This window comes from Pseudosporangium ferrugineum (assembly GCF_003002065.1).
GTDB lineage: Bacteria > Actinomycetota > Actinomycetes > Mycobacteriales > Micromonosporaceae > Actinoplanes > Actinoplanes ferrugineus_A.
Map to the genome: position 1 here is coordinate 112,339 of NZ_PVZG01000010.1, position 57,671 is coordinate 170,009.

Consider the following 57,671-nt stretch of genomic DNA (forward strand, 5'->3'; position numbering starts at 1 on the left):
GTCGTCCTCACAGCGGCTCCCCCGATCGGCGCAACGTGCGGAGGTAGAGCAGGGTCACGACCAGCAGGATCAGCATCATCACCACGCCGATCGCGGCGCCCAGGCCGTACTCGCCGGAGGCGAACGCCTGCTGGTACGCCCACACGTTCAGCGTCAGGTTCTGCCCCGCGATGCCGCCGCCGCGGGTCATCACGTAGATCTGGGTGAAGACCTTGAAGTCCCAGATGATCGACTGGATCACCACGATGGCGATCAGCGGCCGCAGGATCGGCACCATGATCCGCCAGAACGTCCGCCAGGCGCCGGAGCCGTCGATCGCCGCCGCCTCCAGCACCGACCGGGGGATCGCCTCGATGCCGGCGTAGAGCGTCACCATCACGAACGGGAACGAGTGCCACACCACCACCGCGCCGACCAGGGCGAAGGCGGTGTAGCGGTCGTACATCCAGTTGTAGCCGTCCAGTCCGAGGACCTGGTTGACCAGCCCGAGGTCGGTGTCGAACAGGAACATCCACACCGTCGAGCCGGACACCGACGGCACCGCCCACGCCGCCATCGCGGCCAGCGACAGCAGCAGCCGCGGCACCCGGCTGATCCGGGTCAGCAGGACGGCGAGCCCGGCGCCGACGGCCAGGGTCGCCGCGACGCACGCCGCCGCGAACGCGACCGTGGCGGTCAGCACCGACCAGAACCGGGGATCGCCGAACAGCCGGGTGTAGTTCTCCGCGCCCAGGAACCGGGTCGGTTGCCCGCCGCTGACCTGCGCCTGCCGGAAGTCGAGCACGGACAGCAGGCCGAGCTGCCACATCGGATAGACGAACAGCACGCCCAGCACGACGGCCGTGGGCAGCAGCAGCCACAGCGGGGTCAGGCCGCGCCGCCGCCGGGGCGGCGCGGTGGCGACGGTGGTCACTTCCCGAGGGCCGCGTCGATCTGCTTCGCGGCCTCGGCGGTGGCCTGGTCGACGGTCGCCCGGCCGGTGGCCACCTTCTCGATCATCGTGGGCAGCACGGCCGACGCGTCCACCTTGCCCCAGCCCGGGTCGAGCGGCACGAACTTCGTCCCGGCGGCGATGGTGGCGACGAACGGCTTCAGGAACGGATCCTTGGCCGCCACCTCGGTGCTCGCGGACTTCAGCGTCGGCAGGTTGCCCATCGCCTCGTACATCCGGGTCTGATATTTCTTGCCGGCGAGCAGGGTGAGAAAGTCGCCGGCGAGGGCCGGGCGCTGACTGTTGCGCATGATGCCCAGGTTGTTGCCGCCGGCGAAGGCCGGCGCGATCGAGCCGGGCTTGCTGCCGGGCAGCGGCACGACGGCATACTTGCCCTTCGCCGCGCCGGCGTCGACGGCCGCGCGGTTGAAGTTGCCGAGAATCCCCATGCCGGCCTTGCCGCCGGCGAAAAGATCGACCGTCTTCCCGCCGGTGAGGTCCGCGCACTGCTGCGGCGGGCAGTTGTCCGGCGCGATCAGATTCGTGTACGCGGTGAGCCCCGCCCGCGACTGCGCGGAATCGAGCGAGGTGATGTCCCCACCCGCATCCCAGACGAACGGCATGGCGGCGTACGTGTACTTCCCGCCGACCGCGACGCCGAACATGTCGGGCTTCTTCTGCCGGATCGTGCGGGCGGTGGAGGTCAGCTCCGCGATGCTGGCCGGCGGCTTGAGCCCCAGCTCCTGGAAGATGTCGGTGCGGTAATACAGGGCCCGGACCCCGAGGAACCACGGTACGCCGAGCAGCGTGCCCTGATAGGTCGCGCTGGCCTTCGCCTCGGCGCCCAGGTCGGCCCCCTCGGCCCACCTGCTCACCGTCGGGCCGAGGTCGGCGAGCCCGCCGGCCGCCGCGTACTCGGGAAGGTCGGTGTTGCCGTACTCGACCACGTCCGGCGCGCTGGCCGGATCGTTGAAGGCCCCCTTGAACCGCTCACTGCGCGTATCCACAGCGATGTACGCGACCTCGACCTTCGTGTCCGGATGCGACGCCGTGAACTCGGCCACCGCATCCTTGACGACGGCCTCCTTGGGCGCCCGGTTCGGCTCGTCGAAAAGCCACACCTTGAGCGTCCCGCTCCGCGCACCCCCATCGGACGGCAAACTCGACGGCGACGACGTAGAAGGGGCACAGGCGCTCAGACCGACGGCGAGGACGGCAGCCACCGCAAGACGCAGCTTCATGAAAACTCCAGACGAACCACGTTCGTAAATAGTTCGTTGATCAGGTGCCCCCAGGGTGGAGCCCACAGCCCCGGCCGTCAACCCTCCAGCCAGGATCGAATCCCCGCCCCGACCACGACCACACCCCGCACCCGACCACCGCCACCCCCGAACCCGGCACCCCGGACGACGCCCTACCGCTGCGCCTCGAAGTGGTCCTTCATCGCCGGGTAGTAGTCCCCGAAGTCCGGCATCGCCCGCCCCTCCCGCGCCGCCACCAGCCCGTCCAGGTAGTACTCCCACCCCGGCCCGACCTCACCGACGCCAGCGGTGCCGCCGAGCCGCTGCGTGAATCGAAGCTCGGTAACACCCCCCACCTCGGTCAGCACCAGCTCGAGATGCCACCCCCCGAACCCGCCGTCCCCGCCGTCCCCGGAGCCACCGGCGCCCCCAGGCTCATCGCCGCTCCCGGAGCCGTCGCCACCCGCAGGCTCATCGCCAGCCCCGGAGTTGCCGCCGCCCCCGGACTCACCGCCACCCTCGACGCCGCCGCCGGCCTTGGACTCACCGTCGTCTCCGGGTTCGCCGCCACCGCTGGACTCGTCGCCGCCTTCGGGCTCACCGCCGCCTCCGGATTCGCCTCCGGGTTCGCCGCCGGCGGAGATCGCCAGCCGGTGCGGCGGCTCGCACGCGTCGATGACCATGTCCATCCACGGCCGGCCCTCCTCGTGAGCCATCTGCACCTTGACCGTGCGCCCGACCCCCGCCTCACCCTCCCAAGGACCGAACCACCGCGCCGTCCGCGCCGGATCCGTGATGCTCGCCCACACATCCTCGACAGGCGCCCGGAACGTACGGGTAAGCACCAGGTCATTGCCGAGCAACCGCCCGGTAGGTATCAAGCTCATGCAGTCTCCCTGTCAATACGTTCCCGCCCGGCGTCCCCTTCCAGCCCGGCGGCACGTTCCCGCCCGGCGGCCGACTGCCGCTCCCGGCGAGTCCGGTAAACCTCGGTCTCCAACGCGTCAAGGCGGTGCTGCCACCCGGAGGGCCCCATCAACCGCCCGAGCCACCCGGCAACCTCCTCGAGCGGCCCGGTCTCCAACGTGTAGACCCGCCGCCGCCCCTCCACCACATCCCGCACCAACCCAGCCCCCCGAAGCACCCGCAGATGCCGACTGACAGCAGGCCGACTGATCTCAAACCGCCCCGCGATCTCCCCCGCCGAAAGCGCCTCCCCCCGCAACATCACCAAAATCTCCCGCCGAACGGCATCAGCGATCGCCCCCACCACCTCGTCCACCGCAAAAGCGTAACCAACAGGTTACGCGTTAAGCAACGCCGAGCCCTCCACCGACCCCGACCGCCACCCCCATCGCACCCCGATAGGCCCAGTCGGCCCCCTCACCACCCCCAGCCGCCGAAGCCGCCCACCGGCACCCACCCCACCCCCGCACCCAAGGCCCCATGCCACCCAAGGCGCCCACGCCGCCAACACGCCCTCCCCGCGAAGGTGGACTTCCCGGCTGACCACGGCCCCCACGCCCCCACCCCAACACCCGCGCCACCCACCGCACCAAGGCACCACCGCACCGCCGCGCACCGCACCGCACCGCGCACCGCGACGCACCGCGCACGCGTCCCGGGTGTCGCGGTGATCCAGGCCGAGTCGTCCGCTCGCGACGCACCGCACCGCGCACCGCGACGCACCGCACGGCGCACCGCCCGCACCGCGGTACCACGCACCGCCGCACCGCCGCACCACTACGGTCGCCGGCGACCGCACCGCACGGCGCTGCGGCGCTCGGGGCGCCGCGCCGAGACCGACCCGGGCCTCAGCCCTCACACTCGGCCTCGCGGGCTGGCCAGGAGCCGAAGCCAAGGCGGCGGCGCACGAGCGGCGAGGCCGAACCAGAATGAGCTCCTCGATCCGGGGGCCATGGGCGGCCTGACGGCATCGGGACCCGGGCCGTTGCCGAGCCTCGAAGGACGAGCCGGGTCAACGGACGAGGGCAAGCTGCCAACCTTGGCAGAGGCACTCCGCTCGGCAGGTGCAACTCGGTCGGCAGAAGCGCCCCGGCCAGCAGGCGCGCTGCGGTCGGCCGACACGTCACGGCCAGTGGGCACGTTCTCCTCGGAACGTGCGGTCTGATCGGCGCCCCCGCTTCTGGCAGTAGGCGCGGTCTGATCGGCGCCCCTGCTTCGGGCGGCAGGTGCATTCTGGTCGGAGCCCCCGCTCCTGGCAGCAGGAGCAGTCTGGTCGGCCGGGGTGGGTTCGGGGTGGTGGGTGAGTGAGCTCTCCGGGCGCTCGGATCGGGGTCTGCGACATTCGGACGGCTTGCGGCTGGGAGGGCCGGGGTGCTGGTCCGCGCTTGGCGGCCTCTCGCGGGAGCGGCGGAGGCGTTCGGCGTGGCGCTGGGTGAGGCCCCAGGCGCGGTGGCGTTGGTGGGTGCGGCGGAAGGTTTCGGCTGTGGGTGAGTGGTTGCGGGATGCGGCACGGACGCGCATGGCGGCCAGTTCTGTGGGGGTGAAGAGCTGGAGCTGCCGCATGGGTCAAGTGTCTCGCGCCGAGGGGCCGGATCGCCGGTCTCCGCGGGGATGTCAGAAGACCGTATGAAGTTCAGCGCTGGTTCTTCGCGGCTGGCGTGTGATGGTTGATGCGGCTCCCGGACGGGCGGCTGGAGAAGCGTCACCGTCCTCTTCGGATCGAGCGTCGCGGGGCCGCAAACCGTTGCGGGACCGGAAGGTCCCACGCGTGCATGACGAACCGGAGGGCGCACACGTGAAAGCGTTGAGGGCAGCGAAGGGCCTGGCTCAGGCCGGCGGGTCGGGGTACGGCTGGTATTCGGTGACCAGGGTCCGGACGTCGTCGACGGGTTCGTCTATGGCCGCCCACTTGGCTCTGATGCGGGTCAGATATGAGCGCACCGTGGGGATCGTGACGTTCATGCGGCGGGCGGTGGCCGCCAGGGTGCTGCCTGTGCCGTAGAGGTAGAGGGTGCGCGCTTCCTGGGGCGAGAGTTCCGGCGGGTCGTCGTTGATGATGCTCATCAGCTCCGCGGTCAGGGCCGGTTGTCCGCTGTGGACCGTACGGATGGCGTCGGCGAGTTTGGCGTCGTCGTCGTCCTTGACCAGGTAGCCGCTGGCGCCGGCGCGGACCGTGGCTCGGACGTGGCGGCGGTCTCCGTGCACCGAGAAGACCAGGACGCGGACGCCGTGGCGGCGGAGTCTCACCACGTTGGTGGCCGCCTCGGTGCCGTCCTCGAGGCGGAGGTCGAGGAGGACGACGTCGGCTTCGGGGGCCGCGGACAGGTGTTCGGCGACGGTGGTGGCGGTGTGGACGACCTGGATGTCGTCGGTTGTCGCGAGGAGGGCGCGGAGGCCGGCGGGTACGAGCTTGTCGTTGTCGATGATCGCGACCCGGATCATGCCGGCCACCTCAGGTCGACCCGGGTGCCCTGGCCGGGGTGGCTGTCCACGCCGGCCGCGCCGCCGACCTCCCGCATGCGCTCGGTGATGGAGTGCCGGATGCCGTAGCCCAGCGGCGTGGTGTCCGGGTCGAAGCCCTTGCCCTGGTCGACGACCGCAACGGTGACGGTCGGCGCGGGACGCGGGTCAGCCGGGGAGACCGGGCCCGGCAAGGAGGCCGGCAAGGAGGGCACGGCTGGGGAAACGGGTGCGGCCGCAGAGGAAGGCAAGCCCGGAGAGGAAGCGGACGCCGGAGCACCGGGCAAGGAGGACGCCGGCAAAGCGGGCCCAGGCAAAGCGCGCCCAGGCAAAGCGGACGCAGGCAAGGAGGACGCAGGGAAGGCGGGCGAAGACGGCGGGGACGACGACGGGGGTAGGGAGGGCGGCGAGGGCGGATCCGCCGGGGAAGGTGCGGGCCGGTCGGGTGGGGTGGCGAGGGCGGTCAGGCGTACCCGGCTGCTGCCTGAGTGCCGGGCCACGTTGGCGAGGGCCTCGCCGGTTGCCAGGCGGAATGCTTGCAGGACCTCGGGTGGGAGCGTGTCCGGGAGGTTGGCGAAGTGGTATTCGACCCGCAGGCCCTGGGCCGCGCTGTCGTTTCCTGCCTCTATCAGGGCCAGGGAGAGTTCCGTGAGGGTGCCGCCCGGGTCGTCGGGGGTGGTGCCTCGCAGGACGTTGGCGCTGATCGCGGCCTGGCGGCGTACGCGGGGGTCCGGGTGTCCCGCGGGGCCCTGGCCGGCGATCGCGGTCAGGACGCGCAGGGGGCCGTCGTGCAGGGCGCGGTGGCGGCGTACCTGTTCGCGGAAGTGGCGGATGCGTTCCTCCGCCTGGCTGCGGCGGGCGGCCACGCGTTCGCGGGCGGCGATCACCTGGTCGGTGGCGGCGTCGACCGCGTCGGCTACGGCTCGGAGGCGGCGGATGAAGAGGCAGCAGCAGGCCGCCGTCACGACCTGCCAGCCGATGATGTTCGAGGTGGACGCCACGTCGGCGTAGTCGGGGGACGCGAACTGGGCCAGGGCGAAGGCCACCGCCAGGGCCAGGCAGCCGGCGATCGTGGCCCGCCAGGAGGCCGTCGCCAGGGCCACGGTGACCGCGGTGGAGACGGCGACCGGTTCGAAGTCGGGCACCGCCACCGTGGCGAACGCCTCGTCGGTGAGGGACCAGGGCAGGACCGCCACGGCGGCCGACGTGACCGTGACGTCGGTGGCCAGCATCCAGCCCGGGATCGGGTCGCGGGTGGCGATGGCGGGGACGAACGCGACACTCCACGCCGCGACCGTCAGGTAGGTGACCGTGGCGAGGGGCTTGTTCGCGTACCCGTCGGCGCGGGCCAGGGAGGCGATGCTCAGGGCGACCATGGCCAGGGTGCCGACGCGGGACAGCAGGACCACGCCGGTCGTGATCGCCCGGATCCGTTGATGCAGGTCGACCGCCCTCGGCAGGGTGACGCCGCCGTCCGGCTCGCTGTCCACGCCCGCAGCATCCCACGGGGCCGGACCCCGGTCCATGCCGCACATGTGCGGCATGGACCCGCCCCGCGTCCACTGTCCACACTCGCCATCAGAGACCGAGAAGGAGGGATTCCCTTGTACGAGACCGATGTCCACAGTGGTCCGCACGCCATACCGAGCCGGCCGAGCCCGGTGAAGACGCTGGCGATCCTTCTCGGCGTGTTCGGGGTGCTGGGCCTCCTGATCGCGTTCGTCCTCATGGCGGCCATCAACGACTCGAGCGGCCACGGCCAGTCCGTGCCGATCCTGCTGTACGTGCTGTTCTTCGTCCAGTTCGCGCTCTCCACGGCGCAGACGGCGAGCGGCGTGTTCCTCTGGCGGGGCCGGTCCTGGGCCCGGACGCTGGCGATCGCGCTGTGCTCGGTCAACATCGTCGGCGGCCTGGTGTCGCTGGCGACCGGCGCGATCTTCCAGGCCGTCGCGGGGATCGCCATCAACATCGGCCTGATCCGCCTCGCCAACAACGACGAGGTCCAGGCCTGGTGCGGCAGATGAACAGGACGGTGGACCGTGGAGCCGGCGACCCTGGTCTTCATGCTGATCGGCGCGGCGGGCGCCGCGGTTCTGCTGGCCGGGGTGCTCGGTTCGGCTCTGCTCGGCGCGTTCGGCTTCGGCCGGGTCGGGGGCGCGTCGGCGGAGACCGTGGCGGCCTTCGCGGGGGCGTTCGGTTTCGCCGCGGCCATCGCCGGCGAACTGCTCGGCGTCCGTACGGCGGGTGAGGTGGCGGCGGCCGGTGGGGTCGGGCTGGCTGCCGCCGTACCCGTCGCCGTCCTGGCCGTCCGGCTGTCGCGGTGGGCGCGGGACATGCCGACCGACGCCACCCCCGGGCGCGCCGATCTCGTCGGCGCCATCGGCGTCGTGGTCACCCCGATCGCCGAGCGCGGGTACGGCGAGGTGCGCGTACGGGTGGCGGGCCAGCCGGTGAAGCTCCATGCCCGCGCCGCGCGGGCCCTGCCCCTCGGCACCGAGGTGTTCGTGATCGAGGCCACCAGCCACGCCAGCGTCGTCGTCGAACCGGTCCCGTCCGCGAATTGAGGCCCGCGAACAGCCCTGACCCAGAGGCCGCACACCAGGAACCCAGAGAACAGGGAGCCCCGAATGTCTTTGCTGCTCGCCACGGCCGGTGGCGTTCTGGTCGTCTTTCTCCTCGTCATGTTCATCCTGTCCCGGATCAAGGTGGCCGGCCCGAACGAGGCCTTCATCATCACCGGGCGCAGCGGCAGGTCGGTGACCGACGAGCGCGGGGTGCGCTCCACCGACCTGTCCGGCCAGAAGGTGGTGATGGGCGCCTCCGTCTTCGTGCTGCCGGTCGTGCAGCGCAAACAGTCGCTGGATCTGTCCAGCCGGCGCATCTCCGTCGACATCCAGGGCGCGGTGAGCAAGCTGGGCATCCGCGCCAACCTGCACGGCGTGGCGATCGTCAAGGTCGGCGGCACCGAGGACGCGGTGCGCGCGGCCGCCCAGCGGTTCCTGCACCAGCAGAAGGAGATCGAGCAGTTCACCCGGGAGGTCCTGGCCGGCTCGCTGCGCGCGATCGTCGGCCGGCTCACCGTGGAGGAGATCATCGGTGACCGGGTGGCGTTCGCCAACGCGGTCGCCGAGGAGGCCGAGCACTCGATGACCAACCAGGGCCTGGTGCTGGACACGTTCCAGGTGCAGGACATCCTCACCGAGGGCACGTACCTGCAGGATCTGGGCCGTCCGGAGGCGGCGCGGGTGCTCAAGGACGCGGCGGTGGCCGAGGCGATCTCGTCGCAGGCCGCCGAGGAGGCCCGGCTGCTCGCGGACGAGGCGATCGCGACGGCCGAGCGCAACCTCAACCTCAAGAAGGCGCAGATCCGCGCGGAGGTCGACGCGGCGCGGGCCCGGTCGGCCGCGGCCGGTCCGCTGGCGAAGGCGGAGCAGAAGCAGGGCATCATCAGCGAGCAGCAGAAGGTCGCCGAGCGCCGGGCCGAGCTCAAGCAGCGGCAGCTGGACATCAAGGTGCGCCGGCCGGCCGACGCGGACCGCTACCGGGTGGAGCAGGCGGCCGAGGCGGCGCGCAGCGCGGACGTGCTCGCCGCGGACGCGGGGCGGCAGGCCACCATCGCCGCGGCGCAGGCCGACGCCGAGCAGGCCCGGCTGAGCGGCGAGGGCGAGCGGGCCCGCCGGTCCGCCCTGGCCGAGGCGGCCGAGCGGGAGGGGCTCGCGGAGGGTGCGGCGGCCCTGGCCCGCGGCCGCGGCGACGCCGAGGCGATGCGGCTCAAGGCCGATGCCTTCGCCCGGTACGGCGACGCGGCCGTCCTGGACCTGCTCGCCCGGGTCCTGCCGCAGGTGGTCGAGGCGGCCAGCCGCCCGCTCAGCGCGATCGACAAGCTGACCGTCATCTCCACCGACGGCGCGGCGGCGGTCACCCGTTCGGTGGCGGCGAACGTCGCCCAGGGCCTGCAACTCGGCACAGACCTGACCGGCGTGGACCTCGCGAGCCTGCTGGCGAAGCTGAACGGCCGGACCGCGGCCGAGACCCAGGAGCATTGACCGCTAAAAGTACGTGTGCAGCACGTCCACCACCACATCGTCGTCGTCGGCCACCGGGATGAAGCGCCACTTGTCGAAGGCCGTGCACGGGTGCGACAGGCCGAACCGGAGCACGTCCCCGACCGCCGCGCCGCTGCTGTGGACGTACGTGTGATGGTCGTTCATCTTGGTCACCTCGCCGGAGGAGGTGACCGGGAGGCCCTCGTCGAAGGGTGCGTCGCGCTTGCCCATGCCGACGATCGCGAGGCCCGGTTCCGGTGTGGACAGGACCTGGGCGTACATCTCCAGGCCGGGGGCGAGGGTGCCCTCGCCGGGCTCGCGGTTGAACGGGGTGCGCTCGCGATAGAAGCCCTCGTCGTGGGTGACCGAGGCGCCGCTGCGCAGGAGGGCGCGCACGGTGTGGCCGTCCAGCCACTGACCCTCGAGCGCCTTGATCACCCGGTCGAACCAGGCGCTGCCGCCCGCGGAGACGATCACCTCGGGCGGCAGCAGGCGGGCGACGGCCCGGGTCGCCTCGATCAGCGTGGCGAGGAACCCGTCGACCGCGGCGGCGTCGGGCAGGGCGCCCTCGTAGCCGGTCAGCCCGGCGAGGGTCACGCCCGGTGCGGACGCGGCGGCCTCGGCCACCGCCACGACCTCCGCGACCGTACGGCAGCCCGTGCGCCCGCCCGGGTGGCCGAGCTCGATCAGGACGGGCAGCCCACCCGCCGCGGCCACCGCCTCGACGCCGGCCACCGAGTCGACCTGGACGGTGACCTCCCAGCCGCGCGCCGCCTGGGCCGCCAGCCAGCCCAGGGCGGTGCCGTCGAGCACCTCGTTGGCGATCAGCACCCGGGGCACCCCGAGGCGCCGCAGCACCAGCGCCTGGTTCGCGGTCGCCACGGTCAGCCCCCACGCACCCGCCGCGAGCTGCGCCTCCAGCAGGGTCGGCGCCATCGTGGTCTTGGCGTGCGGGGCGAAGGAGAAGCCGTGACGCCGCGCGTACGCGGCCATGGTCGCGATGTTCGCCCGCACCGCCGAGTCCCGGACGACGAGCAGCGGCCAGGTGAACGAGCCGTCGAAGAGGGAGTGCCGGGCGGCGGCGAACATCCGGGCCGGTACCTCGCCCTCCGGCAGCCAGAACCCCTTGGCCCGCCAGTCGAGCAGATCGTCGGGGATGTCGAGAATCATCGGAGTCTCCCTTGACCGCCGGAGCGCCATCGCGCATTGTGTGGAAGCTACTACGGACCACTTACGAACCAACAGGTACGCGCGGGGAGGCGGCACGTTGTCCGCGGCTGAGCTGCCCCTGGACCGGAAGGGCACCGTGATCGGCCTGGTGCTGCACGCCGGCCACCGGGCCCGGTTCGAGGAGGCGGCCCGCACCCTCACCGGCGTCACGTTCGCCTGGGCCGTGTACGAGCGCGAGGACCAGATCCGCGACCGGGTGGCCGGGCTGCTGCGCGGGGAACACCTCGACGGGCTGCTGCTCGGGCTCGTCCCGTACGCGCGGGCCCGTGATCTGCTCCCCGCCGGCCTGCCCGTGACCGTCACCCGGTCGGCCGCGCTGGATCTGGCCCTCGCCTGGTCCCGGGCCCGGGGCAACGGCTGGCCGGCGACCCCGGTGAGCATCGACACGTTCACCCAGGAGACCGTCGACGAGGTCGCGTCCGCCCTCGACCTGGACCGGAGCGCGATCGCCTGCCTGCCCTTCGACCCCGCGCAGCCCATCGCCGAGGTGGTCGCGTTCCACCGGGAACGGCTCGCGGAGACCGGTGCCGCGTACGTGATCAGCGTCCGGACCGGCGTCGCCGCGGCCCTCGACGGCCGGGTCGCCGTCCTCAACGCGCTCGCCACCGCCGGCACGATCCGGGCCGACCTGCACGAGCTGGCCCTGCGGATCCGCAACAAGCAGGCCGACGGGCAGCGGTTCGCCGCCGGCGTCTTCCTGGTCGCGAAGGGCAGCGGCGGCACCGACCTGGACCGCGCCCGCGTCGGGCTGCTGCACCTCCTGCTGCACACCCCCGAGTTCGCCGACGCGTGGATCGACGACCGGGGGCGGCGCGGCGTCGTCGTCTTCGCCCACGCCGCCCTCTTCGAGGCGGTCACCCACCGGTGGGTCGGGCTGCCCGTGCTGGCCGAGGCCCGCGACACCCTCGGCGTACGGGCGGTGGCCGGTTTCGGCATCGGCGCCTCCGCCCGGGTGTGCGTGGCCCTCGCCGAGCGCGCCGCCGGCCGGGCCGAGCAGGACGCCGATCCGGGCGCGTACCTGCTCTCCGACAACGGGCTGATGATCGGGCCGATGGGAGCCTCGGGCGTGCCGCTGGCGTACACGTACCGGGAGCACGGCGGCCTGGAGGCGCTGGCGCGCCGGGCCGGGCTCAGCCCGGCGACCCTGTCCCGGCTCGCGGCCATCGAACGGACGCTGGCCGGGCGGCCCGTCTCCCCCAGCGACCTGGCCCGGTCGCTGGGCATCACCGACCCGAGCGGGCGCCGGCTGATCCGCAAGCTGAGCGAGTCGGACCTGGCCGTCGGCGACGGCAGCTCGCAGGTGCACCGCAAGGGCCGCCCGACGCGGCTCTACCGGCTGGCGATCACCGCGGCCCTGGAGGGTATGCGGTGACGTACGACCTGGTCCTGCGCGGCGGCGACGTGCTGGGGCACGGGACCGCGGACGTCGCCGTGCGGGACGGGCGCATCGCGGCCGTCGGCACCGGCCTCACCGGCACCACGGTCCGCGACGCCGGCGGCTGCCTGGTCACGCCCGGCCTCATCGACCTGCACACCCACGTCGGCCCGGGCTACTGGGGCATCGACCCCGACCCGATCGCCTGGTACACCGGCGTGACCACGTGGGTCGACGCCGGTTCGGCGGGCGCGTACACGGTGGCGGGCCTGCGGCGTACGGCGGCGGGCCTGAGCGTCCGGGTCCCGGCCCTGCTCAACATCTCGGCGCTCGGGCTGGCCGGGCGCACCGGGGAGAGCCGCGACTTGGCGAACTGCGACGTCGCCCTGGCCGTCGACACCGTGCTCGCGCACCGCGACCTGATCCGCGGCATCAAGGTGCGCATCGACCACGAGACGGTCGGCGAGAACGGCGTCGAACCGCTGCGGCGCGGGCTGGCGGCGGCGGAGGCGTGCGGGATCCCGGTCATGGTCCACATCGGTACGACCCCGCCCGCGCTCGACGAGGTGCTGGAGCTGCTGCGCCCCGGCGACATCGTGACGCACTGCGCCAGCGGCATCGCCTCCCCGCTCGGGCCGGCGGTGCGCTCGGCGTACGAGCGCGGGGTGCTGCTCGACATCGGGCACGGCTCGGGCGGGTTCGCGTTCGACGTCGCCGAGGCGCAGCTGGGGGCGGGGCTGCGGGCGTACACGATCTCCACGGACCTGCACGCCCGGTCGGTGCACGGCCCGGTCTTCGATCTGCCCACGACGGTCGCCAAGCTCGTCGCCGTGGGGCTGCCGCTGGCCGACGCCCTCGCCGCCGTCACCACGCATCCGGCCCGGGCCCTGGGCCTGCCCGGCGGTTCGCTGGACGTGGGCGCGCCCGCCGACCTCGCGGTGTTCCGGGTCGACGAGGGCAGCTTCGAGGTCGTGGACGCGCACCGGCAGGTCCGGCGGGCGCCGCTGCGGCTGCGGAACGTGGCCACGTACGTGGGTGGCCGGCTCCTCACGCCCCGGATGCCGGCGCCGTCGCCGCCGTGGATCCCGCTCACCGCCGCGCAGCGCGCCGCCCTGGACCGCCGCGACGACGACCTCCGAGCCCTGCTGGCGGCGCCTCTCGTGGGCGCCGACGGCCTGGCCGAGCAGTTCCCGAGAAACCCGACAAGGAGTTCCTGACATGCCCAAGCGCGCGATCGTGACCGACAAGGCGGCCCCGGCGGGCGGGCCGTACTCGCACGCGGTGGTGGCCGGCGACACCGTCTACCTGGCCGGCGCCATCCCGGCGCTGCCCGACGGCACCCGCGTGACGGGCACCTTCGCGGAGCAGGCCCACGCGGCGTTCCGCAATCTCGAGGCCGTGGCGCGGGCGGCCGGCGCGAGCCTCGACCAGGCCGTGCGCGTCGGCGTCTACCTGCGCGACTTCGCCGACTTCCCCGAGCTGAACGAGATCTACGCCCAATACATCAAGGGCGAGCACCTTCCCGTACGCACGACACTCCCGGTCCCGCTGGTCGGCTTCGACATCGAGATCGACGCCGTGCTCTACACCGGGCCCTGACCCTCAGACGGGCACCGGTACGGGCAGCACGGTCAGCGGGTCGAGGGCCGCGCGGACCTGGCGAATGTCCGGGCCGACGGCGCTGGCCAGCACGCCGGGGCCGGCCAGCGGCATGACCACGGCATCGCCGCCGAGCAGCCCGAGCCGAGCCGAGCCGGGGCCCGAGCCGGGATCAGCGGGATCAGGTCCGGAGCTGGCGCCCGAGCCGGAGCCGGGGCTGGGGCTGGGGCCGGGGCCGGGGCTGGGGCCGGCGACGATCAGCGAGCCGATCGCCCGGGCGGTGCCGAGCACGGCCGGGCCCGACCAGCCCGGGGCGGCCGGCCCGACGGCGAGCTCGTGGCGGTACAGCGTCCGGCCGGCGTAGCGGATCGTCACGCCGGACCGGACGTCGCCGGGTTCCTCGGCGTGCCGGCCGCACACCAGGTCGTCGCGCCAGACGAGGGTGCCGCCGTCGGCAACCGTCACGTCGGTGACCGCGACGTGGTCGCAGCCGGCCGCCGCGATCAGCGGTTCGGGGGCCCAGAGCAGGGCGCCGCCGGCCGCCACCGTGGCGGTGACGACGAGCCGCGACGGGGGTGCGCCGGGCCGTCCCGGCAGCGCCAGCTGGGCCGCCACGCTGCGGACCGACAGCGTGGCCCGCTCCCCGACGGCGATCGTCAGGCGCAGGTCGTCGCCGCGCAACGGGCCGGCCGCACCGCCGACGAGGTGCACGGTGACGCCCGGACCGCGGGGCCCGGTGCGGCGCAGCAGCAGCGGCGACTCGCCCCGGAGCACGGCGAGGCGGGTCCCGCCCGCGCCGTCCGCCTCCGCGACCAGCGACGCCTCGGCGCGCACCGGGTCAGCCGGCCGGGGCGCGGGTCGCCGCCAGCGTGCGGATCCAGTCCGCCACCGGGGTGGCCGCGCGGTCCTCGGTCAGCGACAGGAAGACCGTGGGCAGGTCGCCGCGCCGCGCCCGGGCGTCCCGGTCCATCACCGACAGGTCCGCGCCGACCAGCGGTGCGAGGTCGGTCTTGTTGATGACCAGCAGGTCCGCGGTCGTCACGCCCGGACCGCCCTTGCGCGGCACCTTGTCGCCGCCGGCCACGTCGACCACGAAGATCTGCCGGTCGATCAGGCCCTTGCTGAAGGTGGCGGTCAGGTTGTCGCCGCCGCTCTCCACCAGCACCAGGTCCAGCGGGCCGAGGGCCGCCTCCAGGTCCTCGACCGCGTCGAGATTGGCGGAGATGTCGTCCCGGATCGCGGTGTGCGGGCAGCAGCCGGTCTCCACCGCGCGGATGCGATCGGCCGGCAGGACCCCGTTGCGCAGCAGGAAGTCGGCGTCCTCGGTGGTGTAGATGTCGTTGGTCACGACCGCGAGCCGCAGCTCCTCGCCGAGCGCCCGGCACAGGGCGGCGACCAGCGCGGTCTTGCCGGAGCCGACCGGGCCGCCGATGCCGATCCGCAGCGCGCGGGGCCCGGCGGCGAGCGGGGCGTGCGGGTCGACGGACGGGTCCGGGTGGCTGTGCGGCACCTCGTCCGGGCCGTGCACGTGGTCGTCGGGATGCCGTTCAGGATGCAAAGAGACGCACCTCCCAGGTGGCGTGGCGCTCGGCGCCGAGGTCGAGCAGGGGTGCTCCCGCGGCCGTCAGGTCGTCGGGCGGGTCGTCGGTGCGGGCCGCCGCCACGGCCGCGAGCCGGTCGCATTCCGGGGCGAGGCGCGCGATCAGGGCGTGGACCGCGTACGGGTCCAGCCCCAGCAATCGGACCGCGGCGCTCGCGGGGCCGGTGACCGTGCCGTGTGCCGCCGCAACCGCCGCCGCCTCGGGACCGAGGCCGGCCGCCGACGCCAGCACGCCGAGGGCGACGGGGTGGTGCGGCTCCCGGCCGATCGGCGGGAGCGGCCACATCGCCCGGCCGGCGCGCAGCAGGGCCCGGCCCTGGGCCCGCGACGCCTTCCGCAGGGCCGGGGAGGGCGTACGGGCGTCCAGCGCGTCGTCGAGCCCGGACCAGCGGGACGGGTGCGCGCACGCGGCGGCGGCGAAGGCGGCGGCGACCAGTCCCGAGGTGGACAGCCGCCCCCGCAGGAACCCTTCGAGGTCCGCGACGCCGGCCACCCGCCCGGCGGAGACGGCCGCCTCCAGGCCGCCGGAGTGCGCGTGGCCTCCGGCGGGCAACCGCCCGTCGGCGAGCACGAGCAGGGTGGCGAGGCTCATCAGAACAGGTGGTAGCGCTGGGCCATGGGCAGCTCGGTGACCGGCTCCGGCTCGACGACCTCCCCGTCGATGCGCACGGTGAACGTGTCCGGCTCGACCTCGATGCGCGGGGTCGCGTCGTTGAGCGGGAGGTCCGCCTTGCCCACCGAGCGGGTGTCCGCCACCGGCACCAGGTCGCGCTTGACGCCGATCCGGTCGCCGAGCAGGGCGTCGATCGCCGCCGGCGCGACGAAGGCCAGCGACGTCACCGCCGGCACCACCCCGTACGCGCCGAACATCGGGCGGGGCAGCACCGGCTGGGGCGTCGGGATCGAGGCGTTGGCGTCGCCCATCTGCGCGTACGCGATCATGCCGCCCTTGATCACCAGCGCCGGGCGTACCCCGAAGAAGGCCGGGTCCCAGAGCACGAGATCGGCGAGCTTGCCGGGCTCGACCGAGCCGACCTGCTCCGCCATGCCGTGCGCGATCGCCGGGTTGATCGTGTACTTGGCCACGTAGCGGCGGGCCCGCACGTTGTCCGCGGCGCCGTCACCGGGCAGCGCCCCGCGCCGGGCCTTCATCACGTGCGCGGTCTGCCAGGTCCGCATGACGACCTCGCCGATCCGGCCCATGGCCTGCGAGTCCGAGCCGATCATCGAGATCGCGCCCAGGTCGTGCAGCAGGTCCTCGGCCGCCATCGTGGACGGCCGGATGCGGCTCTCGGCGAACGCCAGATCCTCGGGCACCGCCGAGTTGAGATGGTGACAGACCATCAGCATGTCGAGGTGCTCGCTGAGGGTGTTGCGCGTGTACGGCCGGGTCGGGTTGGTCGACGACGGCAGCACGTGGGGGTGCGAGGCGACCGTGATGATGTCGGGCGCGTGCCCGCCGCCGGCCCCCTCGGTGTGGTACGCGTGGATCGACCGCCCGCCGATGGCCCGCAGCGTCTCCTCCACGAACCCGGCCTCGTTGAGCGTGTCGGTGTGGATCGCGACCTGCACGCCGGACGCGTCGGCCACCTTCAGCGCGGCGTCGATGACGGCCGGCGTGGTGCCCCAGTCCTCGTGCAGCTTGAACCCGCCGGCCCCGCCGCGGAGCTGCTCCCAGAGCGACTCCTCGCTCATCGTGTTGCCCTTGCCGAGCAGCAGCACGTTGACCGGCCAGGTGTCGAGCGCCTCCAGCATCCGCGCCAGGTGCCACGAGCTGGGCGTGACCGTGGTCGCCTTGGTGCCCTCGGCCGGCCCGGTCCCGCCCCCGATGATCGAGGTGATCCCGGCGGCCAGCGCGGTGTCGAGGACGGTCGGGCTGATCAGGTGGACGTGGCTGTCGATGGCGCCGGCGGTGAGGATGCGGCCGTTCCCGGCAATGATCTCGGTGCCGGGGCCGATCACCAGCCCCGGGTCCACGCCGTCCATGATGTCGGGGTTCCCGGCCTTGCCGAGCGCCACGATCCGCCCGTCGCGGATGCCGACGTCGGCCTTGACCACGCCCCAGTGGTCGAGCACCACGGCGCCGGTGATCACCGTGTCCGGGGTGCCCTCGGCGCGGGTGGCCCGGGACTGCCCCATGGACTCGCGGATCACCTTGCCGCCGCCGAACACGACCTCGTCGCCGGGGCGGGGCCCGGCGCTGCGGTCCTCCTCGACCTCGATCAGCAGGTTGGTGTCGGCGAGCCGGATCCGGTCGCCGGCGGTCGGCCCGTAGAGGGCGGCGTACCGCCCCCGGTCCAGTGTGCTCACGCCGCCGCCTCGCACTGTGCGGGCCGCCGGCCGGCCGGTCCTGTCGCTCGCTCGTTCACCGCAGGCTCCCGTTCTCGGGCAGGTCCTCGTCGAGGGCGCCGGCCGGCTCGATGTCCTCGCGCGGCGACGGGTCCAGCGGGCCGCCGGCCAGGCCGCGCAGGCCGGGCACGATCCGCAGGCCGGCGAACGGCACGAGCGTCACGTCGCGCGGCATCCCGGGCTCGAACCGCACCGAGATGCCGGCGGGCACGGCGAGCCGGTGCCCCCACGCCGCGTCGCGGTCGAAATCCAGGGCGGCGTTGGCCTCGGCGAAGTGATAGTGCGAACCGACCTGGACGGGACGGTCGCCGGTGTTGCGAACGGTGAGGCTCAGCACCGTACGCCCGGAATTGATCTCGATGTCGCCGCTGCCGGGGATGATCTCGCCGGGGATCACGAGATGGGCCCGTGCACGGTGACCAGCTTGGTGCCGTCCGGGAAGGTGGCCTCGACCTGCACCTCGGGCAGCATCTCCGGCACGCCCTCCATGACGTCGTCGCGGGTGAGCACCCGCCGGCCGGCGTCCATCAGCTCGGCCACGGTACGCCCGTCCCGCGCCCCCTCCAGCAGGAAAGCGGTGATGATCGCGGTCGCCTCGGGATGGTTGAGGCGCAGGCCCCGATCGCGCCGCCGCCGCGCCACGTCGGCCGCGACGTGGATGAGCAGCCGCTCCTGTTCGTGCTGGCTGAGGAACAAACGAACCTCCCCTGATCGCCCCGCGATGCTCGCAGCCCGACGTTTCCGGAATGTTACCCACCGTCAGGTCACCCGCCTGATCAAAGCACGGGCGGCCGTGTACGTCTGGGCCGGGATCGCGTCGCCCTGCGGGCCGGTCGCGGTCAGGGCGTACGTCTGGATCCGCCGGCCGCGGCCCGGCGGGTTGGCGCGCGCGGGGCCGGCCGCACGGTCCGTGGGAACCGTGCGGCCGGGGTCGCTCCCGCTCAGGCGGCGAAGGCGATGGGCACGCCGTGGCTGTCCGTGAGTGCCAGCCGGGTGTGCAGGGTGCCCTGGTCCGCCACCCGGGCGAAGTACTCGGTGCGGCGGCGCTGCAGGCAGCCCTTGCGCGTACGCGGGCCCCCCGCGGCCACCGTCAGCAGCTCCGGCGCGAGCGAACTGTTCAGCCCCTCCCGCAGCAGCCGCAGCGCCTCGGTGCGCAGCTGGGAGATGCGGGACTCGGTCACGCCCAGCTCGGCGGCCACCTCGCTGAGCGGCTGCTCCTGCAGGAACGACTGGGTGACGACCATCCGCAGCCGCTCCGGCAGGGCCTGGATCGCCTGGTGCAGGTAGCCGAGGCGTTCCCGCTTGATCAGCAGGTCCTCGGGCCCCTCCGAGAGCTCCGGCACCATCTCCTCGGCGGCGCCGGTGGGAAAGCCCTGGAGGCTGAGCAGCGCGGCCTTCTGCACGTCGTCCTCGACGGCTGCCAGCTCGGCTACCCCGATGCCGAGCATCTCCGCGACCTCGGCCTCGGTGGGCGTACGCCCCAGCGCGGCCGTCAGCTCCTGCCGCGCCTGTGCGGTGCGGCGGGCCCGGGCGCGTACGGAACGACTGGCCCAGTCCTGACCGCGCAGCTCGTCCAGGAGCGCGCCGCGGATGCGTACGGCGGCGAACCGGTGGAACGGGATGCCGCGGCTCACGTCGAAGGAGCGGGCGGCACCGAGGAGCGCGGCGAAGCCGGCGGATGACAGGTCGTCGGAGTGAACATGGCCGGGCACGCGATTCAGCAGCTCCCGGACCAGGTGGCCCACCATCGGCATGTGCTCGCGGACCAGATCCTCGATGTCGCGCGCGGACGGCGCGTCGTGGGTCCTGCCGATGGTGGCGGGGAGTTCGGTCGTGACGGTCACGTAGTCCTCCTCGCTCGTACACGGCCGGCGGGTGAACCGGCCGTTGAGGAAGACATTTGCCGCCGACGGGTGCAGGGGCGCCCGAACTCGGTTGCTTTTATGGAGTTTTTTCGTAAAAAGACTCAGGTAACGGACGCCGCTCCCGCGCGCCGCTCACGCCAGGGCCACAAGCGAGGCGCGCCGCTCACGGCAGGGGTCACAAGCGAAGCGCGCCGCTCACGGCAGGGTCCGAAGGCGAAGTGCGCGCCGCTCACGGCAGGGGTCAAGAGGCGAAGCGCGCCGCTCACGGCGGGGTCAGTTGGCGAAGTGCGGGCTGCGCTGCGAGGCCAGCACGGCGGCCAGTTCCTCGCGGACCCAGCCCATCCGGCGCACCGCCACCTCGGGGTGGTCGCCGAACTCCGCGGCCACCCCCGCGGCGCACCCGTCGCTGCCGAAGCGCAGGATCATGGCGGTCACCGCCTCCTCGACCGCGCGGCGGCTCGGACACTGGGACGGCTGCAGGTCGGAGACGAACAATGCCTCCGCCGCCAGTTCCTGAACGGTGCTGATCATGTCGGACTCCCCGATGTGCGACGACTTGCTCGAGATCCAGCTAACGCTCGCGTCGGTGCGGACCGGGCCCGCTCAGGTTGCGGACCGGTATCAACCATCTTCCTCGCGGGCGTCAAGCGGGCCCGCAGGCACGCCGAGACGCTTTGCACCGTTTTCGGCGGGGCGTCTCGCCGTCGGCCGCCGCGTCCGCCGCGGGTTTCCCGTCCGGACCGCGACCGAAAGTGCCTGCCGGATCGATTTCGACTCTAATACGCGCGGAGGCGGCCGACCGCTACTCCGGTCGACCGCCTCGCCCTGTGTCGTGTTTTACCCAAAGACCGGAGGCCTTTACCCGAAGATCGGAGGCGGCGCGTCCGTGTCCACCGCGTCCGGGTCGTCCGACTGCATCGGCGGCGGCGTGGTCGTCGTGTCCAGGCTGGTGGGGGGTGTCGTCGGGGGTGTCGTGCCCGTCGGCGGCGGCTCCGGGGGCGGCGCGTCGTCATCGTCGGTGCCGGTCGTCGTCGGGCTGCCGGTGCCCGTCGAGGTTCCCGTCGGCGTGCTGGGCCGCGGCTCGGGAACGGAGACGGTCGTGGGCACCGGGACCGGGACGGCCACGCCGCCCGGCGCGATCGAGATGCCGGGGATCGGGGTGTCCTTGACCGGCACCGGGCCGAGCCGGATCGTGCCGTTGTCCAGGTGCTCGACCGGCCGGGACGGCTCGCCGGGCTTCGGCGACACGAACGTCTCGCAGGTCTGCCCGTCGAGCTTGAAGACCATCGGCGCGGCGTTGCTGGCCTTGTAGCGCCCGGTGAACTGCATGGTCTCGGTCGCCTGCGGGTTGAGCGTCCTGCGGGAGTTCACGGTGACGGCGCGGGCCTGCTGGTCGAGACCGAGCTTGCCGTTGCCGGAGACGACCTGGTCGCCGGGCATGAGGAACCACAGGTTCCAGTTCTTGATCGCCCGGACGTCGCGGTTGGCGATGGTGATGGCCGCCTTGAACCGGCCGCCGTCGTCGGACCAGACCGCGTAGCTCACCACGCACTTGTTGGCGCCCGCGACCTGGGTCGGCTGCGGGCCCACGCCGTTGGCGACGACCTTCTGCGGCGGATCGCCGGCGCCCATCGCCAGTGCCCAGGCCACGCCGCTGACCACCAGGACGGCCGCGCCGGCGAAGACCGCCACGCCGCGACGCCGGGTGCCGCCCGGTCGCCCGCCGGGCCGGGGGTCGGCCACCGAGGGACCACCGGGGCGCTGCGTGGGCGGGACACCGCCGGCCGCCTGCGCGTCGGGGCGGGCCGGGGGCCGGTCGGGCGCGGCGCCGAACGCGGGGCGCAGGGCCGGACCGTCGTCGGGACCTCCCGCGGCGGGCATGCCGACGTCGGGGCCGCCGAAGAGCGGGCCGGGGGGCATCGGCGGCGCCGCGGCGCCGCCGGCCGCCGGCGCCATGGGCGGCACCGGGCCGAAGCGGCTGTTGCGGCCGCCGCGCTGGGGCGGGGCCACCGCCGGAGCGCTGTTGGCCCCCACCGGGGCCTCGGTCTCGACGACCGAGATCGGCTCGGCCGGGCTGCCGGCGGCCGGGGCCTCGGGCGACCCCCCCGCCGCCGGGGGCACCGCGGCCACGCCGCGTCCCGGCGTGGCCGGGTCGCCGACCCGGGCGTGCCCGGGCCGCAGCCGGCCGAGGCCGTCGGTGTACGACCGCGCGGACGGCAGGATCGTGGTGTCCTCGCCGCTGTCGGCCCAGTCCGGCACGAACGCGCGGGCCGCGGGCACCCCGGCCGAGACCGTGCCCAGGACGTGGGCGAGCTCGGCGCTGGACGGGCGGTCCGACGGCCGCTTCTCCAGGCACCGGGCGATCAGCGCGGAGACGGCCGCGGGCAGGCCCTCGACGGGCGGCATCGGCTCGGGCTCGGTGTACTGGTGGGCGCGCAGCAGCGCGGTGGTGGTGCCGACGTCCCAGGGCAGCTGGCCGATCAGGGTGCGGTAGATGAGCAGGCCCACCGCGTACACGTCGGTGGCCGGGCTGACCTGGCCGCCCTCGAGCCGCTCGGGCGCGAGGTAGGCGGGCGTGCCGAGCAGGCTGCCGTCCGGGTCGATGTCGTTCTCGCCGATCAGCGCCGAGATGCCGAAGTCGACGACCTTGGCGCCGGCCGGCGTCAGCATGACGTTGGCCGGGGTCACGTCGCGGTGCACGATGCCCCGGGCGTGCGCCGCGGCCAGCGCGGCGGAGACCTCGGCGCAGATGCGTACGGCGGCGGGCCAGGGCAGGCGCTGGGCGCGGGCGAGCACGGCGGCGAGCGACTCGCCGTCGACCAGCTCCATCACGACGTACGGCACCGGCTCACCGTCGACGGTGGTCGCCTCGCCGTAGTCGTAGACGTTGGTGATGTGCGGGTGGCTGAGCCGGGCGGCCGCCTGGGCCTCCGCGCGCAGCCGCCGGCGGAACGACGGGTCCGCGCTCGTCGACGGCGGCAGCACCTTGACCGCCACCTGCCGCCCGAGGACCTCGTCGAAGCCTCGCCACACCACTGACATCCCGCCGGCGCCGAGCCGCTCGACCAGTCGGTAGCGACCGGCCAGCAGACTCGAACCGGGCAGGTCCGTCGTGCTCATGTGCCCCCACATGCGCGATCGGATGAAACACCGGAGGCACACCGCCATGTGTCCCGGCGCCGGGGTCGGCCGCGGTCCGGGACCGGACCTGGCATTCCCCATCGACGGCGAGGATCGTAGCGGACCCGCGGCCCCCGGTTCGACTCTTCGACTATCGCGATGACCTGCGGCTCGTCACCGTCCGTTCTGTGGCATGTGCCAGCGGTGCCCGTCGTCCCTTCCGGACAAAACCCCTGGTCAGGGCCGTACCGGCGGGACCTCGAACCGCTCCGCGCGGCCTATGCACCTTTCGTCGGAACTTGCGGCTATCCCCCGAACGGGGCGCATCTACAAGGGAATCTGCACGTGCAGTGGCTCTTGCATCACGCTGGGATGAGATTCGCCCGTTCCTGAGCGTCGCTCACGGAACGTACGGGTCATTCCTTGCCGAAGGGCAATGACCTGCGTCACCCCGCCCGATCGGATGAAACTTCCACGCCGATCATGCTTTGTTGGTCACGCTCACCGGAACGTGGGACAAACCGGGTCAGCTCGCCGCGGTGCCGGCACCGGCGAGGCGTACGGGCGCCGGACGCAGGCCGAGCACCGGCGGCGCCTCCACCGGCACCGCCCCCAGCTCCTCCAGGTGCTCGAGCATCGGCGTCAGCTTCTCGTAGAGCACGAGCACCACGTCACCGGGCACCGCGAGCCGCAACGCCTCCCGCACCGCCGCCCGGTAGCCCTCCGCCCGGACCGACCGCAGGTTCGGGCGCCGTCCCCGCATCTCCCGCTCGACCAGCGCCGACACCTCGCCCGGCCGGCGGCCCCGCGGGTCCTCGTCGTCGTAGAGCACCGCCCGGGTCACCCCGTCCGCCAGCACCTGCGCGGACGCGGCCAGCAGGTCGTCGCGGCGGTCGCCGGGCAGGGTCGCGGCGGCGACGCAGCGGTCGCGGCCGTAGAGGCGTTCGAGGGTGCGCAGCACCGCCGCCAGCGCCGCCGGGTTGTGCGCGTAGTCCACGAACAGGGACACCTCGCCCAGGCGCAGCACGGTGCCGCGGCCCGGGTTGTGCACCCGGGGCTCGAACTCGGTGAGGCGCTCGGTCACCACGCCGGCCGGGGCGCCCATCGCGCGGGCGGCGGCGATCGCGGCCAGGGCGTTGACGGCCGCGTACGGCGCCGCTCCCCCGAACGCGCCGGGCACCTCGGCCACCCGCAGCAACGGGGTGCGGCGCGCGCCGGTGGCCTGCACCAGCCAGCCGTCCTGGAGCAGGTACGCCGTACCGCCCCGGCCCAGGTGTCCGACGAGCACCGGCTGCTGCGGGTCGGCACCGAACCAGACGACGCGCTTGCGGTCGGCGCGTACCCGGGGCCGGTCCACCAGGCTGCGCACCCACGGGTCGTCGGCGTTGAGCACGAGCGTGCCGCCGTCCCGGACGCGCTCCGCCACCAGGGCCTTCACGTGCGCGATGTCCTCGACCGAGCCGAGCCCGTCCTGGCCGAGGTGGTCGGCCGTGATGTTCGTGACCACGCCCACGTCGCTCCAGTCGTACCCGAGCCCGCGCCGGAGCGTGCCACCCCGGGCGGTCTCCAGGACCGCCGCCTGGACCCCCGGATCGCCGAGGACCATCTGGGCGGAGCGCGGTCCGGTGGCGTCGCCGCGGTAGACCGTCCGGCCGTCGAGCGAGACGCCGTCCGTGGTAGTCAGCCCGATCCGCAGGCCACCCCCGCCGAGCAGGTACGCCGTCATCCGCGCCACCGACGTCTTGCCGTTGGTCCCGGTCACGGCGGCGACCGGGATGCGCCCGTCGGAGCCGCCCGGGAACATCGCCCGCACGATGGCGTCGCCCACGTCCCGGGAGCGGCCCGAGACCGGCGACAGGTGCATCCGCAGGCCCGGGACGGCGTTGACCTCGATGACCCCGGCGGCGACGTCGTCCGGGTCGGCCGTGGGCGGCACCGGCGCGGCGATGTCGGGCAGCCGCAGGTCGATGCCGGCGACGTCGAGGCCGACGACGGCGGCGACCCGCAGGCACAGCCGGGCCACGTCCGGATGCACCCGGTCGGTGACGTCGTGCCCGGTGCCGCCCGAGGAGAGGTTGGCGTTGTCGCGCAGCCGGACGCGCGTCCCGGCGGCGGGCACGGTGCCGGTCGTGCACTCCTGGCGGGCCAGGACCGCCTCGGCGATGTCGTCGAGGGCGATCCGGGTGAGGGCCCGGGAGTGGCCCATGCCGCGCCGCGGGTCGGCGTTGACCCGGGCCACCAGCTCCGCGACCGTGCTCTCCCCGTCGCCGATGACGTGCGCGGCGACCCGCTCGGCGGCGGCCACGACCTCCCCGGCCACCACCAGCACCCGGTAGTCCCGGCCGCCGAGCTGTCGCTCCACCACCACCTCGCCGCCGGCCGCCAGGACGGCCGCGTGGACCTCCGCGGCGGTCCGCAGGTTCAGCGCCACGTGCTCGCCCTGCCGGCCGCGCCGCGGCTTGACCACCACCGGGGCGCCCAGCTCGGCCAGCAGCCGGACCGCCTCGTCCGGCCCGGTGGCCGTGCCGCCGGGCGCGACCGGGATGCCGGCGTCGCTGAGCATCCGCCGGGTCGTCTGCTTGTCGGCGGCGATGTCGATGCCGACCCCGCCGGTCCGGTCGGTCATCGCCGCCCAGGCCAGGCGGCGGCGGGTACCCCAGCCGAGGCGCAGGAGGCTGAGGTCGCCGTACCGTTCGACCGGGATGCCGCGGCGGCGCGCCGCGGCGATGATCGCCGTGGTGCTGGGCCCGGTGGCCTCGCGCTCAGCGAGCCCGGCCAGGGCCGCCAGCCGCCGGTCGAGGTCGGCTCGGACGATCGAGGCGCCGGACGCCACCGCGGCGACCAGCTCGACCGCCGCCTCCAGCAACTGGGCGGGCAGGGAGGACTCCGGCGACTCGTCGCGCGGGCACTCCACGATCAGGTCGTAGATCCCGGGCTCGGCGGTGGAGACCGTACGCCCGAAGCTGACGTTCCGCCCGATCCGCTGGGACAGCTCGAGCATGACGTGCTCGGTGACGTGCCCGAAGTAGGTGCCGCCGCGCATCCGGCTCACGAAGCCGCCCGGCGCGCCGGCCGCGCAGTGGTGCTCGGCCAGCCCCGGCAGCCCCCGCAGCAGCCGTTCGGGGAAGCCCGCGACGTCCGTGGTCTCCCGGCCGGTGAGCTCGTCGAGGCCCAGCCGGGCCACCACCGCCGGCCGGGACAGGTGCACGTTGGGGCCGCGCAGGTGGCGCAGGCTGAGAATCTTCATCGGGCGGCTCCCCGTTCCCCGGCGGCCCCTGGGATCGAGGGGCAGCGGCTGGACAGTTCGAATCTGCTTCCGGCCGGCAGCACGTGGATGCGGGCCCCGGTGAACGCGATGGGGCCTTCCGCCGGTACCCGGATGTCGGTGGCCGCGCCGGCGTCGACGACGGTGACCGTGCCGGAGCCGAGCACCTGGAAACGGTCGCCGTCGGCCAGGATCGCGGTGTCCTCGTCGATGCCCAGGCCGAGCTCGTGCGGATACAGCGCCACGGCGGTGAGCAGCCGGTTGAGCCTTCCGCGCTCGGCGAAGTGCATGTCGATCACCACGCCGGGCAGGAACTCGAGCCCCGGCCCGGTCCGTACGCCCGCCCGGGTCAGCCCCGGCGCCTCGCCGCCCAGGATCATCGTGCCGGACATCATGGCCGCGCCGGCGCTGGTGCCGCCCAGCACGGTCGTGCCGCCCTGCACGAGGGTCTGCAGCGCCGAGTCGGCGAGGGTGCCGCCCAGCACGGTGGTGATCCGGAGCTGGTCGCCGCCGGTGAAGAAGATGCCCGTGGCGGGCGCGAGGGCCTCCACCACGGCGGCGTCGTTCGCCTGCGCGCGGGTGGTGATCCGCAGGCCGCGGACCTGCCCGGCGCCGAGGCCGGTGAAGAGCTGCGCGTACTCGGCCTCGAGGACCGCGGGCTCGCCGCTGGCCGTCGCGATGATCACGATGTCGGCGGTGGCTCCCCCGGCCAGCTCGACGAAGCGGCCGAGGATGGCGGTGCCGCCCGTGCCGTGGCGCTCGGCGCCGCCGATGATCAGCAACCGGGCCGCCACGCTGCACCTCCTCCGCCGCGCCGCTGCTACGGACCCGGCGGCTCGCCTTTGAGGTTAAACGGAACAAATAAGAAACATACGGCTAATCCGGGGAGTTGGCGGGCAGCAGATGGGTGACCGCGATCAGCGGCGGCGGGCGCCCGGACCGGGCCGCGGGACCACGTCACGGTTGTCGGTCACGGCGTGCCCGTCCGAGCAGTGCACGGCGGTACGGACCTCCGCGCCGCAGTCGCGGTGCACCATGGTCAGCGGCGGCCCCTCGGGCTCGGCGAGGTAGCGGTCGCCCCACTCCTTCACCGCCACCATCACCGGGTAGAGGTCGAAGCCCTTGGGGGTCAGGCGGTACTCGTGGCGGATCCGGGCGCCGGGCTCCTGGTACGGCTCGCGGCGCAGCACGCCGTGCTCGACGAGGGCGGCGAGCCGGTTGGTCAGGACCTGCCGGGGCATGCCGGTGTGCTCCCGCATGTCGGCGAAGCGCCGGACGCCGTTGAAGACCTCCCGCAGCACGACGAAGGTCCACTTCTCGCCCAGAATGCCCATGGCCCGGCCGATCGTGCAGGTCTCCATGGACCAGCCGAGCGCCTCGGGCCTCGCTGTGGTCTCGGTCATAGCCACCGAGGCTAGGTCTCATTGACAGACACAGCAAGCCCGTGGCAGCCTGCGTCCATGACGCAGACCCAGAGCGAGGCCCGGTCCCGTACGTTCGCCTGGAGCGACCCGGCCCAGCATGCGAGCCTGCGCGGCGACCGCTCGGGGCTCGAACTGCTCCGGGCGATGGCCCGCGGCGACCTGCCCGGCCCGCCGGTCATGAACATGATCGACATGTCCGGCATGGAGGTGACCGAGGGCAGCGTGACGGTCTACCTGGAGCCGCAGGAGTTCCACTACAACCCGCTCGGCACGGTCCACGGCGGCGTGCTCTCCACCCTGCTGGACACCGCCGCCGCGTGCTCGGTGCACTCCACGCTGCCCGCCGGGGTCGGCTACACCAGCCTCGACCTGACGGTGAAGTTCCTGCGTCCCGTGACGCTGGCCTCCGGCCGCCTCGCCACCACCGGCACCGTGCTCCAGCGTGGCCGGCGCACGGCGCTGGCCGAGGCCCGCATGACCGACACCGCCGGCCGCCTGGTCGCCCACGCCACGTCCAGCTGCATGATCTTCGACGCGCCCGCTACCGGGCCCCGCTGACCTCCGGGAGCAGGTCGCCGGCCGGCGGGGTCCAGGTCGCCGCGTCCGCCTCCACCTGCTCGCCCGAGCGGATGTCCTTGATGGTGTCCGGCTCGCCGCCGGCACCCGGGAACCAGACGTACGGGATCCCGCGACGCTCGGCGAAGCGGATCTGCTTGCCGAACTTCGCCGCCGACGGGGCGACCTCCGTGCTGATCCGCCGCGACCGCAGCGCCCGGGCTATCCCGTCGCAGCGCCCCCGCAGATCCTCGTGGGGCAGGGCCACCACGACGCACGTCGGCACGCTCCGCGAGACGGACAGCGCGCCGTGGCCGAAGAGCAGGCCGAGCATCCGGGACACGCCGATGGAGATGCCCACGCCGGGGAAGCGCTCGTTGCCCGCCGACGCCAGGTTCTCGTACCGGCCGCCGGAGCAGATGGAACCGAACCGCTCGTAGCCACGCAGCTGGGTCTCGTAGACCGTGCCGGTGTAGTAGTCGAGGCCCCGGGCGATCTTCAGCTCCGCCCGGATCAGACCCGGCGCGTGCTCCGCCGCGGCGTCCACGACCCGGACCAGCTCCTCCAGCCCCTCGTCGAGCAGCGCGTTGCTGACGCCCAGCGCACGGACGGCGTCCACGAAGGACGCGTCCCCGGTCGAGATCTCCGCCAGCCGCAGGCACGCCCGGGCCTGGGCGTCGGTCGCGCCGGCCGTCTCCACGAGCAGGGCCGCTACCTTCTCCGGGCCGATCTTGTCGAGCTTGTCCACCGTACGCAGGACCTGGTCCGGATCCTCCAGGCCGAGCCCGCGGTAGAAGCCCTCGCACACCTTGCGGTTGTTCACCAGGATCGTGGCCTGCGGGATCGGCAGCGAGCGGAAGGCGTCGCCGATCACCAGCGGCATCTCGGTGTCGTAGTGGAACGGCAGCGTGTCCCGGTCCACCACGTCGATGTCGGCCTGGAGGAACTCGCGGTACCGCCCCTCCTGGGGCCGCTCGCCGCGCCACACCTTCTGGATCTGGTAGCGCCGGAACGGGAACTGCAGCTTGCCGCTGTTCTCCAGCACGAACCGCGCGAACGGCACGGTCAGGTCGAAGTGCAGGCCGAGCGCGTCGTCGCCACCGCCGGCGGCCGGGTCCTCCTGGAGGCGGCGCAGGACGTACACCTCCTTGGAGGTCTCGCCCTTGCGCAGCAGCTGGTCCATCGGCTCGACGGCGCGGGTCTCGAGCGGCGCGAAACCGTACAGTTCGAAGGTCGACCGGATCTTCTCGACGACGTTCTGCTCGATCATCCGCTGGGCGGGCAGCCACTCCGGGAAGCCGGAGATGGGCGTGGGCTTGCTCATGGTGCTGGTTCTCCTGGTCTAGATACCCCGGCTGGGCGCGCCGGTCAGCTCCCGCAGGTACGGGTTCGCGACACGCTCCCGGCCGATCGTCGTCTCGGGTCCGTGGCCGGGCAGCACGACCGTGTCATCGGCCAGCGGCAGGATCTTCTCCCGCAGGCTGGTCAGCATCGTGTCGGTGTTGCCGCCCGGCAGGTCGGTGCGTCCGATGGAGCCGGCGAAGAGCACGTCACCGGAGAGGCAGATCTGCTCCGCCTCCCAGGACGTGCCGGCGCCGGGCAGCCGGAACAGCACCGACCCGCCGGTATGGCCGGGCGCGTGGTCGACGGTGATCTCCAGGCCCGCGAGGCTCAGCGTGGCGCCGTCGGTCAGCTCGGCGACGTCCTCGGGCTCGGTGTAGGTGAACCGGCCGCGGAACAGGTCCTCGATGCTCACGCCGAGGCCCTTGGCCGGGTCGGCGAGCTGGTCGCGGTCGGCGGGATGCACGTACGCCGTGATGCCGCGCGCGCCGCACACCGGCGCGACGGAGAAGGTGTGGTCGAGGTGGCCGTGGGTCAGCAGCACCGCGGCCGGCTGGAGCCGGTGCCGGGCGAGGACGTCGTCGAGCCGGTCCAGGACGCCGACGCCGGGATCGACCACCAGGCACTGCTCACCCGGGCCCGCGGCCAGGACGTAGCAGTTGGTGCCGAAGGCCTCGGCCGGGAAGCCGGTGACGAGCACTCCGCACCCTCCTCAGGTCGCAGGTCTGTGCCTCAGGGCCGCATTTCCGTGTCGAAGCCTAGCCGGACGCACCGTACCCACCGCCACGCAACCTCGCACACCACATTCTCAGGCGATACCCGTACACTCTTGCGGGCGTGTGGCGTGGCGCACGTGCCGCGGTGTGAGGCGTGAAGTGAGGAAGGAAGCCCTAGGTGGTCTCCAGCAAGGATCGGGCGCGGAAACTGGCGCGGGAGAAGCTTGATCGCCAGATGGCGCGCCGGGCCGCCAGGCAACGCCGGCGGCGGCAGATCCAAGCCGGTCTCGGCGCGGCTCTCGCGCTGGTCGTCATCGTCGGCGGCATCGCCTGGCTCGGCGGGGCGTTCGACAGCGACGACACGACGACCGACGCGGCCGACGCGGACGTGTGCGCGTGGACGACGCAGAACGCCGAGAGCAACAAGAGCCTCAAGGACGTGGGCGAGCCGCCGACCACCGGCATTCCCACCGAGGGCACCCGGCCGATGACGATCACCACCGACAAGGGCGCGCCCGTCGTGGTGAGCCTCGACCTCGCGAACGCGCCGTGCAGCGCCGCGGACCTGTCGTACCTGGCGGGCAAGAAGTTCTACGACAACACCACCTGCCACGAGATCACGACCGAGGGCGCGATCCGCTGCGGCGACCCGAGCGGCACCGGGCAGGGCGGGCCGACGTACAGCGTCTACAACGAGAACGTGCCGCTGGCGCCGGAGCCGACGCCCAGCGCGAGCGCCTCGTCCGCCCCCGCCGCGCCGCCGGCCGCACCGCTCTACCCGAAGGGCACCGTGGCGCTCATCGGCGACCCGCCGGGCAGCAACGGCAGCCAGTTCCTCATCTTCTTCAAGGACTTCACGCCCAAGGGCGAGCCGCCGTACCCGATCGTCGGCAAGGTCACCGGCGGGATGGACACGGTGGCGAAGCTCGGCAAGATCCCGGTCGTGGCGAACGCGGCCGGCGACAAGGTGAAGCCCAAGGACACGATCACCGTCCAGAGCATCACCGTCGGCGAGGCCACCACCGCGGCCGCGGCGCCCCCCTCGGCCGCCCCGTCGGCATCCAGCCAGTCCTGAATTTTCCGGAGCAGAATCCCCACCGACCGCAGCCCCTCAGTGCACGAAGGCATACCAGGAGGAACACCGTGTCGTCGATCAAGGACAGGCAGCGCGCGGCGGCGCGGGCCCGCCTCGAGAAGGAGATGGCCGAGCGGGCCGCTGCCGCGAAGAAGCGCCGCCAGCGCCAGGCCATCATCGGCTCGGCCCTCGCGGTCGTGGTGATCGCCGGTGCCGCGGTCTGGATCGTGGCCGCCCTCGGCAGCGACGACGACAAGGGTGGCACCAAGGCCGCCGCTCCCCCGCCGCCCGGCACCGTCGCCTGCAACTGGATCCCGGACGACGGCAGCGGCGGCGGCAAGGTGAAGGACACCGGCGGCCTGCCTCCGAACAACGTGCCGAACACCGGCAAGAGCACGCTCACGATGGACACCAACCTGGGCGCCATCACGGCCGCGGTGGACCTGTCCAAGTCGCCCTGCACCGGCGCGGCGTTCACGTACCTCGCGAGCAAGAAGTTCTGGGACAACAGCAAGTGCCACCGGCTCACCACCGAGGGCATCAAGGTCCTGCAGTGCGGCGACCCGATGGCCTCCGGCAAGGGCTACCGCGACACCGACGGCCAGGGCGGCCCGAACTTCAAGTACCCGGAGGAGAACCTCCCGACCAACGCGAAGCCCACCTACCCCAAGGGCACGATCGCGATGGCCAAGACCCAGGCGCCCAGCACCACGGGCAGCCAGTTCTTCATCGTGTACGCCGACACCGACCTCCCCGCCGACTACACGGTCCTGGGCACCATCACCAAGGGCCTGGACATCGTCGAGAACGTGGCCAAGGCCGGCAGCGACGACGCCAACGCCAAGGGCGACGGCCACCCGAAGCGCGAAGTGACCATCAAGACGCTGACGATGGCCGCGGCCCAGTAACGCGGAACCGGAAAGGGCGGGCCCGATCGGGCCCGCCCTTTTTTCGTCCGTCCGCCTCTTCGCCGTCCACGTCGGGCGGTCAGGCCCCCGACGTCACGCGGTAGGCGTCGAAGACACCGTCCACCTTGCGCACCGCGGCGACCAGGTGGCCCAGGTGCTTCGGGTCGGCCATCTCGAACGTGAAGCGGCTGACCGCCACCCGGTCGCGGGTCGTCGTCACCGTCGCCGAGAGGATGTTCACCCGCTCCTCCGACAGCACCCGGGTCACGTCCGCCAGCAGCTTGTGCCGGTCGAGCGCCTCCACCTGGATGGCGACCAGGAACGTCGACGCCGACGTCGGCTTCCAGCTCACCTCGACCACGCGTTCGCTCTGCTCGCGCAGGTCCTCCGCGTTGGCGCAGTCCTCCCGGTGCACGCTCACGCCCCCGGAACGGGTCACGAAGCCGAACACCGCGTCGCCCGGCACCGGCGTGCAGCAGCGGGCCAGCTTCACCCAGACGTCGCTGACGTCCTTGACCACGACCCCGGGGTCGTTGGCGGTGCTGCGGTTGCGCGGCGGCCGGGTCGCGACGGCGGTCTCGGCGATGTCCTCGACCGCGCCCTCCTCGCCGCCGAACCCGGCCACGAGCTTCTGCACGACCGACTGCGCCGAGACGGTGCTCTCGCCGACGGCCGCGTACAGCGAGGAGACGTCCGCCAGGTGCAGGTCGCGGGCGATGGTGGTGAGGTTGTCGCTGGTCAGCATGCGTTGCAGGGGCAGGCCCTGCTTGCGCATCGCCTTGACGATCGCCTCCTTGCCGGCCTCGATCGCCTCCTCGCGGCGCTCCTTGTTGAAGAACTGCCGGATCTTCGTCCGCGCCCGCGGGCTCTTGACGAAGCCCAGCCAGTCCTGCGTCGGGCCCGCCGTCGCCGACTTCGACGTGAAGATCTCGATCACGTCGCCGTTCGACAGCGTCGACTCCAGCGGCACCAGCTTGCCGTTGACCCGGGCGCCGATCGTCTTGTGGCCCACCTCGGTGTGCACCGCGTACGCGAAGTCGACCGGCGTCGAACCGGTCGGCAGCGGGATGACGTCGCCCTTGGGGGTGAAGACGTACACCTCCTGGCTGGACAGGTCGAAGCGCAGCGCGTCGAGGAACTCGCTCGGGTCGCTCGCCTCCCGCTGCCAGTCCAGCAGCTGGCGCAGCCACGTCATCTCGTCGATGTGCGCGGGCGGGCCCACGATCGTGGCGCCCTTCTGCTCCTTGTACTTCCAGTGCGCGGCGATGCCGAACTCCGCCGTACGGTGCATCGCGAAGGTCCGGATCTGCATCTCGACCGGCTTGCCGGTCGGGCCGATGACCGTCGTGTGCAACGACTGGTACATGTTGAACTTCGGCATCGCGATGTAGTCCTTGAACCGGCCCGGCACCGGCTGCCAGTTGGCGTGGATGACCCCCAGCGCCGCGTAGCAGTCGCGCACCGTGTCGACCAGGATCCGCACGCCGACCAGGTCGTAGATGTCGTTGAAGTCGCGGCCCCGCACGATCATCTTCTGGTAGATCGAATACAGGTGCTTGGGGCGGCCGGTGGTCTCCGCCTTGATCTTCGCCGACTTGAGGTCGAGGCTCACCCGGTTGGTGACCTGCCGCAGCAGCGCCTCCCGCTGCGGCTGGTGCTCGCCGATCAGCCGGTTGATCTCCTCGAACCGCTTCGGGAACAGCGTGCCGAACGCGAGGTCCTCGAGCTCCCACTTGATCGTGTTCATGCCGAGGCGGTGGGCCAGCGGCGCGAGGATCTCCAGCGTCTCCTTGGCCTTCTGCTCCTGCTTGGCGCGCGGCAGGAAGGTCAGCGTCCGCATGTTGTGCAGCCGGTCGGCCAGCTTGATGACCAGCACCCGGGGATCCTTGGCCATGGCGACGACCATCTTGCGGATCGTCTCCGCCTTCGCCGCGTCGCCCAGTTTCACCCGGTCGAGCTTGGTGACGCCGTCGACGAGCAGCGCGACCTCACCGCCGAAGTCGGCCCGCATCTGGTCGAGGCCGTAATCGGTGTCCTCGATCGTGTCGTGCAGCAGGGCGGCCACCAGCGTGGTGGTGTCCATGCCCAGATTCGCCAGGATCGTCGCGACGGCCAGCGGATGCGTGATGTACGGGTCGCCGGACTTCCTGTACTGCCCCGAGTGCCAGCGCGCGGCCACGTCGAACGCACGCTGCAGGGCCCGCCCGTCGGCCTTCGGGTGGCTGGCCCGGTGCGTGGCGATCAGCGGCTCGAGCACCTCGCTGACCTGGGTGCTCTGCCACGGCGCGTTGAACCGCGCCAGCCGGGCCCGCACCCGGCGCCCGGTCGGCGCGCTGGCCAGCCCGAACCCGCCGGCGGGATCGTCGCCCGGCCCGAGCGGCTGGGTGGCGTCGGCATCGGCCAGGGGCGCACCGGACACCGGCGCCCCGGCCGGCCTCGAGTTCGCCGACGCGGCCGGCCGCGGATTAGCCGCCCCGGCCGGCCGCGGATTCGCTGCTTCGACCGACCGCGGGTTCGCCGACGGGGCTGGCCGCGGGTTCGCTGCCCCGGCCGGCCGCGAGTTCGCCGTCCCGGCCGGCTGCGAGTTCGCCGCTTCGGCCGGTCGGGGGTTCGCCGCCGCGCTCGGCCGCGGCGTGGACGCGGTGGTCGCCGGCGCCGGCTCGGCGGGTGGAGTTGCGTCAGGCGTCACCGGCGTCGCCGAGTCACTCGGCGGCGTGGAAGCCTTGGTCGCGTCGGTCGGCTGCACCGTGCCCTCCGTCGGAGGGGCGACGTCGCTGGACACCGGCCTCCTCACGTCGCTACTGCTCACACCGGGTTGGCTGCTGCTCACCTGGTTGGAAACGCCATCCTACCCGCCCGCTCTTCCCCGGTGGCCCGCCCCGAAGGTCCGAATGACCGCCACCAGGTCCGGCGAAACGGATCAAACGGTCAACAGCGCATGCACCGTACGCGGACTGAGCCGCGCCCGCCCCTCCAGGAAGCCGAGCTCCATGACGACGGTGAAGCCCGCGACGGTCCCCCCGGCCTGCTCGACCAGGTCCAGGGCCGCCCCGGCGGTGCCACCGGTGGCGAGCACGTCGTCGACCACGAGAACCCGGTGCCCGGCGATGAACGCGTCCCGGTGCACCTCGAGCGTCGCCTCCCCGTACTCCAGCGCGTACGAGGCGGCGAACGTGTCCCGCGGCAGCTTGCCGGCCTTCCGGATCGGCACGACACCCTTACCGGTCGCGTACGCGATGGCGGCGGCGAGCACGAACCCCCGCGCCTCGACCCCGGCGACGACATCGAACGACCCGGCCCCGTAGTGCGCCACGATCCCGTCGATGACCTCACGGAACACCGGCCCGTCCGCGAACAGCGGCATCAGGTCCTTGAAGAGAATCCCCGGCTTCGGAAAGTCGGGCACATCAACAACCCGGCTCGCCACCAGCGCGGCGACCTCGGCGCCACTGTCCCCACGTACGTCCGCAGCAGTATCCGTCACGCGCCACAGCCTAGACAAAGCCGACGACCGGCCCCCGCCCGGTGGCGCACCCGCCCCGCAGCCCCCAGGCCCCCACAACCCACCTCGGCCAGCTCGGCCAACTCACCTCGGTCACCGCGCCCGGCCACCACACCCGGCACCGCACCCGGCACCACACCCGGCACCACACCCGGCACCGCACCCGGCACCGCACCCGGGCATCGCAGCCGGCCACCGCGCCCGGGCACCGCAGCCGGCCACGTTCCGCCCGGGCACCGCAGCCGGCCACGTTCCGCCCGGGCCCGCCCCGATGTCGCTGGCCGACGGCGCCTCGACCCGGGCTCCCGGGCTCAGTGCGCCGTGTCGAGGTCACAGCCGGCGAACGCCGCCATACGGTTCCCCACCCGCGCGGCGCCGGCGCCGGCGCCGCCAGCAAAACGAACCGCAACGCCCGCCGCGCCGCGTCCCGCCCCGCACGCAGCCCACACGCCCCGCCGGCAAGCGGCGACACCCACGCACCCCGCGCGCCCCGCCGGCAAGCGGCGACACGCACGCCCGGCTGGACGCCGGGCACCCGCACGCCCCACTCCGGGACGGCGACTCGCACGCCCGCCCGGGGACGGCGACTCGCACGCCCTGCCCGGGGACGGCGACTCGCACGCCCTGCCCGGGGACGGCGATTCGCACGCCCTGCCCGGGGACGGCGATTCGCACGCCCTGCCCGGGGACGGCGATTCGCACGCCCTGCCCGGGGACGGCGATTCGCACGCCCTGCCCGGGGACGGCGATTCGCACGCCCTGCCCGGGGACGGCAACCCCGGACGCCCCGACCGACGACGCGGTGACCCGGCCGGGGAGCCTCAACGCCGAACGGCGGCACCCTGAGGTGCCGCCGTTCGGCGGATGGCAGTCAGCGGCAGTGCCGCGACGAACCGGCGACGCTCCGTGCGGGCCGCGAGCCCGTCGCCAGCGACGCTCCTTGCGGACCGCCGGTCGGTGGTCAGCGGCGCTTCTGGCCGCCGCTCGGGCGGTTGCCCGCGCCGCCGCCTCGGTTGCCGCCGCGCTTGCCGGTCGGGCGGGCGCCCGGGCGGGGGGTGGCCGACGGCGTGGTGCCGGCCAGGGCCGGGACCTCGTCCGAGGTGGTGGTGGTGCCGGCGGTGCGGGTGCGCTCGCCGCGGGCCACGTCGCCCGAGCGGGACGACGAGCGGCGGGCCAGGACCCGGGCGTTGTGCGACTTGATCCGGGGTTCCTGGTCCTTGAGCGCCGCCAGCATCGGGGAGGCGAACACGATCGAGGAGAGGACGCCCAGGCCCATGCCCACGAACAGGACCAGGCCGAGGTCCTTCAGCGTGCCCGCGCCGAGCAGGCCGGCACCGATGAAGAGCAGGCCGCCGACGGGCAGCAGCGCCACCAGGCCGGTGTTGATCGAGCGCATCAGCGTCTGGTTGACCGCCAGGTTGGTCGCCTCGCTGTACGTCCTCGTGCTGCCCGCCGTGATGCCGCGGGTGTTCTCCTGCACCTTGTCGAACACCACGACCACGTCGTACAGCGAGAAGCCGAGGATGGTGAGGAAGCCGATGACCGTGGACGGCGTCACCTCGAAGCCCACCAGCGAGTACACGCCGGCCGTGAGCACGAGGTCGAGCAGCAGCGACGAGACCGCCGCGACCGCCATCCGCCACTCGAAGCGGACCACCAGGTAGCCGAGCACCAGCACGAGGAAGATGCCGAGGCCGAGCAGCGCCTGCTGGGTGACCTGGCCACCCCAGGCCGCCGAGACCCGGTTGTCGCTGATCGAGGTGGCGGGCACGCCCAGCTGCTGGACCAGCGACTGCTTCACCGCGTTGGACTCGGCCTGGGTCAGCGCGCTGGTGCGGACGTTGTACGTCTCGGTGCCGCCGCTGCCGACCTGCTGGGCCGCGCCGACGGTCGCCTCCTCGGAGACGTCGGTCTTGGCGATCGCCTCCTCCACGGCGCTCTGCGCCCGCTCCGCGCTGCCGACGCTGGCCGGCAACTGGAACTGGGTGCCGCCGGAGAACTCGATGCCGAGGTGGAAGCCGCGGATCACGAAGCTGCCGATGGCCAGGACCACCAGAGCCGCCGCGATGGTGAACCACATCTTGCGCCGGCCGACGATGTTGAGGTTCGCCTCGCCCATGTAGAGGCGTTCGGCAAGGCCCTTGGCCATGTCAGGCCTCCTTCTCGGTCGGGGCGCGCTTGAGGGCACGGCCGAGGCCGCTGACCCGCGGCGACAGGAACGCCCTCGTGTTCGCGAACATCGTCATGATCGGATGGCGGAACAGGAACACCACGACCAGGTCGAGGATCGTGGACAGACCCAGGGCGAACGCGAAGCCCTTCACCGCACCGATCGACACGATGTAGAGCACCACGGCCGCCATGATCGTGATGGTGTTGGCGGAAATGATGGTACGCCGCGCACGGGCCCACGCCCTCGGCACGGCGCTGCGCGCACTCCGCCCCTCGTGGATCTCGTCCTTCAGGCGTTCGAAGTAGATGACGAACGAGTCCGCCGCGACACCGAGGGACACGATGAAGCCGGCGATGCCCGCGAGCGTCAGCGTGAAGCCCGTGGTGCGGCCGAGGACGACCAGCGCGCCGAAGGTCAGCAGGCCGGAGAGCACCAGGCTCAGGAAGATCACCGAGCCGAGCAGCCGGTAGTAGAAGAACGCGTAGATCGCGACCAGGCCCAGGCCGATGGCCGCGGCGATGAGGCCGGCCTCGAGCTGCGCGATACCCAGCGTCGCGGAGACGGTCTGGGTGGTGCCCGGCTCGAAGGTGACCGGCAGCGCACCGTACTTGATCTGGTCGGCGAGCTCCTTGGCCGAGGTGGCGTCGAACTGGCCGGTGATCTGCGACTGGCCGCTGAGCACGCCCTGGATCTCGGGCGCCGAGATCACCTCTTTGTCGAGGACCACGGCGACGAGGCAGTGCGTGGCACCGGTCGACAGCGCCTGCGCGGCGGCCAGACACGGGTCGTTGGCCGGCGGCTGGAACGCCTCACGGGTCAGCTCGGTCCACTTGCCCTGGCCCGTACCGGTGAAGTCGAGCGAGACGACCCACTGGCTCTGCTGGTCGAGCTGCGGCGACGCGGTGTCGATGTCGGTGCCGACGACCTTGGCGACGTCGAGGTACATCTTCGCGCCGCTCTGGCAGGCGACGACCTTCGACTTCTCGGCGTCGATCGCGCCGGAGGGCCGCTTGTCGAGCTGCGCGCAGCTGATCGTCGGGATGTTGAACTGCATCTCCGGGGTCAGCGCGTTGACCTCAGCGCCGCTCAGCGTGCTGAACGCCTTGTACTTCTGGCCCGCCGTCGGGTCGGCGGACAGGTCCACCGGGTCGGTCAGCTTGCCGGCCGCGGCCCAGACCTCCGCGCCGACCTTCTTCTGGATCTCGGCGCGCAACTCCTCGGCGCTGGGCTGGTTCGGGTCGGAGCCCGACGGTGCCGGGGCCGGGGCGGCGGCCGGTGCGGACGCCGGGGCGGAGGGGGTGGCGCTGGGGGCGGGAGCGCGCTCGCCGCCGCCCTGACCGCCGGTCGGCGCGGACGGCTTGCCGCTGCCCGTGACGGCCGGCGCCTTGGTGGTGGCTCCGGGCTTCGGCGCCGCGCTGCCGGTCGGCGCCGCGCTCGGCGGGGCCGTGGGCGGGTTGACCGCCACCGCGGCGTTGTCGCCGGTCACCTTGAGGACCTTGCGGAAGCGCATCTGCGCGGCCTGGCCGACGTTCTTCAGCTGGTCGTTCGCCTCACCGGCGACGGACACCACGATGTTGCGGTTGCCCTCGACGACCACCTCGGCCTCGGCGACGCCGAGCGCGTTGACCCGCTGATCGATGATCTTGCGGGACTCCTCCATGCTCTCCCGGCTCGGCGCCTTGCCGTCGGCCAGCGAGGCGACGTACGTCGCCTGGGTGCCGCCGACCAGGTCGAGGCCGAGCTTCGGGTGCAGCCGCTCCTGGTAGCCGAGGTCCTTGGTGCCGGGTCCCCAGAACACCAGCACATACAGGATCGCGAAGAGGAGACCGAGCACGGCGAGTTGCCGCCCGGGATGCGGTTGTCCCTGTGGTGGTCGTGCCACGACTGTCGATCTCCTCGTGCTGAGAGCTGCCGCGGGAGCGCGGCCGCAGGTGGGGATTGGGCGGGGCAGGCCAAGTCGACCGGAAGCGGACTTCCAGCCGATTTGCCCGGCGACGATTATTCACAACTACGGGCCGTTCGGGTGCCCCACCCCGCGGCCCGCGGCCATCTCCCGTCCCGCGACCCGCCGCCGGCGGGTCGCGGGAGCGGCGTCAGTCCTTGGACTTGCGGGTCTCCACGACCGGGCTCACCGGCTCCTCGGCGGCCGGTTCGGCCGCCGCGGGCTCGGCCACGACGGGCTCGTCGGCGAGCTCGGCGGACTCCTGCTTGGTCACGCGGGCGATGGCGGGACGCGCGTAGCGGGCGTTGACCCCCGGAGCGATCTCGACCGTGACCACGTCGTCGTCGACCGCGACGACCGTGGCGTGCAGGCCGCCGATGGTGACGATCTCGTCTCCGGGGCCCAGCGCCGACTGCATGGCCTGCGCCTCACGGCGGCGCTTCTGCTGCGGGCGGATCATCATGAAATACATGACGCCGAAGAGCAGGACGATGAGAAGCAACGGCGTGAGGCTGCTGCCGCCCTGCGCTTGAGCTGCGTGATACACGAGGAAGAACCTTCCGTGGGGCCACCGTCGCGACTCGGGACGCGCGGTGTGGCGATATATACATCCCGCTGGACGGCGGCGAGTCTAATCCTTCTTCCTGGGAGAACCCCGGACGGCACACGTCACGTTCACATTACGGAGAGGTTTCCGCATCCCGGGCGAACAGGTCAGGCTGCTGCGGCGCGCCGGCCCGGCCCTCCGGCGGCGTCTTGCCCAGATGCCGCCAGCCCGCGTCGGTGGCGACCCGCCCGCGCGGCGTACGCGCCAGCAGACCGGCCCTGACCAGGAACGGCTCGCACATCTCCTCGACGGTGTCGGACTGCTCCCCCACCGCCACGGCCAGCGTCGAGAGGCCGACCGGCCCGCCCCGGAACGACTCGATGAGCGCCCGCAGCACCGCGCGGTCCAGCCGGTCCAGGCCCAGCTGGTCGACGTCGTAGACGGTGAGGGCGGCCTTGGCGGTCCCCTCGTCGACGATCCCGTTGCCCCGGACCTCGGCGTAGTCCCGCACCCGCCGCAGCAGCCGGTTGGCGATACGCGGCGTGCCGCGCGAACGCCCGGCGATCTCCGCGGCCCCCTCGGGCGTGATCGGCACCCCCAGGATCCGCGCGGAGCGGTGCAGCAGCGCGTCAAGATCGGCGGGCGAGTAGAAGTCGAGGTGGGCGACGAACCCGAACCGGTCCCGCATCGGCCCGGACAGCAGCCCGGCCCGCGTGGTGGCCCCGACCAGCGTGAACGGTTCCACGTCGAGCGGAATCGCGGTGGCGCCGGGCCCCTTGCCCACGACCACGTCGACCCGAAAATCCTCCATGGCGCTGTACAGCAGCTCCTCGGCGGGCTTCGCGATCCGGTGGATCTCGTCGATGAAGAGCACGTCACCCTCGCCGAGACCGGTCAGGATGGCGGCAAGGTCCCCGGACCGCTCGATGACCGGCCCGCTGGTCGTCCGGATCCCGGTCCCCAGCTCCGCCGCCACGATGTTGGCCAGCGTCGTCTTGCCGAGGCCGGGCGGGCCCGACAGCAGGATGTGGTCGGGCGGGGTGCCGCGGCCCATCGCGCCCTTGAGGAGGAGCTCGAGCTGATCGCGGACGCGATGCTGGGCGATGAAGTCGGCGAGGCGGCGGGGGCGGACGCTGGCCTCGGCGTCCAGGTCCTCGTCCTCGGCGTACGGGGAGACCAGGTCGTCGGTCATCGGGTCCGGCCCAGCAGGCGGATCGCCTGGCGGAGCAGGATCGGTACCGGGGGTGTCTCGCCGTCGAGGGATTCGGCGACCGCCGCGACGGCCTGGTCGGCCTGCTGGGCGGACCAGCCGAGCGCGATGACGCCCTGACGCACCTGCTCCTGCCAGCCGCCGCTGAGCGCGCCGGCCACCCCGTCGGTGCCGGTGGAGACGGCGCCGATGCGGTCACGCAACTCGAGGACCAGGCGTTCGGCGCCCTTCTTGCCGATTCCGGGCACGCGGGTCAGCGCCGTGATGTCCCCCGACGAGATCGCGCGGCGCACCGCCTCCGGCTGGTGCACGGCGAGCACGGCCTGGGCGAGCCGGGGCCCGACGCCGCTCGCCGTCTGGAGCAGCTCGAACAGGTGCTTCTCGTCGTCGTCGGCGAAGCCGTACAGGGTGAGCGAGTCCTCGCGGACGACCAGGCTGGTGGCGAGCCGGGCCTCGGCGCCGGCCTTGAGCCCGGCGAGGGTGCCGGGCGCGCAGTGCACGGCGAGCCCCACCCCGCCGACCTCGATGACGGCGCTGTCCGGGGCGATGGCGGCGACCACGCCGCGCACGCTGGCAATCATCGGGGCGACTCCAGTCCGGTCAACGGCAGAACACGTGTACGACACCGTAGTCCATCGACGGTTCCGCGACGAAGCGCGCAACGCCGCGACCTCCGAGGGGCGGGCTTCACGCCGGACGGCGGCCCGGGCCGCGGCCGGGCGGCGCGGCCCGGCGGGGTGCGGGGGCACCGGCCCGGGACACCCCGGCCGCCTTGACCGCCGCGGCGCGGAGCCGGTCGCGGGTGCCGCCGCGCCAGATATGGCAGATGGCGATGGCCAGGGCGTCCGCCGCGTCGGCCGGGCGGGGCGGGCCGTCGAGCCCGAGCAGGCGGGTCACCATGCTGGTGACCTGGGCCTTTCCGGCGGTTCCGGAGCCGGTCACGGCCGCCTTCACCTCGCTGGGCGTGTACGTCTGCACGGGCAGTCCCGCCCGCGCGCCGGCGAGGATGCCGATGCCGCTGGCTTGCGCCGTACCCGTGATGGTCTGGGTGTTGTGCTGGCTGAAGACCCGCTCGACGGCGACGCTGTCCGGCCGGTGCTCCGCCACCAGCTCGGCGAGCGAGCGGTCGAGATGCAGCAGGCGCAGGGCGATGTCGTCGTCCGGCTCGGTGTAGACGACGTAGTAGCCGACGAGCTTGCACGGCCGGCCCGGCACGCCCTCGACCACGCCGACGCCGCACCGGGTGAGGCCGGGGTCGATGCCGAGCACCCGCACGTGCGCCCCCTTCGCCTCGGACGTGTGTTCGACACATTAGTACGCGCCGCGGGGTACCCCGCACCGACACACGCCCTTGTGCGGTGAACGGCGTCCCTCGACGATGGAGGCGGAGGTCATCGTGGCTTATCTGTTCCCGCCGATGGACGACGAGCCGCCGCCGGACTACCTGCGGTTCGTGGCGACGCGCCTGGCCTGGCTGCACCGCGAGGCCCTGCGACTCTGCGGCGGCCAGGGCACGGACCCGGCGGACATGCTGGCCATGGATGCGCTGACCGACCTCGCCGGCCATTGGCGCCGGCTCGCCTGGGAGAGCCGCCTGCGGCACCGCGACGTGCGCGCCGACTACCTGGCCCGGCGCCTGACGAAACGCACCGAGCAGTGGCGCGAGGAGCGGCCCTACCCGGTCGAGGTCACCGTCCGCCCGGCCCCGCGGCTGTTCGCCGCCCGGTACGCACGTCCGGCGCCGGCCACGATCGCCCACCGCCTGGCCCTGCTGCTGCCGTCGACCGTACGCGACGAGGCCGGCGTCGTGGCCGAGGCGGAGATCGCCTGGGTGCACGCCTACCGCCGGCACGTCCGGCACCGCTACGCCCGCGTCTGCACCGCCGGTGTGCTGCTCGTCGGCTTCCTGATCCAGTTCATGTCCCAGGCGTCCGGCACCGGCTGAGAAGGGCCGCCGGGGCGGCCCCTCACCGGCGTCAGGCGTCGAGCGCCGCCATGATCTCGTCGCTGACGTCGAAGTTCGCGTAGATGTTCTGCACGTCGTCGCAGTCCTCGAGGACGTCGATGAGCTTGAACACCTTGCGCGCGGCCTCCTCGTCGACCGGCACGGTCATCGTGGGGACCAGCGACGACTCGGCCGAGTCGTACTCGATGCCGGCGTCCTGCAGCGCGGTGCGCACGGCGATCAGGTCGCCGGGCTCGCTGACCACCTCGAACGAGTCACCGAGGTCGTTGATCTCCTCGGCGCCGGCGTCCAGGACGGCGAGCATGACGTCGTCCTCGGAGAGCGAGCCCTTGGGGACGATCACCACGCCCTTGCGGTTGAACAGGTACGACACCGAGCCGGCGTCGGCGAACGTGCCGCCGTTGCGGGTCAGCGCCGTCCGCACCTCGGTCGCGGCACGGTTGCGGTTGTCGGTGAGGCACTCGATCAGCATCGCCACGCCGTTGGGCCCGTACCCCTCGTACATGATCGTCTGCCAGTCGGCGCCGCCGGCCTCGAGGCCGGAGCCGCGCTTGACCGCACGGTCGATGTTGTCGTTGGGTACCGAGCTCTTCTTCGCCTTCTGGATGGCGTCGTAGAGCGTGGGGTTACCAGCCGGGTCACCGCCACCGACGCGGGCCGCCACCTCGACGTTCTTGATCAGCTTGGCGAACATCTTGCCGCGCTTGGCGTCGATGACGGCCTTCTTGTGCTTGGTCGTCGCCCACTTTGAGTGGCCGGACATACGTAACCTCCGTGTCGTACTACCGCGCGTCTACGGCGTGGCGGACCATCTCGACGAAGTACCGGTGGACGCGGAGGTCGCCGGTGAGCTCCGGGTGGAAAGCCGTGGCGAGCAGGTTCCCCTGCCGAACGGCGACAATCCTACCGGCGGCGGGCCCGTCGCTGACGCGGCCCAGCACCCGCACGTCCGCGCCGACCTCCTCGACCCACGGCGCGCGGATGAACACGGCGTGGAAGTCACCGCCCGGAACGTCGTCGATACGCACCCCGGCCTCGAACGAGTCGATCTGCCGCCCGAACGCGTTGCGCCGCACGGTCATGTCGATCCCGGCGAACGACTCCTGGTCCGGCCGCCCGTCCAGCACGGTGGTGGCCAGCATGATCATGCCGGCGCAGGACCCGTACACGGGCATCCCGTCGGCGATCCGCTTGCGGATGGGATCGAGCAACCCGAACGTGACCGCGAGCTTGCTCATGGTGGTGGACTCCCCGCCGGGCAGCACGAGAGCATCGACGCCGTCGAGCTCCTCGATCCGGCGGACCGGGCGGGCCAGCACGTCGCTCTCGGCGAGCGCACCGAGGTGTTCCCGCACGTCACCCTGGAGGGCGAGCACTCCGATGTTCATAAAACCAATCCAGATCAAGAACAGGATGTCGTACCTGATTGCATGGTGCTGACCGTCGCTCCCGCCGAGGCCGGGCCGGGGCCCAGCTGACGCCGGCCCTGGCCCTTCATTCTGCGTGAGTGGCGAAAAAACCGGACCCCGCCGGTCCACAGCCCGCCCCAAGACCGGCAAACCCCGCGCGAATCACTGCGGCCCAAGGAGCCCCCGCACGCCCCACCGCCCCGGCGCGCCCGACAAGTCCGCCGCGATCCGAGGGGACCGACGGCATCCAACTGGCCCGGCACGCCCGAGAAGCCTGACGCGATCCGAGGGGCCCGACAGGCCGGCGCGAGCCGACCGGCCCGGCCTGACCCGAGACGCCCGACGCGACCGACAGGCCCGGCACTCCTCACCGGCCCGGCGCGACCCACCGGCCCCCACCGGGCCCACCGGCCCCCACCGGGCCCACGGGGCCCAGGCGAACCTGGCGGGCACGGCGCGGAACGGCAAACCGGCGGGCCGGCGCGACGCCCGCGAGCCCGCCCGGAACGGCGGACCCCGCGAGCCCGGTGCGGCGCGGTGAACCCGGCGGGCCCAACGGCGGACCCTGCGGGTCCGGTGCGGCGCGGTGCGGCGGGACCGGCGGGGCGGGCCTACCAGCCGCGCTCGGCGAGGCGGTGGGGCTGGGGGACGTCCTCGACGTTGATGCCGACCATCGCCTCGCCCAGGCCGCGGGAGACCTTGGCGATCACGTCGGGGTCGTCGTGGAACGTGGTGGCCTTGACGATGGCGGCCGCGCGCTGGGCCGGGTTGCCGGACTTGAAGATGCCGGAGCCGACGAAGACGCCCTCGGCGCCGAGCTGCATCATCATGGCCGCGTCGGCCGGGGTGGCGATGCCGCCCGCGGTGAACATGACGACGGGCAGCTTGCCGGCCGTGGCGACCTCCTTGACCAGGTCGTACGGCGCCTGGAGCTCCTTGGCGGCGACGAACAGCTCGTCCTCGGGCAGCGAGGTCAGGCGGCGGATCTCGGCGCGGATCGTCCGCATGTGCGTGGTGGCGTTGGAGACGTCGCCGGTGCCGGCCTCGCCCTTGGAACGGATCATGGCCGCGCCCTCGGTGATCCGGCGCAGGGCCTCGCCGAGGTTGGTGGCGCCGCAGACGAAGGGGACGGTGAACGCCCACTTGTCGATGTGGTTGGCGTAGTCCGCGGGGGTCAGCACCTCGGACTCGTCCACGTAGTCGACGCCGAGCGCCTGGAGCACCCGGGCCTCGACGAAGTGGCCGATCCGGGCCTTCGCCATGACCGGGATGGAGACGGCGTTGATGATGCCGTCGATCATGTCGGGGTCGCTCATCCGGGACACGCCGCCCTGCGCGCGGATGTCGGCCGGCACCCGCTCGAGGGCCATGACGGCGACCGCGCCGGCATCCTCGGCGATCTTGGCCTGCTCCGGCGTGACCACGTCCATGATCACACCGCCCTTGAGCATCTCGGCCATCCCCCGCTTCACGCGGGCGGTACCGGTGGTGGGCTGGCTGTCGGGCGCGCTCTCGGACACGGTGACTGGGCTCCTCACAAGATCGGGTTCGGCCAAATTTTACGCCCGGACCCCCCGGCCACCGATGGCCAATCGACCCCCCGGTGGCCTGCACCGCCCCCACCCGGCCCGCGAACAAGACCGGCGACGCGCTGGGTGCCGGGCAAAAGCCGCGCGTGATGTTCTGCCGGACCGCGACAACCCGACAACCCGGCCACCCGGCCACCCGGCCACCCGGCCACCCGGCAAACAGTCCGGCCGCGGCAGTCCACACGGACCCGGCAAGGCGGGGCGAGCCGGGAAAGCGGCGCGGGCAGGCGCGGCCGGACGCAACCGTGCAGCGAGACGGCCGGCGCGGCCCGACGGACCGAGGATCAAGCCCGCCACATCGAGCCAGGCAACCGCAGAGCCTCCGGCGGGTGCGGGAGTGCCCGGGGGTGCCGGCGGTGCGGGGGTGCGGGAGTGCCGGCGGTGCCGGCGGTGCGGAGGTGCGGCGGTGCGGGAGTGCCCGGGGGGTGCCGGCGGTGCGGAGGTGCGGCGGTGCGGGAGTGCCGGCGGTGCGGAGGTGCGGGAGTGCGGCGGTGCTGGCGGTGCGGGGGTGCGGCGGTGCTGGGGTCTCAGGCGGCGGGGATGCGCAGGTCCGCGGACTCGGCCGGGCGGGGGGCCACCGCCGTCGGCAGGGTCGGGTCGACGATGTCGAAGTAGCGGGGGCGTTCGTACTGGCGGGCCAGGCGCAGGAGGCGCACCACCGGGCGGTGCCGGGCGGTGAGGGCGTCGCGGACCAGGTCGGTGTGCACCTGGCGGGCCAGGACCGCGCGGCGGCTGGTGGCGACCAGGGTGGCGACGGCCGGGTCGCCGCCGGTCAGCGGGGCCGACTGGAGCTGGCGGGTGAGGTCGTTCTCGGCGGCCTCGCGTTCGTCGGGGGCGGCGTCGAGGGCGAGGCGGGCGGCGGCGTACAGCTCGACGATGTCGGCCTGCTCGGCGACCACGGCGGCCGCGGCGGCGCGGCGCAGGAGGTGGGCGTCCAGGGCCCGGGTGGCGGACTGGGCCCGCACGTGGACGCGTTCGACGCGGTGCGACGTCCAGGCGAGGTACGCCGCCAGCAGAGCGACGACCGCGAGCACACCCAGGAGCCACCACATGCCGGGCATCGTAGTGCCTCATCGTGTCGGAGAGTCACGTCCCCGAGCGTGGTTCCGCCCACTCTTCATCGAATACCCGCCCGTCCGTGGCCTCGATCGCCGTGGCGTACACCTCCAGGACACGTTGGGCGACGCTGGGCCAGTCGTACGCCTTGACTACTGTCCGTGCGCATTTGGCCAGCTCAGCGCGACGCGACGGGTCGTCCAGGAGGTCGCCGAGGACGGTGGTGAGCGCGGCCGCGTCGCCCGTCGGGAAGAGCGCGCCGGCCCGGCCGCCGTCGAGGACCCGGCGGAACGCGTCCAGGTCGCTGGCCGCGATGGCCGCACCGGCCGCCATCGCCTCGGTGAGGATCATGCCGAACGACTCGCCGCCGGTGTTCGGCGCCACGTAGACGTCGACGCTGCGCAGCATCCGGGCCTTGTCGGCCTCGCTGACCAGGCCCAGGAACTCGACCCGGGAGCGCAGCCCGGCCGGGATGCCGAGGTCGCCGGGGTCGCCGGGGCCGGCCACCAGCAGGCGCAGCCCCGGCCGTTCGGCGGCCAGCGTGACGAACGCCGTACGCAGCAGGTCGAAGCCCTTGCGGGGTTCGGTGAAGCGGCCCAGGAAGCCGAGGGTGCCGCCCTCCCCCGGCCATCCCGGCAGGGGTTCGGCGGTGGCGAACTTCGCCACCGCGACGCCGTTCGGGATCTCCACCGCGCCGCCGCCCAGGTGCTCGACCTGCACCTTGCGGGCGAGTTCGCTGACCGCGATCCGGGCGGTGATCTTCTCGACCACCAGCTGGAGCAGGCCCTGCGCGGCGGACAGCGCCCGGGAGCGGGTCATCGCGGTGTGGAAGGTGGCCACCACCGGCCCGCGCGCGGAGAGCACGGCCAGCAGGGACAGGCTCAGGGTCATCGGCTCGTGCACGTGGAGCACGTCGAACTTGCCGCGGGCCAGCCAGCGGCGCACCCGCGCGGTCGAGACGGGGCCGAAGGCGATCCGGGCCACCGAGCCGTTGTACGGCAGCGGCATCGCCCGCCCGGCCGGCACCACGTACGGCGGGAGTTCGGCGTCCTCGTCGGCCGGCGCCAGCACGCTCACCTCGTGGCCGAGACCGATCAGCGCCTCGGCGAGGTCCACGATGTGGTTCTGCACGCCGCCCGGCACGTCGAACGAGTACGGCGAGACGATCCCGATCCGCACGCTGACCCGCCCCTCAGACCCGGGCGCTCTGGTTGAGCCACATCTTCTGGAGCATGTGCCAATCCTGCGGGTGCTCGGCGATGCCGATCTCGAACGCTCTCGCCATGCGCTGGGTCGTCTCGCGGACCCGCGCGTCGAGGGCGCCCTCGGTGGCGAGCTCGATCCGGCGGATCCGCCCGGCCGTGCGCTCGTCGGTGAAGAACAGGTCGGCGGCGTACAGCGGTGCTCCCGTCCGCAGGGCGAGCAGCGCCGGGCCGGCGGGCATGCGGGTGCGCCCGCCGAAGAACTCGACCTCGACGCCGCGGGCGGACAGGTCGCGGTCGGCGAGCAGCGCGACCGCATAGCCCTGGGTGGCCTTCTCGGCGAGCACGTCGAGCGGGGGCGGCCCGCCGGTGAGGGGCACCACTTCCATGCCGAGCTTTTCCCGGTACGCGACGAAGCGCTCGAACAGTCCCTCGGGCTTGAGCCGCTCGGCGACGGTGATCATCCGGTGGCCGCTGGAGACGAGCCAGGCTGCCGCCGCGTCCCAGTTGGCCACGTGCGGCAGCGCGAGGATCATGCCCTTGCCCTCGGCCATGACGGCGTGCAGCTCGTCCGCCTGCTCGAGGTGGAAGTCGGTGAGGAACTGCTCCCGGGACTGCGAGGGCAGCCGGAAGGCCTCCATCCAGTAGCGGGCGTACGAGCGCAGCCCCGCGCGTACCAGATCCTCGAGGTCGGCGTCGCTCATGGCCGGACCGACCACCTGGCGCAGGTTGCGGCGCAGCCGCTGGGTGCCCGGACCGTTGCCGCGGGCGGCCCGGTCGGCCCCGGCGTCGAAGATCGCCCGGGCGGCGCGCAGCGGGAGCACCCGCACGAGCCGCCACCCGGCCGCGTAACCGAGCTCGGTGAGCCGGTCCTTCACGGCGTCTCCCCGGCCGGCGCCACCGGCGCGGGCGGCGTGGCGTCCGGCCGGTCGGAGCGCGCGGCGTGGATCAGCCGCTGGAAGACGGTGACCACCGACAGCACGGCGAGGATCCACAGGGCCGCGGGCAGCCCCCAGTCCAGGCCGGCGGCGCCGAGCAGGCCGCCGACGCCCAGGATGAGCAGGCGCTCGAGGCGCTCGGCGATGCCCACGTCGGCGTTCAGGCCGAGGCTCTGCGCGCGGGCCTTGACGTAGGAGACGACCTGCCCGCCGACGAGGCAGAGCAGGGCGGCCCACACGCCGCCGTACGGGTTGTCCTCGGTGGCGAGGTAGTAGACGACGGCCGCGAAGACGGCGCCGTCGGCGATGCGGTCCATCGAGGAGTCGAGCAGCGCGCCGAAGTGGCCGCCGCCGGGGCCGCGCATCCGGGCCATCGTCCCGTCGAGCGCGTCGGTCAGGGCGCTGAGGGTGACGATCACCGTGCCCCAGAACAGCATTCCGCGGGCGCCGAACCCGGCGCCGATGAGCACGCCGACGGTGCCCGCGACGGTCACCGCGTTGGGTGTCACGCCGAGGCGTAGCAGGAGTCGGGCGGTCGGGTCTACCCCGTACGCGACGAAGGCACGGGCGGGAACACTGACGATCTTTGCCATGGCCGTCCCACCATAACGGCGCCCGGCGACGGGCGGTACGGCGCCGGTCACGCGTCGCCGAATCGTCACCGGGGCCCATTGGTCCCGCCCCCGCGTGACTACCGGGGGTTGCGCGTCCGACTGCGGTGGGTGTCAGATCCAAGGACAGCGTCGTAACAGCCGGGAAACAATATGCGGTACGGATGGTGCGACGCGCCATCGCACCAGGCGGCGCCTCGGTCCGCGGCGAGCGGGTCGGGAAGAATGGCCGCCGACCGGCTGACAGGAGGTGCGTCAGGGATGGCGCAGAAGAACCAGGACAACACGGGCGGGCCGGTGGTGACCGAGCCCGGCAGAGTACGCAACGTGGTGCTGGTGGGCCACTCCGGTGCGGGGAAGACGACGCTGGTCGAGGCGCTGCTGGCGGCGACCGGCACGATTCCCCGGGCCGGAACGGTGACCGACGGCACCACGGTCTGCGATCACGACCCGGCGGCCGTACGCCAGCAGCGGTCCGTCTCGCTCGCCTGCGCGTCCGTCGTGCACCAGGGCGTCAAGCTCAACCTGCTGGACACCCCCGGCTACGCGGACTTCGTCGGGGAGCTGCGCGCCGGCCTGCGCGCCGCGGACGCCGCGCTCTTCGTGGTGTCGGCGGTCGACGGCGTGGACGACGCGACCACCGCCCTGTGGGAGGAGTGCGCCGCCGTCGGCATGCCGCGCGCGGTCACGATCACCCGGCTCGACCACCCCCGCGCCGACTACGAGGGCACGCTGCAGGACTGCCAGGACGCGTTCGGCGAGAACGTCATGCCGATCTACCAGCCGATGCTGGGCGACGACGGCACCTCGGTCGCCGGGCTGCTGGGCCTGGTGACGCTCCGGGTCCTGGACTACTCCGAGGGCTATCCGCCGCGGACCGCCGAGGCGGAGCCCGAGCACCTGAACCCGGTCCGGGACGACCGCAACCTGCTCATCGAGGGGATCATCGCCGAGAGCGAGGACGAGACCCTGATGGACCGGTACGTGGCCGGCGAGCTGATCAGCACCGAGACCCTCGTGCCCGACCTGGAGAAGGCGGTGGCGCGGGGCAACTTCTATCCGGTCATCCCGGTCTGCTCGGCGACCGGCGTGGGCCTGGACGCCCTGCTCGACGGCCTGGTCAACGGCGCGCCCTCGCCGCTGGAGCACGACCTGCCGGTGGTCACCGGCGTCGACGGCAGCCCGCGACCGCCGCTGACCTGCGACCCGGCCGGACCGCTGGTGGCCGAGGTGGTGAAGACCACGATCGACCGGCACGTCGGCCGGGTGTCGCTGGTCCGGGTCTTCTCCGGCACCCTGCGCCCCGAGCTCACCGTGCACGTCTCGGGGCACGGCATGACCGAGCGCGGACACCCCGACCACGACGCCGACGAGCGGATCGCCCACGTGTACGCGCCGCTGGGCGTGCAGCTGCGCGAGGTGTCCTCGTGCATCGCGGGCGACATCTGCGCGATCACCAAGTCGGGCAGCGCGGAGACCGGCGACACCCTCTCCGCCAAGGACCAGCCGCTGCTCATGGAGCCGTGGACCATGCCCGAGCCGCTGCTGCCGATCGCCGTGGTGGCCAAGTCGCGCTCCGACGAGGACGCGCTGGCCAAGAACCTGGCCCGGCTGGTCGCCGGCGACCCGACGCTGCGCCTGGAGCGCAACCCGAGCACGCACCAGCTGGTGCTGTGGTGCATGGGCGAGGCGCACGCCGACGTGGTGCTGGAGCGTCTCCGGGCCGGCGGCGTGGATCTGGACACCGAGCCGGTCAAGGTCTCGCTGCGGGAGACCTTCGGCGCCCCGGCCAAGGGCCACGGCCGGCACGTGAAGCAGTCCGGCGGGCACGGCCAGTACGCGGTCTGCGATCTCGAGGTGGAGCCGCTGCCCCGCGGCGCGGGCTTCGAGTTCGTGGACAAGGTGGTGGGCGGCGCGGTGCCGCACAACTACATCCCGTCGGTGGAGAAGGGCGTACGCGCCCAGCTGGAGCGCGGGATCGTGGCCGGCTATCCGGTCGTCGACCTGCGGGTGACGCTCGTGGACGGCAAGGCGCACAGCGTGGACTCGTCCGACGCCGCGTTCCAGACCGCCGGGGCGCTCGCCCTGCGCGAGGCCGCGGAGCAGGGTCAGGTGACGCTGCTCGAACCGGTCGACGAGATCGTGGTCCGGGTGCCGGACGCGTACGTGGGTGCGGTGATGAGCGACCTGTCCGGCCGCCGGGGCCGCCCGATGGGCAGCGAGGCGGACACCGACGGCGAGCACAGCCTGGTCCGCGCCGAGGTGCCCGCGACCGAGCTGGTGCGCTACGCGGTCGAGCTGCGCGCGCTCACCTCGGGCTCCGGCACGTTCACCCGCGCGTACGCCCGCCACGAGCCCATGCCGGCCAATCTCGCCGAGGCGGTCCGCAAGGAGCACGCCGCCGCGAGGTGACCCTCGGACGGCCACCGCCATCGGGTACGCGGGCAGCTCGATGGCGCTGGCCGCCTGGAACAGCGGCAGGTCTGCGGAGTGCCGGTGGAGTTCTCAGCTCCGGCACTCCGGTGTCGATCACACTCGCGTGCCCCGCCGACGCCGTGCCGAGCCTCGCGCCCTCACCTCCTGGCGCGTGCTGCTCGTCGTCGTCATCGCCGTCACCGCCACGGTGGCCGCCGGCGTGTACTCGCTCCAGGAGCAGATCCGGCGCCGGACGCTGGACAGCGCGCTGCAGGGGGTCGTCATCATCAGCTCGCTGGTGATCGACCGCAACATCACCCTGCACGACCTCACCGACGAGCTGCACCCCGCCAACCGGGCCCAGCTCGACACCGACCTCGTCCTGCTCCAGCAGAAGGGCCGGATCCACGGCCTGCTCATCTGGTCGCTGCCGGCCGGGCGCCTCGCGTACGCCGACCCCGCGCACGAGCAGGCCGGCCCGCTCGACGACGCGCGCCGGGCCACCGTGCCGCTCGACCGGCCCACCGCGCGCGGCACCGCCGACGTGGACACCGGCGAACCGCTGCTCGAGGTCGACTACCCGTACGACGCGAACGGCGACGGGATCGTGGACGGCCTCGCGGTCTTCCTGCTGCCCCGCGGCGACGTCGACACCTCGATCGCCCGCTCCACCCGGCTGCTGTACGGCGGCGGCATCCTCGTCCTGCTGGCCGCCCTCGCCGGCGTGCTGCAGGTCCGCCGCCGCCAGCGGGCCCAGGACCACGCCGCGGTGCACGACCCGCTGACCGGGCTCGGCAACCGCGAGAAGCTGCGCCGCGCGGCCGCCTCCGCGCTCGCCGGCGCCTCCGCGCAGCAGCCGGTCGCCCTGCTCGTGCTCGACCTCGACGGCTTCAAGGAGGTCAACGACACGCTCGGGCACCACGCCGGCGACCTGCTGCTCGCCGGCGTGGCCCAGGAGATCGAGCGGGTCGTGCGCGGCGGCGGGACGGTCACCCGGCTGGGCGGCGACGAGTTCGCCGTCCTGCTGCCCCGCACCGGCACCGAGCGGGCCCTCGCGGTCGCGGCGGCGGTCGGTGCGGCCGTACGCCGGCCCGTGCTGATCGAGGACCGCCCGGTGGCCGTCGGCGTGAGCATCGGCGTGGCCGTCGCCCCGGGGCACGGCCGCGACCTGAGCACGCTGCTGCAGCGTGGTGACGCGGCCATGTACCGCGCCAAGAAGGGCGACGGCGGCGTCGTCGCGTACGAGGACCGCATCCCGGCCATTCCCTCCCAGGTGGTATCGCCATGACCTCAGTCCGCAGGTTCGCCACGCTGGTGGCCGCGGCCGCGCTCGTGGTCACCACCGCCGCGTGCGGCGGGGACGCCTCCGCCGACGACGCCCGGATCACCCTGACCGTCGACGACTTCGGCAACTTCGGCTACCGCGGCCTGCTGCGCGAGTACGAGGCCGCCCACCCCGGCGTGCGGGTGGTGGAGCGGGTCAGCGACTTCACGCAGCACCACGAGGACCTCGCCCGGCGCCTCGACGCGGGCAGCGGCGCCGGCGACGTGGTCGCAGTCGAGGAGGGGTACGCCGTCCAGTTCCGCGAGCGCGGCGGCGACTTCGTCAACCTGCTCGACCTCGGCGCCGGCAAGCTCGCCGGCAACTGGCTGCCGTGGAAGTGGGACGCCATGCTCAGCGCGGACGGCCGGCGCCAGATCGGGCTCGGCACCGACATCGGCGGCCTCGCCATGTGCTACCGCCCCGACCTGCTCAAGGCCGCCGGGATGCCATCCGATCGCGGGTCCGTCGCGAAGCTCTGGCCCACCTGGTCCGCGTACATCGACGCCGGCCGCCGGTTCCGCGCGGCGGGCCTCTCCGCCCAGTGGACCGACTCGGCCGGCAACGTCTTCAACCAGATCCTCGCCCAGCAGCCGGTCGGCTACTTCGACCGGCAGGAGAACCTCGCCCTCGAGACCGGCCCCGGCGTCCGTACGGCCTGGGACCTGGCCGTACGCATGGTCGCGGCGGGCGAGTCGGCGAAGTACGTGCCGTACAGCGCCCAGTGGCGCGCGGCGCTGCAGGGCGGCCGGTTCGCGACGATGACCTGCCCCGCGTGGGCGCTGGGCTGGATCCAGCAGAACGCGCCGGCCACCCGGGGCCAGTGGGACGTGACCGTGGTGCCCGGCGCCGGCGGCAACTGGGGCGGGTCGTGGCTGACCGTGCCGAGGCAGAGTGCGCATCCGCGGGAGGCGTACGAGCTCGCGGCCTGGCTGACCGCACCCGAGCAGCAGCGGCGCATCTTCCTCGAGACCGGGAACCTGCCGTCCGCGCCCGCCCTCTACGACGATCCGGGGGTGACCGGCTTCCACAGCCCGTTCTTCTCCCAGGCACCGGTCGGGCGCATCTTCACCGACGCCGCCTCCCGCAAGCCGACGCAGTACATCGGGCTGCACAACGCCGCCGTGCGCGGCCTCGTCGAACGCAAGCTCAGCCAGGTGGAGATCGGTCAGCTCACGCCGGAGCAGGCCTGGCGGGAGGCGGTCGCCGAGGCGCGGAAGGTGCGCTGATCAGGCGAGCGACTCCCACGCCTTGGCGAGCAGCTCCCGGGTGTCGCCCAGCAGCTGCGGCAGCACCTTGGTGCGCGCGATCACCGGCATGAAGTTGCCGTCGCCGCCCCACCGCGGCACCACGTGCTGGTGCAGGTGGGCGGCGATGCCCGCGCCGGCCACCGCGCCCTGGTTCATGCCCAGGTTGAAGCCGTGCGGGCTGCTCGCCCGCCGGACCGCCCGCATCGCCCGCTGGGTGAACGCCGCGAGCTCGGCGGTCTCCGGCCCGGTGAGGTCGGTGTAGTCGGCGACGTGCCGGTACGGGCACACCAGCAGGTGGCCGGGGTTGTACGGGTACAGGTTGAGCACCACGAACACCTCGTCGCCCCGGGCCACCACCAGGCTCTCGCCCTCGGGCAGGCCCGGCGCGACGCAGAACGGACAGCCGGCCGGCTTCTCGTAACCGCCCTCGGGCCGGTCGGCCCCCGAGATGTACGCCATCCGGTGCGGCGTCCAGAGCCGATCGAGCCCGTCCGGTTCCCCTGCGTCGCTCACCGACCCACCCTAAGCCCGGCGCCGCGGCCCCGCCGCGCTACTCCGCGGTGGGCCCGGTGTTGACCCGGGAGCGCACGACCTCGACCACGTGCGCCACGGCCTCGTCCAGCCCGACCCCGTTGCGCTGCGAGCCGTCGCGGTAGCGGAAGGAGACCGTGCCGCCGTTGACGTCGTCGTCGCCGGCGATCGCCATGAACGGGATCTTCTGCTGCTGCGCCGTGCGGATCTTCTTCTGCATCCGGTCGGTGGAGTGGTCCACCTCGGCCCGGATGCCCTCCTTGCGCAGCCGCGCGACGAACTCCTCCAGGTAGCCCGCGTGGTCGTCGCGGATCGGGATGCCGACCACCTGCACCGGCGCGAGCCAGGCCGGGAACGCGCCCGCGTAGTGCTCGACCAGCACGCCGAAGAACCGCTCGATCGAGCCGAACTTCGCCGAGTGGATCATCACCGGCTCCTGCCGGGACCCGTCCGCGGCCTGGAACTCCAGCCCGAAGCGGGCCGGCATGTTGAAGTCGTACTGGATGGTCGACATCTGCCAGGTACGGCCGATGGCGTCCCGCGCCTGCACGCTGATCTTCGGGCCGTAGAAGGCCGCGCCGCCCGGGTCCGCGACGAGCTCGAGGCCGGTCTCGGTGGCGACCCGGTCGAGCACCTCGGTGGCGGTCGCCCACTGCTCGTCCGTACCGATGAACTTGTCGCTCTTGGGGTCGCGGGTGGACAGCTCGAGGTAGAAGTCGTCCAGGCCGAAGTCGCGCAGCAGCGACAGCACGAAGTTGAGCAGGTGCTTGATCTCGGCGGGCGCGTCCTCGGGGGCGACGTAGGAGTGCGAGTCGTCCTGGGTGAGGCCGCGCACCCGGGTCAGGCCGTGCACGACGCCCGACTTCTCGTAGCGGTAGACCGAGCCGAACTCGAAGAGCCGCATCGGCAGCTCACGGTACGACCGCCCGCGCGACCTGAAGATCAGGTTGTGCATCGGGCAGTTCATCGCCTTGAGGTAGTAGTCGGCGCCCTCCATGTGCATGGGAGGGAACATGGTGTCCGCGTAGTACGGCAGGTGGCCCGACGTGTGGAACAGGCCCTCCTTGCTGATGTGCGGGGTGCCGACGTACTGGAAGCCCTCCTCGATGTGGCGGGCCCGGACGTAGTCCTCCATCTCCCGCTTGATCACGCCGCCCTTGGGGTGGAAGACCACCAGGCCGCTGCCGATCTCGTCGGGGAAGGAGAACAGGTCCAGCTCGGTGCCGAGCTTGCGGTGGTCGCGGCGCTCGGCCTCGGCGAGCCGGTTCAGGTACGCCTTGAGCTCGTCGCGACTCGGCCACGCGGTGCCGTAGACGCGCTGGAGCTGCGGGTTCTTCTCGCTGCCCCGCCAGTACGCGGCGGCCGAGCGCATCAGCTTGAACGCCGGGATCAGCCGGGTGGTCGGCAGGTGGGGGCCGCGGCACAGGTCGCCCCAGACCCGCTTGCCGTCGCGGTCGAGGTTGTCGTAGTGGGTCAGCTCGCCGCCGCCCACCTCCATGACCTCGCTGTCGTCCACGTCGCCCTTGATGTCGACGAGCTCCAGCTTGTACGGCTCGTGCGCCAGCTCGGCCCGGGCCTCGTCGAGCGACGCGTACTCGCGGCGGCGGAACGTCTGGCCCGCCTTGACGATCTCCTGCATCCGCTTCTCGAGCTTCGCCAGGTCGTCGGGCTGGAACGGCTTCTCGACGTCGAAGTCGTAGTAGAAGCCGTTCTCGATCGGGGGGCCGATGCCCAGCTTGGCCTCGGGGAAGATGTCCTGCACGGCCTGGGCGAGCACGTGCGCGGCCGAGTGGCGCAGCACGTCGAGCCCGTCCGGCGAGTCGATGGCCACGGCCTCGACGTCGGCGTCCTGCCCGGGCGACCAGTCGAGGTCGCGCAGCCGCCCGTCCGCGTCGCGCACGACGACGATCGCCTTCGGACCGGACTGCGGGAGGCCGGCGGCG

At 73.1% G+C, this 57,671-nt stretch carries 52 protein-coding genes (2 of these 52 only partly in view); 13 read left to right on the top strand and 39 right to left on the bottom strand.

Translation table 11 applies throughout. From position 1 onward, the window contains the following. The 7 genes from CLV70_RS21530 to CLV70_RS41760 form a co-directional block, all read right to left on the bottom strand. A protein-coding gene (locus CLV70_RS21530) for a carbohydrate ABC transporter permease (protein ID WP_106128345.1) crosses the window boundary here: on the bottom strand, nt 1-11 show its 5' portion. It extends 829 nt beyond the left edge of the window; 11 of the gene's 840 nt are visible here — the first part of the coding sequence; it begins with the start codon at nt 9-11; its stop codon lies beyond the left edge, outside the window. Then, entirely contained in the window at nt 8-913 is a 906-nt protein-coding gene (locus tag CLV70_RS21535) for a carbohydrate ABC transporter permease (RefSeq protein WP_245908374.1), read from the bottom strand. The genes CLV70_RS21530 and CLV70_RS21535 overlap by 4 nt, the downstream gene beginning before the upstream one ends. After that, on the bottom strand, nt 910-2,172 hold the full coding sequence (locus tag CLV70_RS21540) for an extracellular solute-binding protein (protein ID WP_106128346.1): 1,263 nt from the start codon (nt 2,170-2,172) through the stop codon (nt 910-912). Before CLV70_RS21540 ends, CLV70_RS21535 begins: the two co-directional genes overlap by 4 nt. Before the next feature lie 173 nt (nt 2,173-2,345). Further along, nucleotides 2,346-3,059: an SRPBCC domain-containing protein gene (locus CLV70_RS42020; protein WP_342750392.1), complete on the bottom strand. Its 714-nt coding sequence runs from the start codon at nt 3,057-3,059 to the stop codon at nt 2,346-2,348. Then, the gene (locus CLV70_RS21555) at nt 3,056-3,454 is read right to left on the bottom strand and encodes a metalloregulator ArsR/SmtB family transcription factor (protein ID WP_106128347.1); all 399 of its coding nucleotides are present in this window, start codon (nt 3,452-3,454) and stop codon (nt 3,056-3,058) included. The genes CLV70_RS42020 and CLV70_RS21555 overlap by 4 nt, the downstream gene beginning before the upstream one ends. 1,511 nt (nt 3,455-4,965) lie before the next feature. Then, nucleotides 4,966-5,580 (bottom strand): response regulator transcription factor, encoded by a 615-nt coding sequence (locus CLV70_RS21560; protein ID WP_146164114.1) that lies wholly within the window; start codon nt 5,578-5,580, stop codon nt 4,966-4,968. Beyond that, nucleotides 5,577-7,088 carry a sensor histidine kinase gene (locus tag CLV70_RS41760; protein WP_106128349.1) on the bottom strand — a complete coding sequence of 504 codons (1,512 nt, stop codon included), beginning with the start codon at nt 7,086-7,088 and terminating at the stop codon, nt 5,577-5,579. The genes CLV70_RS21560 and CLV70_RS41760 overlap by 4 nt, the downstream gene beginning before the upstream one ends. A gap of 114 nt (nt 7,089-7,202) precedes the next feature. Between CLV70_RS41760 and CLV70_RS21570 the strand changes: the two genes are divergently transcribed. The 3 genes from CLV70_RS21570 to CLV70_RS21580 all read left to right on the top strand — a co-directional run bounded on the left by CLV70_RS21570 (nt 7,203) and on the right by CLV70_RS21580 (nt 9,644). After that, nucleotides 7,203-7,622 (top strand): hypothetical protein, encoded by a 420-nt coding sequence (locus CLV70_RS21570; protein WP_146164115.1) that lies wholly within the window; start codon nt 7,203-7,205, stop codon nt 7,620-7,622. 15 nt (nt 7,623-7,637) lie between these two features. Then, nucleotides 7,638-8,162: a hypothetical protein gene (locus CLV70_RS21575; protein ID WP_211303832.1), complete on the top strand. Its 525-nt coding sequence runs from the start codon at nt 7,638-7,640 to the stop codon at nt 8,160-8,162. 63 nt (nt 8,163-8,225) lie between these two features. Next, complete coding sequence (locus CLV70_RS21580) at nt 8,226-9,644, top strand: flotillin family protein (RefSeq protein WP_106128351.1); 1,419 nt, start codon at nt 8,226-8,228, stop codon at nt 9,642-9,644. A 3-nt stretch (nt 9,645-9,647) separates the two neighbouring features. On the opposite strand, the gene CLV70_RS21585 is transcribed toward CLV70_RS21580, so the two are convergent. Next, nucleotides 9,648-10,814, bottom strand: coding sequence for an alanine racemase (locus CLV70_RS21585; protein WP_106128352.1), 1,167 nt, complete (start codon nt 10,812-10,814; stop codon nt 9,648-9,650). Between the two features lie 97 nt (nt 10,815-10,911). On the opposite strand from CLV70_RS21585, the gene CLV70_RS21590 reads away from it, so the two are divergent. From CLV70_RS21590 to CLV70_RS21600, 3 genes are read left to right on the top strand one after another with little or no spacing between them, the layout of a single operon-like run. Beyond that, entirely contained in the window at nt 10,912-12,246 is a 1,335-nt protein-coding gene (locus CLV70_RS21590; protein ID WP_245908375.1) for a transcriptional regulator, read from the top strand. Then, complete coding sequence (locus tag CLV70_RS21595; RefSeq protein ID WP_106128353.1) at nt 12,243-13,466, top strand: amidohydrolase family protein; 1,224 nt, start codon at nt 12,243-12,245, stop codon at nt 13,464-13,466. Before CLV70_RS21590 ends, CLV70_RS21595 begins: the two co-directional genes overlap by 4 nt. Nucleotide 13,467: 1 nt before the next feature. Beyond that, the gene (locus CLV70_RS21600) at nt 13,468-13,848 is read left to right on the top strand and encodes a RidA family protein (protein ID WP_106128354.1); all 381 of its coding nucleotides are present in this window, start codon (nt 13,468-13,470) and stop codon (nt 13,846-13,848) included. A gap of 3 nt (nt 13,849-13,851) precedes the next feature. Here CLV70_RS21600 and CLV70_RS21605 read toward each other — a convergent pair whose 3' ends face one another. From CLV70_RS21605 to CLV70_RS21660, 12 genes are all read right to left on the bottom strand, one after another. Continuing rightward, nucleotides 13,852-14,682: an urease accessory protein UreD gene (locus CLV70_RS21605; protein WP_106128355.1), complete on the bottom strand. Its 831-nt coding sequence runs from the start codon at nt 14,680-14,682 to the stop codon at nt 13,852-13,854. Between the two features lie 4 nt (nt 14,683-14,686). Then, complete coding sequence (ureG, locus tag CLV70_RS21610) at nt 14,687-15,406, bottom strand: urease accessory protein UreG (protein WP_342750393.1); 720 nt, start codon at nt 15,404-15,406, stop codon at nt 14,687-14,689. Next, nucleotides 15,396-16,040, bottom strand: coding sequence for an urease accessory protein UreF (locus CLV70_RS21615; protein ID WP_106128357.1), 645 nt, complete (start codon nt 16,038-16,040; stop codon nt 15,396-15,398). Before CLV70_RS21615 ends, ureG begins: the two co-directional genes overlap by 11 nt. After that, entirely contained in the window at nt 16,040-17,758 is a 1,719-nt protein-coding gene (locus CLV70_RS21620) for an urease subunit alpha (RefSeq protein WP_106128554.1), read from the bottom strand. Before CLV70_RS21620 ends, CLV70_RS21615 begins: the two co-directional genes overlap by 1 nt. A gap of 55 nt (nt 17,759-17,813) precedes the next feature. Continuing rightward, a complete protein-coding gene (locus CLV70_RS21625; protein ID WP_106128358.1) occupies nt 17,814-18,194 on the bottom strand; it encodes an urease subunit beta in 381 nt (126 codons plus the stop codon). Continuing rightward, the gene (locus tag CLV70_RS21630) at nt 18,191-18,493 is read right to left on the bottom strand and encodes an urease subunit gamma (protein ID WP_106128359.1); all 303 of its coding nucleotides are present in this window, start codon (nt 18,491-18,493) and stop codon (nt 18,191-18,193) included. The genes CLV70_RS21625 and CLV70_RS21630 overlap by 4 nt, the downstream gene beginning before the upstream one ends. Nucleotides 18,494-18,738: 245 nt before the next feature. Continuing rightward, the gene (locus CLV70_RS21635) at nt 18,739-19,641 is read right to left on the bottom strand and encodes a sigma-70 family RNA polymerase sigma factor (protein ID WP_106128360.1); all 903 of its coding nucleotides are present in this window, start codon (nt 19,639-19,641) and stop codon (nt 18,739-18,741) included. A gap of 294 nt (nt 19,642-19,935) precedes the next feature. Further along, the gene (locus CLV70_RS21640; protein ID WP_106128361.1) at nt 19,936-20,193 is read right to left on the bottom strand and encodes a hypothetical protein; all 258 of its coding nucleotides are present in this window, start codon (nt 20,191-20,193) and stop codon (nt 19,936-19,938) included. Nucleotides 20,194-20,520: 327 nt separating this feature from the next. Next, nucleotides 20,521-22,782 carry a serine/threonine-protein kinase gene (locus tag CLV70_RS21645; RefSeq protein WP_106128362.1) on the bottom strand — a complete coding sequence of 754 codons (2,262 nt, stop codon included), beginning with the start codon at nt 22,780-22,782 and terminating at the stop codon, nt 20,521-20,523. A gap of 526 nt (nt 22,783-23,308) precedes the next feature. Next, on the bottom strand, nt 23,309-26,029 hold the full coding sequence (cphA, locus tag CLV70_RS21650; protein ID WP_106128363.1) for a cyanophycin synthetase: 2,721 nt from the start codon (nt 26,027-26,029) through the stop codon (nt 23,309-23,311). Further along, nucleotides 26,026-26,841 (bottom strand): cyanophycinase, encoded by an 816-nt coding sequence (locus CLV70_RS21655; RefSeq protein WP_106128364.1) that lies wholly within the window; start codon nt 26,839-26,841, stop codon nt 26,026-26,028. Before CLV70_RS21655 ends, cphA begins: the two co-directional genes overlap by 4 nt. 123 nt (nt 26,842-26,964) lie before the next feature. Next, a complete protein-coding gene (locus CLV70_RS21660; protein ID WP_106128365.1) occupies nt 26,965-27,450 on the bottom strand; it encodes a winged helix-turn-helix transcriptional regulator in 486 nt (161 codons plus the stop codon). A 57-nt stretch (nt 27,451-27,507) separates the two neighbouring features. On the opposite strand from CLV70_RS21660, the gene CLV70_RS21665 reads away from it, so the two are divergent. After that, on the top strand, nt 27,508-28,029 hold the full coding sequence (locus CLV70_RS21665; RefSeq protein ID WP_106128366.1) for a PaaI family thioesterase: 522 nt from the start codon (nt 27,508-27,510) through the stop codon (nt 28,027-28,029). Here CLV70_RS21665 and hisS read toward each other — a convergent pair. Beyond that, nucleotides 28,013-29,350, bottom strand: a complete 1,338-nt coding sequence (hisS, locus tag CLV70_RS21670) for a histidine--tRNA ligase (RefSeq protein WP_106128367.1) — start codon at nt 29,348-29,350, stop codon at nt 28,013-28,015. The genes CLV70_RS21665 and hisS overlap by 17 nt on opposite strands. A gap of 18 nt (nt 29,351-29,368) precedes the next feature. Then, a complete protein-coding gene (locus tag CLV70_RS21675) occupies nt 29,369-30,067 on the bottom strand; it encodes an MBL fold metallo-hydrolase (protein ID WP_106128368.1) in 699 nt (232 codons plus the stop codon). Nucleotides 30,068-30,261: 194 nt separating this feature from the next. Between CLV70_RS21675 and CLV70_RS21680 the strand changes: the two genes are divergently transcribed. Together CLV70_RS21680 and CLV70_RS21685 are read left to right on the top strand one after the other, a co-directional pair. Continuing rightward, nucleotides 30,262-31,158: a peptidylprolyl isomerase gene (locus CLV70_RS21680; protein ID WP_106128369.1), complete on the top strand. Its 897-nt coding sequence runs from the start codon at nt 30,262-30,264 to the stop codon at nt 31,156-31,158. 68 nt (nt 31,159-31,226) lie between these two features. After that, on the top strand, nt 31,227-32,066 hold the full coding sequence (locus CLV70_RS21685) for a peptidylprolyl isomerase (protein ID WP_106128370.1): 840 nt from the start codon (nt 31,227-31,229) through the stop codon (nt 32,064-32,066). Between the two features lie 79 nt (nt 32,067-32,145). On the opposite strand, the gene CLV70_RS21690 is transcribed toward CLV70_RS21685, so the two are convergent. From CLV70_RS21690 to ruvC, 8 genes are all read right to left on the bottom strand, one after another. Then, a complete protein-coding gene (locus tag CLV70_RS21690; RefSeq protein WP_425440192.1) occupies nt 32,146-34,848 on the bottom strand; it encodes a RelA/SpoT family protein in 2,703 nt (900 codons plus the stop codon). A 138-nt stretch (nt 34,849-34,986) separates the two neighbouring features. Continuing rightward, nucleotides 34,987-35,550 (bottom strand): adenine phosphoribosyltransferase, encoded by a 564-nt coding sequence (locus CLV70_RS21695; RefSeq protein WP_106128371.1) that lies wholly within the window; start codon nt 35,548-35,550, stop codon nt 34,987-34,989. A gap of 979 nt (nt 35,551-36,529) precedes the next feature. Continuing rightward, nucleotides 36,530-37,717 (bottom strand): protein translocase subunit SecF, encoded by a 1,188-nt coding sequence (gene secF, locus CLV70_RS21700; protein WP_106128372.1) that lies wholly within the window; start codon nt 37,715-37,717, stop codon nt 36,530-36,532. Between the two features lies 1 nt (nt 37,718). Beyond that, nucleotides 37,719-39,623: a protein translocase subunit SecD gene (gene secD, locus CLV70_RS21705; protein WP_106128373.1), complete on the bottom strand. Its 1,905-nt coding sequence runs from the start codon at nt 39,621-39,623 to the stop codon at nt 37,719-37,721. A 211-nt stretch (nt 39,624-39,834) separates the two neighbouring features. Continuing rightward, entirely contained in the window at nt 39,835-40,230 is a 396-nt protein-coding gene (gene yajC, locus CLV70_RS21710) for a preprotein translocase subunit YajC (RefSeq protein ID WP_106128374.1), read from the bottom strand. A gap of 133 nt (nt 40,231-40,363) precedes the next feature. Next, nucleotides 40,364-41,422 carry a Holliday junction branch migration DNA helicase RuvB gene (gene ruvB, locus CLV70_RS21715; protein ID WP_106128375.1) on the bottom strand — a complete coding sequence of 353 codons (1,059 nt, stop codon included), beginning with the start codon at nt 41,420-41,422 and terminating at the stop codon, nt 40,364-40,366. Beyond that, nucleotides 41,419-42,021, bottom strand: a complete 603-nt coding sequence (gene ruvA / locus CLV70_RS21720) for a Holliday junction branch migration protein RuvA (RefSeq protein ID WP_106128376.1) — start codon at nt 42,019-42,021, stop codon at nt 41,419-41,421. Before ruvA ends, ruvB begins: the two co-directional genes overlap by 4 nt. A gap of 106 nt (nt 42,022-42,127) precedes the next feature. Further along, the gene (gene ruvC / locus CLV70_RS21725; protein ID WP_106128377.1) at nt 42,128-42,715 is read right to left on the bottom strand and encodes a crossover junction endodeoxyribonuclease RuvC; all 588 of its coding nucleotides are present in this window, start codon (nt 42,713-42,715) and stop codon (nt 42,128-42,130) included. Between the two features lie 121 nt (nt 42,716-42,836). Between ruvC and CLV70_RS21730 the strand changes: the two genes are divergently transcribed. Continuing rightward, a complete protein-coding gene (locus CLV70_RS21730; protein ID WP_146164116.1) occupies nt 42,837-43,385 on the top strand; it encodes a hypothetical protein in 549 nt (182 codons plus the stop codon). 31 nt (nt 43,386-43,416) lie between these two features. Here CLV70_RS21730 and CLV70_RS21735 read toward each other — a convergent pair whose 3' ends face one another. The 7 genes from CLV70_RS21735 to pgsA all read right to left on the bottom strand — a co-directional run bounded on the left by CLV70_RS21735 (nt 43,417) and on the right by pgsA (nt 50,193). Then, nucleotides 43,417-44,169: a YebC/PmpR family DNA-binding transcriptional regulator gene (locus CLV70_RS21735; protein ID WP_106128379.1), complete on the bottom strand. Its 753-nt coding sequence runs from the start codon at nt 44,167-44,169 to the stop codon at nt 43,417-43,419. A gap of 19 nt (nt 44,170-44,188) precedes the next feature. Continuing rightward, a complete protein-coding gene (pdxT, locus tag CLV70_RS21740; protein WP_106128380.1) occupies nt 44,189-44,794 on the bottom strand; it encodes a pyridoxal 5'-phosphate synthase glutaminase subunit PdxT in 606 nt (201 codons plus the stop codon). Nucleotides 44,795-45,426: 632 nt separating this feature from the next. Then, nucleotides 45,427-46,335, bottom strand: a complete 909-nt coding sequence (gene pdxS, locus CLV70_RS21745) for a pyridoxal 5'-phosphate synthase lyase subunit PdxS (protein WP_106128381.1) — start codon at nt 46,333-46,335, stop codon at nt 45,427-45,429. Between the two features lie 596 nt (nt 46,336-46,931). Beyond that, entirely contained in the window at nt 46,932-47,465 is a 534-nt protein-coding gene (locus CLV70_RS21750) for a hypothetical protein (RefSeq protein ID WP_106128382.1), read from the bottom strand. A gap of 25 nt (nt 47,466-47,490) precedes the next feature. Continuing rightward, nucleotides 47,491-48,639, bottom strand: a complete 1,149-nt coding sequence (locus tag CLV70_RS21755; RefSeq protein WP_106128383.1) for a glycosyltransferase family 4 protein — start codon at nt 48,637-48,639, stop codon at nt 47,491-47,493. Between the two features lie 13 nt (nt 48,640-48,652). Further along, nucleotides 48,653-49,540 carry a phosphatidylinositol mannoside acyltransferase gene (locus CLV70_RS41180; protein WP_245908376.1) on the bottom strand — a complete coding sequence of 296 codons (888 nt, stop codon included), beginning with the start codon at nt 49,538-49,540 and terminating at the stop codon, nt 48,653-48,655. Beyond that, complete coding sequence (pgsA, locus tag CLV70_RS41185; RefSeq protein WP_245908377.1) at nt 49,537-50,193, bottom strand: phosphatidylinositol phosphate synthase; 657 nt, start codon at nt 50,191-50,193, stop codon at nt 49,537-49,539. The genes CLV70_RS41180 and pgsA overlap by 4 nt, the downstream gene beginning before the upstream one ends. A 279-nt stretch (nt 50,194-50,472) precedes the next feature. Here pgsA and CLV70_RS21765 point away from each other — a divergent pair, with 279 nt between their 5' ends. The 3 genes from CLV70_RS21765 (at nt 50,473) to CLV70_RS21775 (ending at nt 55,176) form a co-directional block, all read left to right on the top strand. Further along, the gene (locus CLV70_RS21765) at nt 50,473-52,623 is read left to right on the top strand and encodes an elongation factor G-like protein EF-G2 (RefSeq protein WP_106128384.1); all 2,151 of its coding nucleotides are present in this window, start codon (nt 50,473-50,475) and stop codon (nt 52,621-52,623) included. A 127-nt stretch (nt 52,624-52,750) separates the two neighbouring features. Then, on the top strand, nt 52,751-53,914 hold the full coding sequence (locus CLV70_RS21770; protein ID WP_146164117.1) for a GGDEF domain-containing protein: 1,164 nt from the start codon (nt 52,751-52,753) through the stop codon (nt 53,912-53,914). Continuing rightward, entirely contained in the window at nt 53,911-55,176 is a 1,266-nt protein-coding gene (locus CLV70_RS21775) for an ABC transporter substrate-binding protein (protein WP_106128386.1), read from the top strand. Before CLV70_RS21770 ends, CLV70_RS21775 begins: the two co-directional genes overlap by 4 nt. Here CLV70_RS21775 and CLV70_RS21780 read toward each other — a convergent pair whose 3' ends face one another. Beyond that, nucleotides 55,177-55,656, bottom strand: coding sequence for an HIT family protein (locus CLV70_RS21780; RefSeq protein ID WP_106128387.1), 480 nt, complete (start codon nt 55,654-55,656; stop codon nt 55,177-55,179). It abuts the gene before it with no gap. Between the two features lie 91 nt (nt 55,657-55,747). Then, nucleotides 55,748-57,671, bottom strand: the 3' portion of a protein-coding gene (gene thrS, locus CLV70_RS21785; protein WP_106128388.1) for a threonine--tRNA ligase. Its footprint extends 53 nt past the window's final position; only the last 1,924 of its 1,977 coding nucleotides appear in the window; its start codon lies off the right edge, out of view — the gene reads right to left on this strand; the stop codon is at nt 55,748-55,750.

Bases quoted from the DNA above. Each gene is read 5' to 3' on its own strand.
- CLV70_RS21775 (WP_106128386.1), top strand. From the start codon at position 53,911: ATGACCTCAGTCCGCAGGTTCGCCACGCTGGTGGCCGCGGCCGCGCTC.
- CLV70_RS21585 (WP_106128352.1), bottom strand. From the start codon at position 10,814: ATGATTCTCGACATCCCCGACGATCTGCTCGACTGGCGGGCCAAGGGG.
- CLV70_RS21665 (WP_106128366.1), top strand. From the start codon at position 27,508: ATGACGCAGACCCAGAGCGAGGCCCGGTCCCGTACGTTCGCCTGGAGC.
- ruvB (WP_106128375.1), bottom strand. From the start codon at position 41,422: ATGACCGACGACCTGGTCTCCCCGTACGCCGAGGACGAGGACCTGGAC.
- CLV70_RS21660 (WP_106128365.1), bottom strand. From the start codon at position 27,450: ATGACCGAGACCACAGCGAGGCCCGAGGCGCTCGGCTGGTCCATGGAG.
- CLV70_RS21600 (WP_106128354.1), top strand. From the start codon at position 13,468: ATGCCCAAGCGCGCGATCGTGACCGACAAGGCGGCCCCGGCGGGCGGG.
- ruvA (WP_106128376.1), bottom strand. From the start codon at position 42,021: ATGATTGCCAGCGTGCGCGGCGTGGTCGCCGCCATCGCCCCGGACAGC.
- CLV70_RS21765 (WP_106128384.1), top strand. From the start codon at position 50,473: ATGGCGCAGAAGAACCAGGACAACACGGGCGGGCCGGTGGTGACCGAG.
- pdxT (WP_106128380.1), bottom strand. From the start codon at position 44,794: ATGAACATCGGAGTGCTCGCCCTCCAGGGTGACGTGCGGGAACACCTC.
- CLV70_RS21780 (WP_106128387.1), bottom strand. From the start codon at position 55,656: ATGGCGTACATCTCGGGGGCCGACCGGCCCGAGGGCGGTTACGAGAAG.
- CLV70_RS21540 (WP_106128346.1), bottom strand. From the start codon at position 2,172: ATGAAGCTGCGTCTTGCGGTGGCTGCCGTCCTCGCCGTCGGTCTGAGC.
- hisS (WP_106128367.1), bottom strand. From the start codon at position 29,350: ATGAGCAAGCCCACGCCCATCTCCGGCTTCCCGGAGTGGCTGCCCGCC.
- secF (WP_106128372.1), bottom strand. From the start codon at position 37,717: ATGGCCAAGGGCCTTGCCGAACGCCTCTACATGGGCGAGGCGAACCTC.
- CLV70_RS21580 (WP_106128351.1), top strand. From the start codon at position 8,226: ATGTCTTTGCTGCTCGCCACGGCCGGTGGCGTTCTGGTCGTCTTTCTC.
- CLV70_RS21645 (WP_106128362.1), bottom strand. From the start codon at position 22,782: ATGAGCACGACGGACCTGCCCGGTTCGAGTCTGCTGGCCGGTCGCTAC.
- CLV70_RS21560 (WP_146164114.1), bottom strand. From the start codon at position 5,580: ATGATCCGGGTCGCGATCATCGACAACGACAAGCTCGTACCCGCCGGC.
- CLV70_RS21750 (WP_106128382.1), bottom strand. From the start codon at position 47,465: ATGCCCGGCATGTGGTGGCTCCTGGGTGTGCTCGCGGTCGTCGCTCTG.
- CLV70_RS21735 (WP_106128379.1), bottom strand. From the start codon at position 44,169: ATGTCCGGCCACTCAAAGTGGGCGACGACCAAGCACAAGAAGGCCGTC.
- CLV70_RS21640 (WP_106128361.1), bottom strand. From the start codon at position 20,193: ATGATCAGCACCGTTCAGGAACTGGCGGCGGAGGCATTGTTCGTCTCC.
- pgsA (WP_245908377.1), bottom strand. From the start codon at position 50,193: ATGGCAAAGATCGTCAGTGTTCCCGCCCGTGCCTTCGTCGCGTACGGG.
- CLV70_RS21615 (WP_106128357.1), bottom strand. From the start codon at position 16,040: ATGAGCCTCGCCACCCTGCTCGTGCTCGCCGACGGGCGGTTGCCCGCC.
- CLV70_RS42020 (WP_342750392.1), bottom strand. From the start codon at position 3,059: ATGAGCTTGATACCTACCGGGCGGTTGCTCGGCAATGACCTGGTGCTT.
- cphA (WP_106128363.1), bottom strand. From the start codon at position 26,029: ATGAAGATTCTCAGCCTGCGCCACCTGCGCGGCCCCAACGTGCACCTG.